The organism is Saccharothrix sabaoui, assembly GCF_051756985.1.
GTDB lineage: Bacteria > Actinomycetota > Actinomycetes > Mycobacteriales > Pseudonocardiaceae > Actinosynnema.
In genome coordinates this window covers 1-54,451 of record NZ_JBPKJK010000053.1, presented here as the reverse complement: position 1 = coordinate 54,451, position 54,451 = coordinate 1, and the positions used below count along the sequence as shown (strand labels likewise).

The following is a 54,451-nucleotide window of genomic DNA, read 5'->3' as shown; positions in this document are numbered from 1 at the left end:
GGAGCGTCGGTGAAGAGGTGTCAGCGGAAGTGCCGCGCCCTCTGCTGCTCGGCGACGGCGGGGTCGATCGGGTGGACCGGTCGGGCCGACACGGTCGGGTCGGCGGACTCGACCCGGTTGTCGTGGGGACGGGTGTCGTGCGGCCGGGTGTCGTGCGGCTGGTCGCCCGTGGGGCGGTGGGTGTCCACGCGCTGCGTGGGCAGTTCCCGCGTCTCCGGGTCGCGGATGCTCTCGTCCCGGTCGACGTGGCGCTCCTCGACGGGCTCCACCGTCTCCTCCGGCACGACGATCTTGCGCCGGGCCGGCACGAACGCGATCAGCAGGCCGGCGAGGGTGAGGCCGAGGTGCAGCCAGTTGTCGTTGGTGTTGAGCGCCAGCGGGTTGCCGAGGCCGGAGACCGGGTTGCCCGCGAAGACGCCCGCGAGCGCCAGGCCCCACAGGAGCACGGCGCCGTAGGCGAGGAAGACGATCCAGCCGTAGAGGCGGGCCAGGCCGGACCCGGTGGCCATGAGCAGGCCGAGCACGCCGAACGCCAGGTGGATCACGTTGTGCAGCGGGTTCACCGCGAAGCCGAGCACCATGGCGTGCTGGTCGCCCGCGAAGTCGCCGAAGCCGGTGCGCAGGAAGCCCACGACACCGAACGCGAGGAAGACCAGGCCGAGGAGACCAGCCAGCACCTGGGCGGGCTGGAGACCCGCGACCTTGACGCGGCCGACGGTCGAGTGGGTCATCACGCCCTCCAAACGAGGACCACGAGCCCGTCTCTCGGGCTCCGGACGCCCACCGACTACCCGACCCGACCGGGTGACAAACAGGCCGTTGTGGCGCACGGCGCGGAGGTGGGGGCGGGCACGCGGACCCGCCCCCGTTCCCGACAGGGGTCGACCACCCCGCCGCGCCGGGGTTCCACCGACCCGATCCACCCCGTGAGGATCGGGCCGCCGCGGCGCGCGGAATTCATCCGGCGATCACCGCGACAAATGGGGCAATAGGTTTCGCCAATAGATCCGGGCGTCGGCGGACCAGCGCCGAACATCGCCGTCGGATCAGACCCAAGCCCAGGTCAGGGGCGGGAGGTGCGCGTGGCCGAGCCGTTCCAGTCGGCGTTCGTGTTGCTCACGGAAGGTCCCCTCGCTTTGTGCCGGAACACCGCTGCGGTGTGCTTCCACTATCTCGTGGCGAAGTGGTTCCGGTCAAAGGAATAACGGTCGGTAAATGCGTCGGCGACCAGGTCCGCGACGGGTTCCGCGACGGGGTCCGCCGAAGATCGCTTGACCTCGACGTAACTCGAACTCCTAGCGTGGCGGCCGTCCACGACGGAGCAGCACCGGCACCCGGGGGAACGACCATGCACGCCATCCGCCAGCACGAGTTCGGACCGGCAGGGACCCTGCGCTGGGAGGAGGTGCCGGACCCGGAGCCCGCCGCCGGCCAGGTGCGGGTCGCGGTCGCCGCGGCCGGGGTGCACCTGCTGGACACGACGATCCGCTCCGGCGCGTCCGGCGGGCCGTTCCCGCTGCCGGAGCTGCCCACGACGCCGGGCCGGGAGGTCGCGGGCGTCGTCACGGCGCTCGGCGACGGCGTGGGGGGCCACTGGCTGGGCAAACGGGTCGTCGCGCACCTCGGCCGGGCGAGCGGCGGGTACGCGGAGGTGGCGGTGGCGGACGCGTCCGCGCTGCACGCGCTGCCCGACCACGTGCCCGACGAGCACGCGGTCGCCATGATCGGCACGGGCCGCACCGCGGTCGGGGTGCTGCGCATCGCCGAGCCGACGGCCGACGACGTGGTGCTGGTGACGTCGGCGGCGGGCGGGCTGGGCGCGTTGTTCGTCCAGGCGGCCAAGGCGGTCGGCGCACGGGTCGTGGGCGCGGCGAGCACCGCGAAGCTGGACTTGGTGGAGCGGCTGGGCGCGGACCTGGCCGTCGACTACACGCGGCCCGGCTGGGCGGGGGACGTCGGCGAGGTGAGCCTCGTGCTCGACGGGGTGGGCGGCGCGGCGGGGCGGGCCGCGCTGGAGCTGCTGGGCGTGGGCGGCCGGGTCGTGCTGTTCGGGTGGTCGGCGGGCGAGCCGACGCGCCTCGACACCGGCGACCTGTACCGCCTGGGCATCACGGCGACGGTGGCGGTGGGGCCGCGGATGGTGCGGGGCACGTCGCTGCGCGGGCTGGAGGAGCGGTCGCTGGCGGCGCTCGCCGAGGGCCGGCTGACGCCGCTGACGACGGTGTTCCCGCTGCGCGACGCGGCGGGGGCGCACGCCGCGCTGGAGGGTCGCGCCACCACCGGCAAGGTCGTGCTGGTGCCGTGACGCGGAAGGCCCCCGTGCCGCGGCGGCGGGACGGGGGCCTTCCGCGGTCGGGGCCTAGACCGGCACGGTGACGATCTGCTCGCCGTCGAAGTTGCGCACCTCGACGGCCACCACGTCCTCGGGGGCGATCAACGCCGAACCGTCGAGGTTCGTCCCGTCCTTCTCCCCCGCCGACGAGACCAGCCAGCTGCCGGCCTCCTGCCTGCTGCCGTCCTTGGAGACGACGAACAGCTTGCACTTCTCGTCCTGCGCGATGCCCGCGACGGACGCGTTCACCCGCACCCACCCGGCGGCCGGTTTGACCTGCACGGTCATCCGCGCCCCGGTTTCCGGGTCGGTCGCCGAGCCGAGCTTGGTGCCCGTCGGCGGCGCGGGCGGCTGGCTGGTCTGCGCCACCCCGCCCGGGTCGGGCGCGGTGCCCCGGCCGACCGCGAAACCGCCGCCGAGCACGACCGCGGCCACGGCCGCCGCCGCCAGGCCGACGCCGACCCGGCGGTTGCGCACCTGGCCGCCGCGTTCGGCCCGCACCTGCCTCAGCGTCCGCTGGAGCAGCAGGTCACCGCCCTCGGGCGGCCCGTCGAGCAGGGCCTCGGGCGGCAGGTCGCCCAGGGCGCCCTCCATCGCGCGCAACTCGTCCAGCTCGGCGCGGCACGAGGCGCAGGACGCCACGTGGTCGTCCACCGCACGCACCTCCCGCTCGTCGAGCACCCCCAGCACGTAGGCGCCGAGCAGTTGCTGATCGTGGTTCGTGGTCATCCGGCCACCCCCTTCAGCGCGACCTTGTGTCCGACGAACGTCTCCCTCAGTGCTCTCAAGGCGTAGTGCGATCTCGATTTCACCGTTCCGGGCGGTACGCCGAGCGCCTCGGCCGCCTCGGTCACGCTGCGGCCGCGGAAGTAGATCTCCATCAGCACGTCGCGGTGGTCGGACGACAGCCGGTCGAGCGCTTCGAGCACCACCATCGAGTCCACCACCGAGTCGGCGTGGTCGCGTTCGACGGGTTGCGCCGTCGGCGACTCGGCCACCTCCTGGGGTCGGGCCGCCCTCGCCCTGATCCGGTCGGTGACGATGTTGCGCGCCACGGTGAGCAGCCACCCGCGGACCGAGCCCTTGCCGTTCACCAGGGCGTCCGGGTGCCGCCACGCGCGCACGAGGGTTTCCTGGACGACGTCCTCGGCCGCCGCCCGGTCCCCCGTCAGGCGCGTCGCGTACGCGAGCAGCGCCCGGCCGTGCTCCTCGTAGAGGGACCTGATCAACGCCTCGTCGGCCGCGGCCTCCCGTTTCCGGGACCACAGAGCCGCCATCCACCCACTCCTCTCGTCGTCCCCGTCGTCACGGACACGCATCCCGGGCGGGTTCGGTTCACCGTGGCGTGGGTTTTTCTACGAGCAGGTCCCGCCGGTGTTGAGGCAGGTCACGACGCGGGCCATCAGGGCCTCCGGCATGGCGTTGACGAACATGGCGTGGTCGGTGCGCGGGTCGCGGGCCTGCTCGGGGAAGCTGTCGATCGCGAACGGGCGGCCGGCGGGCACGTCGTAGGCGACGCGGACCCGCAGCCTGGGCACCGGGAAGGTGCCCGCCCGGCACACCCCGTTCGGGGCGGCGAAGTCCAGGTGCGCCCGGTGGCTGGGGCTGTCGGTGTTGCGGCCGTCCCAGCAGCTGGGGAAGTCGAAGGTGCGCAGCACCCGGCTGCCGGGGGCGCACCGGGGGTAGCGGTCGGTGCGGCGGTCCTCGAATCCGGTGCAGCTCCACCGCGCGTTGGTGCGGCCGCTGGTGAGCGCCGCGGGGTCGCCGGTGATGGCGCGCAGGAACGGCGGCATGCCCACCACCCCGCTGACCGGGCTGCCGGTGAACGTGATGGTCACGTCCGCCGGGGGCACGACCGCGCCGGTGTTGCCGTGCGCGCCGCCGCCGGGCGCGTGGGCGTCGTGGCCGGCGGTGTCGGTGAGCCGCAGCACCGGCCAGTAGTAGGTGGACCGGTCCCCCGACGCGCACGTGGTGGCGCCCGCGGCGAGCGACTCGTCGGTGGAGTGCGCGTCGGTGGTGAGGTTGCCGACGTACTCGTGGGTGTGGTGCGCGCCGAACGGTTGGCCGGGCGCGCTGACCACGTTGTCGGCGTTGAGGTGGCGCTCCTCGTTGCGCCCGCAGTCGACGGTGAACGTGCCGGTGGAGGCGTCCTGCGTGGTCGGCACCGACTCGTGCGCGACCGGGACGTCGTCGATGGCCACGGTGCGGTCGTCCGAGCAGCCCGCCACCAGCACGAGGACCACGAGCAGTGACAGCCACCTCACGGGGACAGCATATTGGGGTTCGGCTGAGAGGTGGTGGTCCGGGCGACGAGGTGAGACGGCCGGTGGTCAGCCCGCGGTGGCGGTCACGAGGGTGCGGCCGTCGGCGGTGACCACGCTGACGGCGGCCAGCTCGCCGGGGTCGACCATGACCGCGCCGGCCAGGGACGTGTCCTCGCCCCGCGACGCCACCCAGCCGCCCGCGACGTAGCGGCGGCCGTCGGTGTCGGTGACGACCAGCGTGCACCTCTCGCCCGGGGCCGCGCCGTCCACGACGGCGCGCAGCCGCAGCCGGCCGTCGGCGGGCGTGACGGTGGCGGTCATCCGGACCCCGCCCGCCGCGGTGGCGAGCAGGACCCGTTCCCCGGGCACGCTGTGCTGCCCCAGGTAGACGCCGCCGGCGAGCACGGCGGCGGCGAGCACCGTGCTCGCCGCCGCGACGGCACCGCCGCGGCGCCGGTGGTCGCGCACCCGCTCGGTGCGGACCCGGCGCAGCGCGCGGTCCAGGATGGGATCGTGCATGGTCTCTCGTTCGGCTAGTGCTGCCCGGGACGTGCTCCGAGCGGCGACGGGTTGCGGCGGGTGCGGTGCATGGGCGGCGGGCCCTCCCTGGTGCGGCGGGACACCCTGCACACGGCCCCGCGGCCCGTCCGGTTCACCGGCCGGCGGTGTTTTTCCGCGGTCCTTCCGCGCGGTCCTTCCGCGCGCGTGCCGTCAGGGGCGGTAGAGGCCCTCGTAGCGCGGGCCGTGCGCGGTGTGCACGACCTTGCGCTTGACCTTCAGCGTGGGCGTCAGCTCGCCCTGCTCCTGGGACAGGTCGCGGTCGAGCACGGTGAAGCGCTTGACCTGGGAGACGGTCGCGAAGTGCGCGTTGGCCTCGTCCACGACGCCCTGGAGGAGGGCGCGCACCTCGGGGGTCCGCGCCAGGGTCGGCAGGTCGGTGGGCAGGCCCCGGTCGCGGGCCCACGGGACGATCTCGTCCTCGTCGAGGGTGAGCAGGGCGACGAGGTAGGGCTTGGTGTCGCCGTAGACGACGGCGTGCGAGACCCAGCGGGACTGGCGGAGCTGGTTCTCCACGTTGGCGGGCGCGATGTTCTTGCCGCCCGCGGTGATGATGATGTCCTTCTTGCGGCCGGTGATGGTCACGAAGCCGTCCTCGTCGACCTCGCCCAGGTCGCCGGTGTGCAGCCAGCCGTCGGTGAGGACCTCGGCGGTGGCGGCCGGGTTGTTCCAGTAGCCGGCGAAGACGTGCGGGCCCCGCATGAGGATCTCGCCGTCGGCGGCGACCTTGAGCTCCAGGCCGGCCACGCCGAAGGTGCCGACCGAGCCGAGGCGGTGGTGGGCGAGGGTGTTGACGGTGCCCACGCCGGTGGACTCGCTCATGCCGTAGCCCTCCAGGACGGGCACGCCGGCGGCGGTGAAGAACTCCAGCACCTCCACCGAGATGGGCGCGGCGCCGGACAGGGCCTGGCGCAGCCGCCCGCCGAACACGGCGCGGACGCGGGCGAACACCGGGTCGACCCGCTCGAACGCGGCGGCCAGGTCGGGCGGCAGCGGCTGCCCGGCGGCCTGGAGCGCGCGGACGGCGAGGCCCACCCGCACGGCCTGGCGCAGCTGGTCCTCCGGGACGCCCGCGGTGGCGACCGCGTGGATCTTCTCGAAGATCCGCGGCACGGACGGCAGGAACGTGGGCCGCACCTGCGCCAGCTCCGGCACCACCTTGGCCGGGTCGCCGCCGAAGAACGCGAGCGTGCTGCCCGTGTAGAGCGCGGACAGCGCCACGATCTGCGCGAACACGTGCGCCAGCGGCAGGAACAGGTACACCACGTCCTCGGCCAGCGTGTAGGACAGCTCCTCGGTGAGCCGGCACATCGTGAGCCAGTTGCGGTTGGTCAGCACGCAGCCCTTGGGCGGGCCGGTGGTGCCCGAGGTGTAGATGATCAGCGTCGGGTCGTCCGGCCGGAGCGCGGCGCGGCGGTCGTCCAGCTCGCCCGGCAGCGGGGACGTGCGGCCGTGCGAGCGCAGGTCGTCGAGGCCGCCGCCCTCGATCACCAGCACGTCGCGCAGGCCGGGCACGTCGTCGCGCACCGACTCGACCTTGGCCAGCTGGGCGGCGTCCTCGGCGATCAGCAGCGCCGCGCCGGAGTCGGAGACGATCCAGGCGCACTCCTCGGGCGCGCTGGACGGGTAGATCGGCACCACGACGCCGCCCGCCGCGAGCACCGCCAGCTCGACCGCCAGCCACTCGGCGCGGGTCTGCGCCAGCACGCACACCCGGTCCCCCGGCGCGACGCCCAGGTGCACGAGCCCCGACGCCAGCTCCAGCACCTCCTCGGCGACCTCGGTGAACGTGACGTCGTGCCACGCGCCGTCGCGCTGGTGGCGCCACGCCACGCGGTCGTCGTGCCGGTGGGCGGCGACGAAGGGCAGGTCGGCGACGACGCGCGCCGCGGGTGCGGTCATGGCGGTGCTCCTCACTGAGCTGTGCGGTGCTGGGCGGTGCTGTGCTGGGCGGTCTGGTGCGGGCTTCGGCGAGTGGCTTCAGGCGGGGCTGACGTGCACGGGGACGCCGTTGAGCACGGCGGTGCCGGACAGCGGGTCCAGGGCGTGGTCGTCGGTGAGCCGGTTGACGTTCACGCCGGGGTGCGCCGAGGCCGTGGCGAGGCGGGTGCCCGGCCGGTCGTGGCCCCAGCCGTGCGGCAGGCTCACCACGCCCGCGGTCAGGTCGGCGCTGACCTCCACGGTCGCCTCGACCTCGCCGACGCGCGACGCGACGCGGGCCGTGCCGCCGTCGACCAGGCCGAGCCGCCGCGCGTCGTCCGGGTTGACCAGCAGCGTGCACAGCCGGCCCTTCACCAGGGCGGGCACGTTGTGCAGCCACGAGTTGTTGGTCCGCAGGTGGCGGCGGCCGACGAGGACCAGGCCGTCGCGGGGCGCGGTGAGGGCGGCCAGGACGCGCGGCACGTCGTCCGCGATCGGCCCCGGGCACAGCTCGACCCGGCCGGAGGGCGTGCGCAGGACCTCCGGCAGGCGGGCGGTGAGGGGGCCGAGGTCGAGGCCGTGCGGGTGGTCGAGCAGGGCCTCCACCGACAGGGCGTGCGCGCCCCCGCGCAGGCGGGCGTCGAGGAGCTGCTCGTCGCGGGTCAGCTCGTCGGACGGGGACGTGCCGACGAGCGCGTGCAGGTCGGCGTCCGGGCCGAGGCCGGCGGCGATGGCGGTGAGCCGCAGCAGGATGTCGCCCTCGTCGAGCGCGCCGTCGGCGAGGGGCGCGGCGGGGCGCGAGTACTTCGCGACGTTGCGCACGGCGTGCGCGGAGAACACCAGGTCGTAGTGCGCGCGTTGGCTCGGCGGCGGTGGGGGCAGGACGACGTGCGCGTGCCGGGTCGTCTCGTTGAGGTACGGGTCGACCGACACGACGAGGTCCAGGCTCGCGAGGGCCGCGTCGAGGCGGTCGGAGTTCGGCGCGGACAGCGCGGGGTTGCCCGCCACCGTGATCAGCGCCCGCACCTGGCCCGGCCCGGGGGTCTCGATCTCGTCGGCGAGCGTGGCGACGGGGAGTTCGCCCGCCACCTCCGGCAGGTCCCGCACCCGGCTGCGCCACCGGCCGGTGGTGAACCCCCTGCCGGTGCCCGTGCCGCGGCGGGCGTGCGCGGGCAGCGGGAACATCGCGCCGCCGGGCCGGTCCAGGTTGCCGGTGAGGACGTTGAGGACGTCGACCAGCCAGCTGGCGACCGTGCCGAACTCGACGGTGGTGGTGCCGATCCGGCCGTGCACGGCGGCCCTCGGCGCGGCGGCGAGCCGGTGCGCCAGGTCGCGGATGACGTGGGCCTCGACGCCGCACCGCGCGGCCACCGCCGCCGGCGTGAAGGGGCGGGCCAGCGCGCGGACGCCGTCCACGCCGACCACGTGCCCGGCGAGGTCGCCCAGGTCGACGAGGTCGGCCGTGAACAATTCGTTGACCAGGGCGAACAACAGGAACACGTCGGCGCCGGGGCGGATCGGCACGTGCTGGTCGGCCGCGGCGGCGGTGCGGCTGCGGCGCGGGTCGACCACCGTGAACGCCCCGCCGCGCGCCCGCAGCGCCCGCAGCCTGCCCGGCGCGTCGGGCACCGTCCACAGGCTGCCGTTGGAGGAGAACGGGTCCGTGCCGAGCAGCAGCAGGAAGTCCGTGCGGTCGATGTCCGGCACCGGGATCGTGTAGGGGCCGCCGAACAGCAGGCCGCACGCGACGTGCTTCGGCATCTGGTCGACGGTGGACGCGGTGAACACGTTGCGGGTGCCCAGTGCCTTGCGCAGGGCGGGCGCGTGCAGCGCGCCGGCGAGCGAGTGCACGGTCGGGTTGCCCAGGTAGAGGGCGACGGCGTCGCGGCCGTGCTCGGCGGTGGTCGAGGTGAGCCGGCTGTCGACGTAGGTGAACGCCTCGCGCCACGACGCCGGCCGCAGCTCGCCGCCCGTCCTGATCAGCGGGGTGCGCAGCCGGTCGGGGTCGGCGTCCAGCGCGCCCAGGGACGCGCCCTTCGGGCACAGGAAACCGCGGCTGAAGGTGTCCTGCCGGTCGCCGCGCACGGCCGTGATCCGGTCGCCGTCGAGCGTCAGCTCCAACCCGCACGTCGCCTCGCACAGCGGGCAGGTGGTGTGAGCGGTGCGCATGCCTTCTCCCCCGTCGTTCCTCGCCGGTCCGTTCCTCGCCGGCCCGTTCCCGCCGGTCCGTTGTGGCTAGTCGTTCGGGCGGTCGTTCAGGTGGCCGTTCGGGTGGCCGTTCGGGTGGCCGTCCCGGCGGCCCGCGCACGGCCGCAGCCGTCCCGCCGAGGTCAGCCCGGTCAGCTCGCTCAGCGCGGCGGCCACCATCCCCGGCCGGGCCAGGCAGTCGTCGAGCCGGAAGCCCGCGACGGCGCGCGACCCGAGCCGCACCGGGTCCACCGCGAGCGGTTCGCCGTGCCCGACCAGGCGGCCGAACGGCGCCAGCACGGCCAGCGCGTCCTCCACCGGGCCGCCGACCACGACGTCCACCGGGCCGTCGGCGAGCAGCCGCCCGGTCAGGTCCGGCCCGGCGGGGTCGACCGCGACGTCCGCGCCGAGCCGCACCGCGAGCCGCCGCTGCGCCTGGGTGGGCGCGGTGGCGACCACCCGGCCCGCGCCGAAGCTCACCGCGAGCTGCACGACCAGGACGCCGACCGGGCCGCCCGCGTCGTGCACCAGCACCGCCTCGCCGCGCCGCAGGTGGGCGCACGTGCGCAGCAGGTGCCACGCGGTGAGGCCGTGCCGGGCCAGGTCGAGCGCGGCCTCGTCACCGAGGCCGGCGGGCAGCGGGTGCGCGACGCCGCCGAGCGCCAGCGCCCGCCGACCCGCGACCTCGACGACCTCCACGTGCCCAGGCAACACGCCCCGGTTACCCGCGAGTTAGTCGTGACTCCACGACAACTAAGCCGAGAGTCCAACGCCCAGGTCCCGAGAGTCCAACGCTCAGGCCCTCTGAGTTCTGCGTTCAGGACGCGGATACCGGGCCCGCGGAGGTCCTGGACGTAGAACTCAGGGGGCCTGGAGGTTGGACTCTCGGGACCTGGAGGTTGGACTCTCGCGGGTCAGGAGGGGCGGGCGTCCAGGGCTCGGGCCAGTTCCAGGCGGGAGCTGACGTTGAGCTTCGCGTAGACGCGGGAGAGGTAGACCTCGATGGTGCGCGGGCTGTAGTGCAGGGCCGCGGCGATGTCGCGGTTGCGCATGCCCTGCTGCACGAGGCGCGCCACGTTGGCCTCGGCCTCGGTGAGGAGGCCGGGGGGCTTGGCGCGGGCGCGCGGCACCTTGGCACCGAGGTCGCGCAGGCGGGCACCGGCCTGGCGGCGCAGGCCGTGCGCGCCCAGGCGGGTGAAGACGGCGTGCGCGTCGAGGAGGTCGGGCACGGCGGGGGTCAGCGAGCCGAGGGCCAGCTGGGCGCGGGCGCGTTCGAACACCAGGCCGCCCGCCTCCGCCTCGCGCACCGCGTCCCGCAGCACGTCCGGGTCGCGCTCGACCAGCCCCGCCACCCGGCGCACGGCGGTGCGGGTCCACGGTGACACCCGGTCCGCCGACACGACCCGCAGGCGCGCCAGGACCTCGCGGGCCCCGTCGACCCGGTCGTGCGCCAGGTCCAGCTCGACCAGCCTGGCCAGCAGCACGCAGCTGTACGCGGACGCGCCGTCGGGCGCCACGGCCTCCACGAGCGTCGTGCGGGCGCCTTCCGCGTCACCGCGCGCGGCCAGGTAGCCGGACATCGCCAACGCGTGCAGCCGCGCCATGTTCGGGCTGGTCGGCGGGTCGAGCCGGGCCAGCCGGGCGGCCACGTCCAGCTCGCCGCGCCACGTGCGCACCTCCAGCTCGATGGCGCGCAGGCCGTGCAGCATCATCAGCTCCTGCCGGGCCTCCAGCTCGGCGGCGGCCCGCCCGAGGCGTTCGAGGCAGGCGTCCCACTCGCCGCCGAACCAGTCCAGCGCCACGCCCGCCATCTCCAGCTCGCCGCGGAACGCGTGCCCGCCCGCGCGCTCGCGCAGCTCCTCGGCCCGCCGCAGCCGCCACGACGCGTCGTGCACCAGCCCGGCGAGCGCCCCGGTCGACGCGCCCACCGCCAGCGCCTGCAGCTCCAGCGCCGGCTGGTCGGCGGCGCGCAGCGCGCGGTTGGCGTACTCGACGGTCTTGTCGTGCCGGAACAGCATCGACGTGATCACGACCAGCCGGTCGAACACCACGACGCCCTCGGCGGCGGAGGTGACCGGCATGGCCTCGGTGCGCTCGGCCTCGGCGAGCGCGTCGGCGTGCCGCCCGGTGAAGACCAGCAGCAACGCGCGCTGGGCGTGCAGCGCGGCGGGCGCGTCGCCGGCGGCCAGCTCGGCGTCGGCCAGCCGCAGCGCCTCGTCCAGCCTGCCGACCAGGAACAGGCTGCTGAGCACGACGACCGCGCACCGCGACCGCTCGGGGCCGGGCGGCAGGGCCTCCAGCGCGGCCAGGCCGGGTGCGACGGCGGCGGCCGGGCGGGACGCGTGGGCCAGCGCCCGGCACTGGGAGGCGAGCAGCGCGCCGCGTTCCGGCGCGGCCACCGGCAGCAGCTCCAGCGCCCGCGCGCACAGCGCCGCCGCCGTCTCCGGCGCGGTCGCGCGGTTGGCGTCGGCGGCCCGCGCCATGACCCGCACCGCGCGCAGGTCGCCGGGCGGCGCGGACTCGGCCAGGTGCCAGGCGAGTTCCAGCTCGTCGGTCGACAGGCCGCGGTCGAGGTCCTCCAGCAGCCGGGCGCTGACGAGGCTGTGCAGGTGGCGGCGCTGCGCGGGCCCGATCTCCTGGTACAGCGCCTCGCCGACCAGGGCGTGCGAGAACCGGTAGCCGCGGTCGGCGTCGCGCACGACGATGCGGGCGCGCAGCAGCTCGTCGAACGCGGCCACCACGCTGTCCTCGGGCAGCGACGCGACCCGCGCGAGCAGCCCGATCCGGTCCAGCCGCACCCGCCGGAACACCGACACGGCCCGTGCCACCGCACGCGTGTCGCGGTCCAGCGGGGCGACCCGGCGCAGCACCGCCTCGCGCCGGGTGAGCCGGATCGCGGTCGGCGACACGGTCAGCCGCGCGCGGTCACCGGTGACCTCCACCAGGTCCAGCTCGCGCAGCGACCGGGCGATCTCCTCCGCGAAGAACGGGTTGCCGTCGGCCCGCCGGCACACCTCGTGCGCCAGGCCGTCGTCCACCGGCGCGCCCAGCACCGACTCCACGATCCGCGCCACCTCGCCGCCGCCGAGCGGGGCCAGCTCCAGCCGCACCACCTCGGCGTGCCGCTCCAGCCGGTCCAGCAGCTCGTCCACGCCGCCGTTGACGTGGTGCGAGCGGGTCGCGGCCAGCAGCACCAGCGGCGCGGCGGTGACCCGGCGCAGCACGACGGCGAGCATCGCCAGCGAGTCGTCGTCGGCGCGGTCGAGGTCGTCGAGGACGAGCGCGGCGGGCCGGTCGGCGGCGAGCGCGGTGAGGGCGCGGGCGACCCGCTCGCACGCCCGGCCGAACCAGCCCGCGTCCGGCACGCCCGCCGGGACCAGCGCCTCGGCCTCCCCCGCCGTGCCGGGGCACGACCGCAGGGCGGTGGCGACCGCGGCGTACGGGATGCGCCTGCTCACGTCGTCGGACTCGGCGGCCAGCACCGCGCAGCCCCGGTCGCGCAGCCCGGCGCGCGCCTGCGCCAGCAGGCTCGACTTGCCGATCCCCGGCTCCCCCGACACGACGACGGCGACCACGCCCGCCGCGGGCACCCGGGCCACCGCGTCGGCGACGGTCGCCAGCTCGCGCTCCCTGCCGAAGAACGCGCGACCTGAGGAGGACAAGGGGCGGCCTCCCGTCGTTGGGGACGTTTCACCCTACCGACTGAGGAATCCCTACTCACGTGTCATGGCTCACGGTGGTGGCATGGACTCCCACCACCGCCGCACCGGGAGGGTCGATGACGGTCCAGGGCACCTGCCACGACGATTTCGCCGAGGTCCGCGCCGAGTTCGAGGCCAACTTCGCGCACCGGGGTGAGGAGGGCGCGGGCGTGCACGTGACGGTCGACGGGGAGACCGTCGTCGACCTGTGGGGCGGTGACGCGGGCGGGCGGCCGTGGCGCGAGGACACCATCACGCACGTGTGGTCGTGCACCAAGGGCGCGACCGCGCTGTGCGCGCACGTGCTGGCCTCGCGCGGCGAGCTGGACCTGGACGCGCCGGTGACCCGCTACTGGCCGGAGTTCGGCGGCGCGGGGTCGGGCGGCACTGTGGCGGGGGCGACGACGCTCGTGCGGGACCTGCTGTCGCACCGGGCGGGGTTGGCCGCGCTGCGCGAGCCCGCCCCGCCGGGCCTGATGTTCGACTGGGCGGCGACGGCGGGCGCGCTGGCCCGGCAGGAGCCGTTCTGGGAGCCGGGCACGCGGCACGGCTACCACGCGCTGACGTTCGGGCACCTGGTCGGCGAGGTCGTGCGGCGGGTCAGCGGGACGGGGCTGGCCGAGTTCTTCGAGAAGGAGGTGTCCGGGCCGCTGGCGCTGGACTTCTGGCTCAGGCTGCCGGAGGACCTGGAACCGCTCGTCGCGCCGACCCTGCCGCCGGTGCCGGGGTCGCCGGTCGCGAGCCTGTACCGGCGGGCGATGGCCGAGCCGGCGTCGGTGCAGGCGTTGCTGCTGACCAACGACGGCGGGTACGCGGCGGCGTCCGGCACGCGTGAGGCGCACGCCGCGGAGTACGGGTCCGTGGGCGGGATGGCCAACGCACGGGGGTTGGCGCAGATGTACCGGCCGCTGGCGCTGGGCGGCGAGTACAACGGCGTGCGGCTGGTCGACGAGGGGCAGGTCGCGGTCATGTCGGCCGTGGAGTCCGCCGGGTTCGACGAGATGCTGCTGACGCCCACCCGGTTCTCGCTGGGGTTCATGAAGTCGGTCGGCAACCGCCACCTGCCGCCGGCCGACCGGGGCGTGGTGCTGGCGGAGGACGCGTTCGGCCACTCGGGCATGGGCGGGTCGCTCGGTTTCGCGTCGCCGGCGGCGCGCATGTCGTTCGGGTACGTGATGACGCGGATGGGGCCGGGCGTCGGGGTCAACGAGCGCGGACAGTCCCTTGTGGACGCCACCTACCGCGCGCTGGGCCACCGCCAGGCCCCCAACGGCCCCTGGTACCGCTGACCCCGCCCCCGAGAGTCCAACGCTCAGACCTCGAGAGTCCAACGCCCAGGACCCGAGAGTCCAACGCTCAGGACCCCTGAGTTCTGCGTTCAGGACGCGGACGCCGGGCTCACGGGGTCCTGAGCGTAGAACTCACCGGGCCTGGACGTTGGACTCTCGCGACCTGGACGTTGGACTCTCGGGGCCTGGGGGTTGGACTCTCGGGGTGGTTAGCATGGCTCGGTGATCGAGGTCGTGCGCTGGAGGCGGGTGGCGGCGTCGCCTGAGCGGGTGTGGCAGGTGGTGTCGCGGGCGGCGGGGGCGGCGGCCTGGCTCGCGGGCTGCGAGCGCGTGGACGTCACGTCCGGCGCGGGGCGCGGCGAGCGGCGCACGCTGCACGGCCGGTGGGACGGCCGCGCGTCCGAGGTCGACCAGGAGGTCGTGGAGTTCCGGCGGCCGGCGGTCATCGCGTGGCGGCACGTCGCGGAGCGCCTCGACGGGCGGCCCGCGCCGCGCTTGGCCCTGCGCACCGAGTTCCGGGTGGAGCTGGCGCCCACCGGGGACGGCGGCACGGTGGTGCGCCTGCGGTTGCTCCAGGTGCCGGTGTCGGCGTTGCGGGGTGTGCTGCTCAGCGCGTTCGGCCGTCGCCGGGCGGCGGTGGCGATGGACGCCTCGCTCGACCGGTTGACCGACCTGGTGGGGGGCGGGGACGGGTGAGACCGGGGACGGGTGAGGCGGGAGTGGCTACTGGGTCATGCCGTACACCGACCTCAGCCACACGCAGGTGAGGGTGTCGACCAGCTCCCGGTCCTTCGCCGCCGAACGGCGGGACCGCGAGCGCGTCAGGAACGCCTGCTCGTTCATCTGCACCAGGATCGTGGCCAGCGCGCGGGCGTCCGGGCCGGGCGGCGCGGCGCCGGCGGCCCGCTCGATGTCGATCTGCCCCGCGGTGGAGTCGATGAACCGCCTCGCCACCCCGGCCCAGAACTCGCGCATCGACGGGTCCGTGTCCCGGGCGCGGACGGCGGCCCGCAGCACCGGCCCGTGCCTGCGCCACAGGGCGAGGCTCGCGCCCAGCGCCCGGCGGATCGAGTCCTCCGGCGGTTCGCTGCCGCGCCGCAGCCAGGACGACGCCGACTCGTAGACGGCGTCGAGGACCGCGCCGGACAGCGCGTGCAGCACGGCTTCGCGCGACGCGAAGTGGAAGTAGAACGTCGACCGGGAGATGCCCGCGCCCGAGGCGAGCTCGTCGACCGCGATGTCGTCCAGCGAACGCGTCTGCAACAACCGCTCGGCGGTGTCCAGGATCGCCTGGGAGGTGAGGTCGCCCTTGCTGGGCCTGCGCCGCGACCCGACCGTGCCGGCACGTGGGGACATGGCGGACATCCTGGGGCGGGCGGCCCGGCGGTCGCAAGGTCCGCGAGGGCAACGGTGCCAAGTCGAGAGCAGGTCGCCCGACCACCCGGTCATGGGCCACCCGACCACCGGGTCATCGGTCCACCGCGCCCGCGCGCGGTTCGCGGACCGCGCGCGGGCGCGGTAGAACAGGACGGGTGGACCCCCTCTGGGCATTGCGGCAGGTGGCGTTCCAGCTGGAGCGCGCGGGCGAACCCACGTACCGGGTCAGGGCGTTCCGCCGGGCCGCGGACGTCGTGGCGGGGCTCGCCGACGGCGAGCTGGAGCGGCGCGCCGGGGACGGGACGCTCACCGACCTGCCGGGCATCGGCAAGTCCACCGCCGGGGTGATCACCGACGCCCTGGCCGGGCGGGAACCGTCCTACCTGGCGCGGGTGCGGGAACCGGTCGTCGGCGGGCGGGAGCTGCGCGAGGCGCTCAAGGGCGACTGCCACACCCACTCCGACTGGTCGGACGGCGGCAGCCCGGTCCGGGAGATGGCGGAGGCGGCCCGCGACCTCGGCCACGAGTGGGTGGCGCTCACCGACCACTCGCCGCGCCTCACCGTCGCGAACGGGTTGTCGGTCGACCGGTTGCGCCGGCAGCTGGACGTGGTGGCGGCGCTGAACGAGGAGCTGGCCCCGTTCCGGGTGCTGACCGGGATCGAGGTGGACGTCCTCGACGACGGCTCGCTCGACCAGCACGAGGACCTGTTGGCGGAGCTGGACGTGGTGGTCGCGAGCGTCCACTCGAAGCTGCGGATGCCCGGGCCCGAGATGACCCGGCGGATGGTCGAGGCGGTGTCCAACCCGCACGTCGACGTGCTGGGCCACTGCACCGGGCGGCTGGTCACCGGCAAGGGGCGGCCCGAGTCGGAGTTCGACCCGGAGGCGGTGTTCGACGCGTGCGCCGAGGCCGGCACGGCGGTGGAGGTCAACTCGCGCCCGGAGCGCCGCGACCCGCCGGGCAGGCTGCTGCGGCTGGCGGTGGCGATGGGGTGCTCGTTCGCGATCGACAGCGACGCCCACGCGCCCGGTCAGCTCGACTGGCTGTCGTTCGGGTGCGAGCGGGCCGAGGAGTGCGGGGTGACGCCCGACCGGGTGATCAACGCGCTGGGGGTGGACGAGTTCCTCGCGCGGTGAGTCGGTGTGTGAAGGGAGGGAACGGGAGCGGGCGGGAGGGAGCAAGCGGGGACGGGCGGGAGGGGACGGGCGGGGGCGGTCAGCGGCCGGCGGTGGCGGAGCGGCGCACCCGGGAGGCGCGCACCAGGTGGCCGTACCACGGCACGAGCGGCCCGGTGCGGCCGTCCACCAGGCGCTGCCACGTGGCGCGGCACAGGGCCAGGAACGGGGCGGGGTCCCAGTCGCCCACCAGGTCGGCCAGCGAGCGGTCCTGCACGTTGCCCAGCGCGTAGCGGCGGTCGAAGCCGTAGGACACCGGCACGGCCGCGCCGTTGGCCTCGACCACCAGCGGCGTGAGCCAGGAGCCGAGCGGCTGCCCGTCCTCGACCGGGACGGCCATGAACGCCTCCGGGCGGCGGGCCAGCATCGTGCGCGGCACGGCGTCGAGCTGCACGGCCATGCCGTGCTCCTCGGCGATGCGGCCCAGCTCGACCGCCGCGTAGGCCAGCTCGACGGCGTCGGGGCGCTCCCCGGCCATCAGGCGGTTGGCCGCGCCCTCCGGTTCGAGCGGGTGCACCTGGAGCAGCAGCGCGCCGGACCCGGAGGCGGCGAGCGCCACGTCGCCGAGCTGGGTGGCGTTGCCCTGGGTGAGGGTGGTGATCACGCCGACCGGGATGCCCGCCTCGGTGAGCCTGCGGATGCCGGCCAGCGCCTTCTCGAACGCGCCGCCCTGGTCGCGGATGCGGTCGTGCGTGGCGCGGTCGCCGTCGAGGGACACCGCGACGAGGTCCACGAGGCCGCGCACCAGCCCGATGCGGCGCTGCGTCAGCGCCACCCCGTTCGTGGTGACCGTCGTGCGCATCCCGGCGTCCCGCGCGGCCCGCAGCAGGGCGGGCAGCTCCGGGTAGAGGAACGGTTCGCCGCCCGACACGTTGAGCACGTCGTAGCCGAACCCGGCGGCGTCGCGCACGACCCGGGCGAGGACGCCGATGGGCACGGACTCGGCGACGTCCGGGCCCGAGCTGGAGTAGCAGTGCAGGCAGCGCAGGTTGCACAGCCTGGTCGGGTGCACTTGCAGCACCGCTCGGCCGCCGGTGTGCCCCGCCATGCCACCCTCCAGCGTCTCGGATATCCATATGGAGGGCCGAGTGGACGCGCAAATACGTCTATCCGTCACCGAAGCACTGCTCATTCCCTCGTAAGTGGGAACCTCGGCAGGTCGTGAAACGGCGCGTCGCACGCCGACGACTCCCCTAGCGAGGCGACACGAGCGCTCACCCAGTGGGGAGGGGGCATGCGCCGCGAGTTCACCGTTCCCGCCGACGCCGCCGACGAGGCGCGGCGCCGGCTCCTGCGCGACCTCCACGACGGGCTGGGGCCGGCGCTGGCCGCCGTCGCGCTGGGGCTGCGCGCCGCGCGGCACCTCGCGCCGAACGACCCGGCCTCGGCCGGCCGGCTGCTGGCCCGGCTGGAGGAGGAGGTCCACACGGCGGTGGACGAGATCCGCAGGCTGGCCGCGGGCGCGTGCCCGGCGGCGGTGGCCCGGCTCGGCCTGGCGGACGCGGTGCGGGCGCACGTGGCGACGCTGACCGACCGGCAGCCGGTGCGGGTGGACGTGCACTGCGACGGGCTGCCGGAGCTGCCGGTGGCGGTGCAGGTCGCGGCCTACCGGATCGTGTGCGAGGCGGTGACGAACGTGGTGCGGCACGCGGGCGCGCGGCACTGCGCGGTGCGGCTGTGGTTCGCCGGCGGGCTGCACGTCGAGATCGTCGACGACGGCGTCGGGAACCTCGGCCCGGGGTGCCCGGCGGCGGGGCGGGACGACGGCGTGGGCCTGCGGTCGATGGACGAGCGGGCGCGCGAGGTCGGCGGCACGTGGCGCGTGGAGCACGTCGACGCCGGCGGCACCCGGGTCTGCGCGGACCTGCCGGCCGCGGGCGGGGCGTGAGCGGGCGTGCCGCCGCTGCGGGCGCTCGTGGTGGACGACCACCCGCTGTTCCGCTACGGCCTGGCCACCGCGCTCGCCGGCGCGCCCGGCCTGGAGCTGGTCGGCGAGGCGCCCGGCGGCGTGGTGGCGGTGTCGATGGCCGCGGCGCTGTGCCCGGACGTCGTGGTGATGGACCTGAACATGCCCGACCTGGGCGGGGTGGAGGCGACGCGGCGGATCGTGGCGCACGACGCCGGGGTGCGGGTGCTGGTGCTGACCATGTTCGACGACGACGAGTCGGTGTTCGCCGCGATGCGCGCGGGCGCGCTGGGCTACCTGCTCAAGGGGTCGAGGCCGCAGCAGATCGTGCGGGCGGTGCGGGCCGTCGGCGAGGGCGAGGCGATCTTCAGCCCGGCCATCGCGGTGCGGCTGCTCGCCTACTTCGGCAGCGCGCCGGCCGAGCGGGCCGAGGCGTTCCCGGAGCTGACCTCGCGGGAGCGGGAGGTGCTGCGGCTCATGGCCGGCGGCACGGGCAACGCGGCCATCGCCCGGCTGCTGGTGCTCAGCCCGAAGACGGTGCGCAACCACGTGTCGAACATCCTGCGCAAGCTGCACGTCGCCGACCGCGCCCAGGCCGTGTCCCGGGCCAGGCAGGCCGGTCTGGGCGACGGGTCGGGACACATCGGGACACCCGGCCCATAGTGCCGGGACACGTCGGGTCGCGACGATTGCCGCAGGCCCATCGGGGGCACGAGGCGGGGAGCACGACATGAGCGGTGAGCAGATCGCGGTGGTCCTGCACGCGGCGGACTCGATCACGAGGGCGGGGGTGACCGCGGCGCTGCGGTCGCGCCCGGAGGTCCGGCTGGTGGAGCCGGGCGAGGACGCGCCGGTGGCGCTGGTCGTCCTGGAGCGCATGGACGGCGAGGCGCAGCAGCTGCTGCGCAGGCTCCAGGCGCCGGGCAGCGCGGGCATCGTGCTGGTGGCGGGCGACATCGCCGACCCGGAGCTGCTGAACGTGGTCAGCAGCGGCGTGTCCGCGGTGGTGCGCCGGTCCGACGCGACGCCCGACACGCTGGTGCGCCTGGTGCGGGCGACCGCGGCCGGCCAGGGCACGCTGCCGCCCGACCTGCTGGGCAGGCTGCTGGACCGGGTGTCGCGGTTGCAGCGCAACGTGCTCAACCCGAACGGCTGGAGCATGGCGGGCATGTCCGACCGGGAGACGGAGGTGCTGCGGCTGATCGCCGACGGCTTCGAGACCCGGGAGATCGCCGAGAAGCTGTGCTACTCCCAGCGCACGGTCAAGTCGATCCTGCACGACGTCACCAACCGGTTCCAGCTCCGCAACCGGGCGCACGCGGTGGCGTTCGCCCTGCGCGAGGGGCTGATCTGAGCGAGGCCGACCCGGGGGCGTCGTCCGCAGCGCCCGGCGCATCGGTCACAGCGCCCGGGGCGTTCACAGCGCCCGGCCGGAGAAGGACACCGACGGTGTGCAGTTCCCCTTCCCGGCCGGGTTCTGGCAGCTCACCTGCACGACGACCTTCTCGCCCTTCTTGAAGCTCAACGGCTCCACGTAGTGCCGGTCGAGGTCGCGGAAGTTGGCCAGGCCGACCTCCAGCAGCACGCTGCGCTCCCCGCCCGCCTCCCGCAGCACGCGCACGGTGCCCGTGTCGCCGCGCGGGTTCTGGAGCACGATGTCGGACACCAGCAGCGCCTTGTCCTCCGGCGGGGTGAACGTGAAGTCGGCGAACAGGGCGGGGTTCGCCACGACGGCCGCGTCGGCGGCGACCCGGAAATCGGTGGGCTCGCCGGGCAGCTCGCCCGCGGCGGGCGGCGCCTTGGAGGTGGGCGGCGAGCCGGGCGCGGCCTCCGGGTCGAGCCCGACCTCCTGCATGGCCTCGGCGGCCCGCGCGTTGGCCTGCCGGGCCTCCTCCCGCGCCTCGCCGGCGCCGGCCTGCGCCTGCTCGGCGACGGCCTTCACCTCGCCGGCCTGCTGGGTCGCGGCCTCCCGCGCGGCGGACTTCACGGCGGGTTTGAGCACGGTGAACCACAGGGCGACCAGGACGGCGGCGAGCGCCAGGAGCGCGAGGAGCGCGGGCAGCAGCCACCGGGGCATCAGCTGCCGCTGCACGAACGTGCCGTTGGCGGTGAGCGCCTCCCCCGTGCTGGGCACGACGTCCACCCGGAACGGCCGGGTTCGGGACGGCCCGCGCAGGAACGTGTCGCGCGGCTTCACGACGAACTTGACGAACGCCGCCGTGCCGGGCGCGAGGTGCACGTCGCCGCGCTCGAACCGGAACTCCAGCTCGCCGTCCGGGTCGGCCGCGTGCAGCCGCACCGCGAGCGGGTGGTTGCCGACGTTGTCGACGGCCAGCTCGAACCGGCCGCGCGAGCCCGCCTCGACCTTGGTGGGCACGAGTTCGGCGGTCAGGTCGGTGAACCCGCCGACCTCGACCACGCCCTCCTCGACGACCGACCCGTACGGGTCCTCGCGGGAGGCGACCCGGATGCCGAACGGCACCGGCCCCGCGGCCACCTCGGCCGTGCGCGGCGGCGCGAACCGCACGACGACCGAGGCGGACGCGCGGGGGACGAGGCTCACCGAGGCCGGTTCCGCGGCGACCCACCCCGCCGCGTCGCCGACCACGTCCACGGTGAACTCGTCGACCAGGTCACCGGTGTTGCGCACGACCACCGTGCAGGTGACGTCTTCGCCGGGCGCCACGGTCAGGCCGGTGGCGGACAGCGTCGCGGTTGCGCCCATGGGTCGATCCTCCGGTGGTCTGGTCGGTTCGGGCACCGGCCCGGGGGTGGGTGGCGGTGCGGCGGGTGCTGCCCCTGCGGGCAGCGGCCCGGTCGTCCGGGTGGCGGCGGTCGTCGGGTGGCGGGTGGCGGCGGTCGTCGGGCGTCAGGCGGCGGTGGTCGTCGGGCGGCGGTCACTCGCGGGACGCGAAGTCGGGTGGTTGCAGGGTCCTGGGCACGACCAGGAACTCCGCCGACCGGACCGGGCCGAACCGGGGGCCGGCGGTCGCGGTCGCCTCCAGCCGCCGGGGGCCGATGAGGTCGTTGTGGAACACCGGGAACTGCGCGTCGAACGTCCCGTCGCCGCCGACCGGGACGGTGCCCGGGGACTCGGAGATGCCGAGCGTCCAGGTCAGCGCCACGGTGGCCCCGGCGGGGAAGCCCCTGCCGGTGGCGCGCGGCACGGACCCGGTGGGGCCGACGCCCGGTTCGACGGCCACCTCGGGCTGCCGCACCAGGACGCGCGCCACCGCCGTGTTGTCGGCCGCGTCGCTGTCCGGGCCGGTGCCCACCACCGACCCGCCCGCCGTCGTGTCCGCGGCGGCCCTCGCGGGCAGCACGACCCGCACCTCGGCCTCCTGGCCGGGGGCGAGCACGCCGATCGGGCACGTCGCCGCGCACGGCGAGGTGGCGGGCAGCAGCTGCGGCGGCAGGGCGGTGACCACGGCGACGTCGGTCATCGGCGCGGGCGAGCCGTTGCGCACCCGGTAGGACAGCACCACGTCGTCACCGCCGACGAAGCCCTCCGCCGGCGCGGCGGCCACGGCCAGCGACAGCGACCCGGGGTTGTCCGGCGGCCGGACCTCCTCGGCCACGGTCACCGGCACGTCCACCCGGTTGTCGGCCGGGTTGACGTCCGGCGGCACGGCGGCGGTGAGCACCTGCCCGCCCGCCGCGACACCGGTGAGGGTGACGGTCACCTCGGCGCCCGCGCCGGGCGCGAGCCGGCCCAGCGCGCAGCCGGTCGGCGTGCAGGAGCCGGAGGTGGTGGCGGTGGCGTCGACGCGCAGCCCGGCGGGCGCGGTGAGCGCCAGGTCGGCCTCCCGCGCGGCCAGGCCCGCGTTGACCACCCGCAGGCGCACCGTCGTCGTGCCGCCGAACACCACGTCCGCGGGCGCGGCCGTCCCGGTCAGCCGCAGGTCGGGCAGGCGCTGGAAGGCGGGTTGGCGGACGCCGTCGTCGCCGAAGGAGACCAGTTCGACCTCGTCGCCGCCGCTCGGCGCGATCGTCCACACGCGCCCCGGTCCTTCGCCGCCCTCGTAGCGGTGGAACGCGATCCGCGCGCCGTCCGGCGACCACGCGGGGGCGTTCGCGTCGTCGGCGACGCGCGCGGCGTTCGCGCCGGACGCGTCCGCCACGCACAGCCCGCCCTCGTGCCGGTAGACGAGCCGGTTGCCGTCGGGCGACCAGTCGGGCTGGTCCTCGTACCCCGCGCAGCCCTCGGCGAACAGGCGGGACAGCTCGACCTGGCCGCGCACCGCCGTGCCCGCGAGCCGGGCGAGCCACACGCCCCGGCGGGACTCGTCGTCGTCCGGGGAGTAGACGGTGAGCAGCGTGCGGGCGGTGGCCGTGCGGCCGGCGGCGTCGGTGGCGGCGCAGGTGACGGTGGTCAGGCCGACCGGGAACAGGGCGCCGGGCACCGCGTCGCAGCGCGGGGTGAGCGCTGTGCCCGCCGCGTCGGCCGCGGTGGCGGTGAAGGCGACCGGCACGGGCGCTCCGGTCGGGCTCGGGGCGGCGTTCGCGGCCACGACCACCGTGGGGCCGTCGGCGCGGGTGACGTCCAGGTGCTGCTCGTGCGGCCGGTCGGGTTCGCGGCCGTCGAACAGGAACCGGACCGTGCAGCGGGCGTCGCCGAGGGCGGCGTCCCGCGACCGGCCGGGGCCGGGATCGGTGAACCGCACGGTCTCGGTGAACGTGACGTCGGTGTCGCCGGCGGCGACGGCCTCGCGCGGCTCGAAGGACACCGAGACGCCCTCCGGGCACTCGGCGACGGGCCGCACGGCCACCGGGACCTGCGCGATGCCCCGCCGGATGGCCGCGACGACCCGGTCCGGCGGGGCGCCCGCCTCGACCAGCGCCCCGCCGGTCCGGCCGGTGATCTCGGCGGCCTGGCCGAGGCGGTCCAGGCCCTCGGCGTTCCCGGTGATCACGGGGACGCCGACGACGCGCACGCCGCGCGGTTCGGGGTCGCCCGCCCGGCTGGTCAGGTCCTCCAGGACCGTCCTCCGCTGCCAGTAGCCGCGGCACTCGGCCGGTTCCGCCACCGGCGGCGGCGCGGCGCGCAGGCGGGGTTCGCCGGACGGGACCGGGGTCGGCACGCACTCGTGGCTGCTCGCGTCGCCCACCAGCACGACTATCCGGCTCGTCCCGGGGGTGTCGAACACCTCGTACTCGCCGTCCTCGCCCACGCCCCGGGACAGCTCGTGCAGCGCGTTGAACCAGTCCTCGGGCGGGTCGCCGCCGTGCCCGGGTTCGAACACCAGGTCCCAGAGTGCCCGCTGCACCGCCGCCGCGTCGCCCAGGTCGCTCAGCAGCTCGAAGCGGCGGTCGTCCGGCAGGTTGTCCTGGAAGGTCGCCAGGCCGAAGCGGGCCCCGGTCTCGGTCTCGGCGATGTCGTCCAGCACCGCCCGCAGGTCCGCGCGGACGTTCTCGATCGTGGACCCCATCGACTCGGTCGTGTCGAGCAGGAACACGATCTCGGGTTTCGTCGGCACGATCGGTGTGCGCACGGTGGCCGTTGTGGTGAAACCGGTGGGCGTGGACGCCCCGACGGTGAACGGCGTGACGCGCGGGGTGCGCGGGTCGAGGGAGTCGCGGGTGAACGCGACCGCGTCGCCGGCGGGCGACCACGCCGGGTCGCGGTCCTCCGCACCCAGGTGCGGCGCGCCCGGGACGCGGCCGAGCACCGCGCCGTCGGCCACCCGGACGAGGGCGACGCCCTCGTCGTCGGTGACCGCGAGCACCGTGCCGTCCGGGGACCACGACGGCTGCCGCTCGGCGCGGTCGCTGAGCGGGCGCGGGTCCGTGCCGTCGGCGTTCGAGACGACCACGCGCGTCCGGCCGTCGTCGTCGGCCGCGGTGCGGGCGAGCAGCGTGCCATCGGGCGAGTACGCGGGCTCCGAGTCGTCGGGGTCGGCGGTGGCGGTGGCCCGGCGCGCGTCGCCGCCGTTCGGGTCCGTGCTCCAGATGTCGCCCGGGTAGCCGCGCGAGACGCCCACGCGGTAGGGGGCGAGCGGGTCGTCCTGGGCCCGCGCCGCGCGGGGCTGGTCGGTCAGCAGGAGCCCGGCCAGCAGGACGGCGGCCGTCGCCACGTGTCTCATCACGTCATCCCGTCGCGAAGAACTCGATCTCGGCGAGCGCGACCTGGTCGCCGCGCAGCGAGCGGTGCAGCTCCACCACGTGCACCTCGACCTTGACCGCCCCGGCGCTGTTCCCGATCCCGACCTTCTGCTCGTCGGGGGTGTCGGCGACGGCGATGTCGAACGTCTTCCCGGTCGAGTAGACGAGGTGCAGCGTCCGGGGGCGGTGCGCGGCCTGGAAGTCGTCCGGGTCGCCCACCCGCACGATCGCCTCCCGCAGGTCCACCTCGCGGCCGAAGTCCAGCACCAGCGCGGGCGGGACCGGTTCGACCGGGGCGAGCCAGAACGTGTTCTTCGCGTTGTCGGCGGCCAGCAGCGGCGGGTGGTCCGGCGACTCGGCGGTGGCCGTGACGGCGGTGGGGCGGACCGGGGTCAGGTCGGTGATGCCCCGCACCTGCTTCACCCGCGCGGCGGCCCAGGCGTTGACCTCGCCGCGGACGGCGGGCACGAGCCCGTACGCGCCGACCGCGCCGAGCAGCGCCACGAGGAACGACCAGCGCAGCGCCCGCCCGATACCGCGGCGGGCCGCGCCGGTGCGGCGGCGGTGCCGGGTGCCGGCCTTGGCGGGGGCGCGTCGCGGCAGCAGGCGGCGCCACCACTTCTCCGCCACCGCCCGGGACTCGACGAGGTCCGAGCCGCAGCGGGAGCAGAACCTGCGGGTGGGCGCGTTGGCCTCGCCGCACTGGCCGCAGACCAGGTCGCCGGGCTGCGGTCGGCGGCGCTCGGTGAGCCGGGGCCGGTGCGGGCCGCCGCCCTGGGTCGCCTCGGTGGGCTGCACGGCTCCCGGCTGCCGGGGAGGCGGGGCCGCCGCGGGGGCGCCGGGTGGCGGGAAGCCGGGACCCGACTGGTCTGGTGATGGATAACCGGGGCTGTGGGGTGTGAGTGGTGGGAAACCCGGACCCGATCGGTCCGGTGATGGACAACCGGGCCCCTGGGGCGTGAGTGGCGCGAAGCCCGGCCCCGACCGGTCCGGTGATGGACAACCGGGTCCTGGGGACGTGGGTGGGGCGAAGCCGGGGTCCGGGTTCGCGGGTGGTGGAGGACGCGGGTCCCGGCCCGGCACCGGCCGGTCCGGCACGGGCTGCGGCGCGGGGGCGCGTTCCCACTCCAGGTACGTCCCGCAGGCCCCGCAGAACTCCGAGCCCGGCGCGTTGCCCTCGCCGCACTGCGCGCACACGATCATGCCCCCACCACCTCCAGCTCCACCGCGACGTGCGCGGGCACCGCCGAGGCGATGGCCGCGAACAGCCGGGTCCGGTCCACCGCGCCCGGTCGTGGCACGCGCACCCTGACGTGCACCCCCGCCGGGTTCTCCGCCACCGGCTGCCCCGGCCGGTCGGTCGAGGTCACGCCACCGCTGTCGCGCACCTCCACCTGCCCGCCGGTCAGCAGCGACACCCGCTCGGCCAGCCCGCGCCGCGTGCCGCGCCACCGGTGCAGCTCCACGGCCCGCGCCACCAGCACCCGCCGCTGGAGCACCGACCAGCCCTCGCCGACGTCCAGCGCCACCCAGTGCGCGAGCCAGTCGAGGAAGTCCTCGGGGGCCACCCTCGGGTCGAGGTGGCACGCGAACCCGTCGAGGGTCGTGAACACCGGCGCGAGCACCTCGTCGAGCGCGGCCAGGAACCGCTGCGTGAACAGGTCCTCCAGGTACACCGCGGGCAGCCGGTCGGCCAGCGGGTGCGGGGTCGCGGCCGGGGCGGTCACCGCGCCACCCGCACCTGGTGCCCGTAGGAGAACGCGAGGCCGTTGGGCGGCAGCTCCAGCCTGGCCACCGCGGTGCCGCGCTCCCCCGTCACCGGGTTCGCGCCGAACAGCTTGATCTCCTCGACCAGCTCGACGCCGGTCAACCGCTGGAGCACGGCGAACACCTCGCCGGACTGCACGGGCCGCCCGAACGGCCACCCGCCGCCCTCGGGGCCGCCGCTGACCGGGTTGAAGTAGTCGTACAGCGCCTGCACGGCCCGCGCCCGCAGCACGTCCTCCGGCGTCCCGGCCCTGGCCCCGAGCCGAGCCACCACCGTGACGCCCTGGTAGAAGGGCGGTTCGACGGACACCCGCGCGCCGACGCAGCGCCGCTGCTCCAGGAACCGCTCGATGCGCCCGCGCACGTCCGCGCCGGGCTGGAGCGCGGCGAAGTCCGCCTCCTCGTTCACCCCGACGGCGGGCACGACCAGCACCCGCACCGCCGTCGACGACGGCCCGGCGGGCACGCACCGCACGCGGGCGATCTCGGGCGCGGCCTCGCGGGTCAGCAGCTCGTAGTCCTCGGCGGTCACCGCGCGGTCGCGGGTGCGCAGCAGCAGGGGGCCGCGCAGGGCCGCGTCGCGCACGCCCTCCCCCGCCACGCCGCCGGACATGGGCCTGCGGTTGGCGACCGTGCTGACGAACGGCACGGGGTCGCGCTGGACCTGGAGCAGCCCGCGCGCGACGTTGCCGCGCAGCCCGCCGCCGGTGCGGTACCCGGGGACGCGGATCGCGGCCGACTTCGCGGGCACGGCCCCGTACCGGCGCACCCCGCCGCCCGGCTGCCGCACGGCGGGGCCGAAGACGACCTCGCCGCCGACCCGGTCGAGCACGACGTGCCGGTCCTCGGGGCCGGACTCGGCGAACGACCGCACCTCGGTCCAGCGCTCCCAGCCGTCGGGCGTGGCGACCTCCACGACGAGCGCGTCGTCGTCGACCACGACGGGGGTGCGGGCGAGCGGGAACCGCTGGCCGGGCACGCCCTCGGACACGCCGACGGTCTCGTCGCGCACGACGTCGGCGTGGGTGGCCCCGGTGGTGCCGCCGATGGTGGACGCCTCGACCGACACCAGGCGCGGCGGGCGCTGGTAGAACGGCCGGTCGGGCGCCGGTTCGACGGCGCGGCAGCGCAGCCAGCCGGCGCGGTGCCGGGCGATGACGGACGCGGCGTGCGCGTGCGGGACGTGCAGCACCACGTCGCCGGGCTGGTTGAAACCGCCGGTGGTGTCGCGGTCGACCTCGCACGGGCTCCAGCCGGTGCCGTTCCACGCCTCCCACGACCACGGCGGGTCGCGCGGGTCGACGCCGCGGCCCTCGGCGTGCGCCTCGACGCGCAGCAGCACCGCGCACCCCGGCACGGCGTCGGACAGCCCGAACAGCACCGCGTCGCCGGTGGCGGGCGGGTCGGCGAACACCTCGGGCTGCTTGCCGTCGCGCAGCTCGTCGGTGCGGTCGGCGGGCGGGACGTCGAGGCCGGCGACCGCCGTGACCAGGTGCGCGAGGGAGCACGGCACGATCGCCAGCTCGCGGTCGACGGTGAACACGACCGGGTCCTCGACCTCGCTGCGCTCGGTGGCGACCTGTGCGCCGGCGGGCACCACGACGGGCACCTCGCGCGAGGCGGACAGCCAGAACGTGACGTCGCCGCGCGCCGCCGTGGGCGGGAACAGCTTCACCCCGATGAGGTCGAGGAAGCGCAGGTAGTGCAGGTCGGGCACGCGGTTGAGCCGGTAGAGCAGCTCGTCGACCATGTGCGCGAACGCCTCGATCATGGTCACGCCGGGGTCGGACACGTTGTGGTCCGTCCACTCGGGACAGTGCTGCTGGACGCGGCGCTTGGCCTCGTCCACGAGGTCCTGGAAGCGGCGGTCGTCCAGGTTCGGCGTGGGCAGCGACATCAGGCGCCCTCCTCGTCGGCCTCGTGCGGCGGGATGACGTAGAAGGGGAACACCAGGTTGCGCGGGTCGTTCGTGCCGCGCAGCGCGTACCGGATGTCGATGAGCAGGGTGCCGCGGTCGACCTCGTCGAAGCCGACGGACACGTCGGCGAGCGTGATGCGGGGCTCCCAGCGCTCCAGCGACAGCCGCACCTCGTAGGCGATGCGCCCGGCGGTGGCGGCGTCGGCGGGCGCGAACACCAGGTCGTGGATGGCGCAGCCGAACTCCGGCCGCATCGGGCGCTCGCCCGGCGCGGTGGCCAGGATCAGCCGGATGCTCTCCACGATCTCGCGCTCACCGCCGACCAGCGCGACGGAACCGGTGGCGTCGGTGTGCACGGGGAACGCCAGGCCGCGACCGATGAAGTCCACCGTCACCCTCCGATCAGGACGGTCGGGAAGCCCAGGACGACCGGCGCGCCGCAGGCCGCCAGGTCGCCCACCCGGGCCGCGGGTCGGCCGCCGATCAGCACCGTCGGGCAGCCCGGCGGCAGGACGGGCGTCGGCGGGTGCGGTGGCAGTCCGGGGAACGAGCAGGTGTGCAGGCCGCCGACGGTCGCCGCCGGCACGCCGCCGATGAGCACGGTCGGCACGCCCGGCGGCGCGAGCACGCCGGGGTGCCCGGTCGGGTCGCCGACCCTCGCCGCTGGTGGCACGTCGCACCTCTCCTCCGTTGGTCCGCGGGTCGATCCGCCTGTCGATCCGTCAGTTGATCCGCACGAGCGCGCCGCGCACGGTCACCGGACCGCTCGCGGTCAGCTCCGCCTGGCCCTGGCCCGCGACCGACACGGTGGCGCCCTCGACCTTCACCCCGGCCTGACCGGACGCCGTGAGCCGCGCGCCCGCCTCGATGGCCACGTCGGTCCGCGCCGTCGCGGTGATCCTCTGGCCCTTGAGCTCCAGCGGGCCCGCGCCGGAGTCGATCGTGACGCCGTCCTGCGCCCTGATCACCACGGCCTTGCCGCTGGTCACCTCGATGACCTGGTTCTTCTGGTCGAGCTTGACGACGAACCTGCCGTCGCCGCTGGAGACGACGATGCCCTCGTCCTCCACGAACTCGACCTTGTGGTGCTCGCGGGAGACGAACGCGCGGGTGACGACCCGGCCGCTGTTGCCGTCCACCGGCTCCTTCGTCAGCGTCGGCGGCGCGTCCTTGCCGTTGTAGAGGCCGCCGAGCACGTACGGCGCGTCGAAGTCGCCGTGCTCGAAGCCCACCAGCACCTCGTCGCCGACCTCGGGGAGCACCAGCTCCCCGTAGCCGTTGCCCGCGCCGCCGTGCACGGTCCGCGCCCAGCCGCTGGTGAAGTCCGGCGACAGCCACGGGAACGTCACCTTCACGCGGCCGGTCCTCGCCGGGTCGCGCACGTCGCTGACCACGGCGGGCACCAGGCCGCGCGCGGGCGCGCCGGTCGGGCCGCCGTTGGCGAGCCCGTAGAGCGACCGCTCCTGGCGGCCGGACACGGTGAACTCCGTCTGGTAGCCGACCTGCTCGGCGAACAGGTGCCGGGTGCTGGTCAGCGTGTACTTGCCGGAGAACGGCTCGCCGATGTTGGTCAGCGCCACCGCCGTGCCGGCCCGCAGCGCGGGGTTGCCGCGCGCCACGCCCGCCAGCTCCGCGCACGCCCCGCCGAGCTGCGTGGCCAGGCCCTGCGCCACGGCGTTCGCCTCGGCCTGCGTGCGGTGCGGGCCGTTTGCCAGGAACCGCGGCGCGCCGAACCTCCCGCCCAGCGCCACCGGGTCGACACCGGTGACCTCGGTGCCCAGCGCGACCGGCGGCCTGGTCGCCACGACCGCCTCCTTGTTCTCCGCGTCCCAGCCGCGGACCTCCACCTCGGGGACCTGCTCGGCGGCGGTGACGGCGGCGCGCAGCGACAGCAGCGTGCGGTGCATCTCCAGCACCAGCGGGTTCTGCTTGGCCTTGGCGTTCTTCCCGGGCGCGCCGGCGGGCTTCTCCGGCAGCTGGAACTCCAGCTTCCCGTCCGGCACCGCGATCTGCGCGCCGACCAGCGCGGCGAGGCGCGCCAGGAACTCCCAGTCGCTCACCCCGTCCTGGCTGAGCTGGGTGTGCGGCCGGCCGAAGCCCTTGACGTCGTCGACCTGCCCCACCGGGATGTTCGCCCGCTGCGCGACCTTGCGGACGACGTCGGCCACCGTCATGTTCGGGTAGGAGACGACCCGGCGCCCCCGGAACAGCCGGTGCGCCAGGTCGTAGCCGCGGACCTCGGTGAACGTGCCGTGCGCGTCGAACTCGACGCCGACCGCGGTGACCTCGCCGGTGAACAGCGGTGTCGGCGCGCCCGGGTCGGAGCTCTGCACCTTCAGCACGACCTTCGCGCCGACCGTGAAACCCGCCTTGCCCAGCACGACGTGCCCGGGGTCGCGGAAGCGCAGCACGAACACGTCCGGCAGGTTGCGGCTGTCGTCGACGTAGGCGTGCGTGAGCAGGCCCTTGACGTCCTCGGGCAGCGGGCCGCCGCCGACCTCGACGACGAGCGAGTTCGCGAAGGTCTCATTGGGCACCGCGGACCTCCTCCAGGGCGGGCACCAGCAGCCGCGTGCCGGGCCGCAGCCGCATCGGGTCGTCGATGTCGTTGGCCTCGGCGATCTCCCGCCACAGCTCGGCGTTGCCGTACGCCTTGTAGGCCACGGACTGGAGCGTGTCGCCGGAGACCAGCACGTGCGAGTCGCGGGCGGCGAGCGCGCCCGACGTCGGGTTCTGGCCGCCCTGCTCGCCGGAGATCTCCTCCAGGTTCACCGTGCACGTGGCCCGCACCGGCACGCCCGCGGGCGTGAACAGGGTGTACTTGGCGCTGACGCTCGCGACGAACGCCGGGAACCCGGTCATGCCGCCCCACTTGAAGACCACCCACGGGGGCGAGCCCTTGCCGTGCCGGCGGCTCTCCTCGGTGGGCACGCAGCACTCGAACAGCTTCTCGACCTTCGTCACGACGCCGTCGTCCATCTTCTCGGTGGCGTCGAGGAAGACCTCCAGGGTGAGCTTGCACGGGTCGGAGCCCTTGAACTCCGGCGTGCCGGACTTGGGCACGTTCGGCTGGGGCGTGCGCTCCCACTTGGCGTTCTTGCTGAGCGACAGCTCCTTCGGGTTGAACTGGAAGGTGATCTCGTGCATGAGGTCGCCGGGCTTGGCCGCGCCGCCCGCCTTGGGCGGTCGGTGGACGCTCAGCTGGGCCTTCTGGAGGTTCGTCGGGGCGGCGTAGCTGGTCGCCCGCGCGGAGCCGGCGGACGTGAAGGTGATCGGGGAGGCCACCGGGTCACCTCGCCGTGCTCAGGAAGCCGTGGTGGGCGAGTTCGATGGTCTCGGTGGCGACCTTCGGCGAGTCGGCCGACAGCTGCGGCCCGCTCCACCGCACCGGCACCACGCCGGACAGCGCCCAGCTGGCGATGACCGTGCCTTCGAGGGTGCGCGCCTCGATGACCGCGGTCTTGCGCGCGATGCCGGCCGCCATGCCCGCGATCCAGCGGATGACCTTGTCGCTGTCCTTGGTGACGGGGCGGGACAGCTTCACGTTGGAGTACTTGATGCGCGTGGGCAACTGCCACACCATGCCGTTGTTGCCGCCCTCCTCGCGCTGTTCGAGCGTGAACTCGACGCCGAGCCCGTCGCAGCTGTCGAAGGAGCCGAGGTTCTCGTCGTCGATGCGCACGACGAAGCACACGGCAACCGCCTCTTCCACCCCGGCCATCTCACCGCCACCTGTCCGTCACGAGGCCGCGTCGTTCGCGGTCCATCCACAACTCGGCCTTGAGCCGCCGCACGAGCGGGTCGTAGAGCTTCTTCAGCAGTTCCTCGTGCCCGACGCCTGCCGCCTCCGGCACGGGAGCCGGTGCTTGTGTCTGTGTCTGTGTCTGTGCTGGCGTCGGAGCCGGAGCCGGTGTCGGCTCCGACGACTCGTCCACCCGGGCGACCACAGGCGACACCACGTCGACCACGCGCTGCACGACCCCGGCCACGGCCACGGCCTCCCCGACAGGCCGAGGTTCGACCACCTGGGGAACAGCCCGGACCACGGGGTGCCCCAACCCACTCACCCGCCGGGGACCAGCGCTGGTGGCCGCTCCCAGGTCAATGCCCGACGAACCGCGGTCGGGCTCGAAGCCAGGACCGGTGCTACGGCCAAGGGTGAGCCCAGGGCTGGGACCGGAGCCGGGGCCGGCACCAGGCAGAAAGCCAGAACCAGAACTGAGGCCAGGGCCGGAGTGAGAGTCGAGGCTGGAACCAGAACCAGAACCAGAACCAGAACCGGGGCTGGGGCTGGGGCTGGGGCTAACCCCAGAGCCAGAGTCGAAGCTACGACTGAGGCTGAGACCGGAGCCGGAAATGAGACCGGAACCGAGCCCGAGGCTAGGGGCAGAGCCAAGACCGGGGCTGGGAACAGAGCCGGAGCCAGGGTCGGGGTCGGGGTCGGGGGCGAAGCCGGAACCGAGCCCGGAGTTGAGACCGGGGCTGGGACTGAGATCGAGGCTAGGCGCAGGCGCAGGGCTGAGAGTGAGGCTGGGGCTAGAGGCAGGGCTGGGGCCGGAGGCGGGGCTCAGGCTGGGGCCAGGATCGGAGGCAAGGCCGGAACCAGTTCTGGAGCCGGCACTGGAGGCGAGGCTGGAGCTGGAAGTGGGGCTGGGGCTGGAAGTGGGGCTGGGGCTGGAAGTGGGGCTGGGAGCGAGGTCGGGAGTGGGGTTGGGGCTGTCGTCGGAGGCGAGGCCGGAGCTGGAACCGGAGTCCAAGGTGAGGTCGATGTGTCGCTGCACCACGCCCATCGCCATTTCACCCACAGTCGCCATTTCACCCACAGCCATTTCCTCCTCCACCTCCTCGCTTGCAGTCCTCTCCCCCACAGGCTGTTCACTCGCGGTCATTTCGCTTGGAGCTTCTCCGCGCACTGGGGGCTGATCGACCGGCGGGAGATCGCGGGTCGCGGGCCGCGCGGCACTGGTTTCCTTGACGTGCCGTTGGACCGCTGAAACCGAAGCCGGATTGCCGACCGCCGTACCGGTCACCTCGCCACGCGCCCTCGACGGCACGATCGGAGCACCCAGGCCGGTCGGACGCCCGGCAGCGGCAAGGGGTTTCGGTGCGACCTCCTCCACCGATCCGCTCACCTCGGGAGGTGCCTCAACCCGGGGTTCGGCAGGAGTGGGAGGCGGCACGGTGACTGGGTGCCCGCTCGACACTTCGGTCGGCGCAGGCGTGGGAACGGGAGTGTCCGCTGTGCTTTCGGCCGATGCGCCGGGAAGTGCGGCGGGAGGGTCGGCCAGTCTGCTGACCGGGAGAGTCGACGGATTCTTCGGAACGCCGGCGGAACTCATCCGAGCGGCGGGGGTGATGTCCGGCGCGACGGGAATGGTGTCCGGCGCGGCGGGAATGGTGTCCGGCGCGGCGGGAATGGTGTCCGGCGCGGCGGGAATGGTGTCCGGCGCGGCGGTGTCTTCGGTGGGGTTCTCGGGGGTGAGGCGGTCGGGGGGCGAGGAGGGTGGGGATTGTTGAACGATTCCTGCTCTGAACAATCGTGACAGCGAGCGCTTCGGCTTTGTCGCCTGTCGGCGGGCCAGGGGCATGTCCGCCGACGGGACCGCGCGGTCCTCGACCACGCGTTGCACCAGTCCGCCGATCACGCCCGACGGTTCGTCCGCCGACACCCGGTGGACGAGCGGCGCCAGGTAGGACGGGGAGTGCCACGACGTCAGCGACGACGTGAACCGCTCCACCGGGTTCACCAACGGGTGCTCCGGCAGCACGCGCTGGATCGGCGGCAGCGCACGCCACTCCGCCCGGTGCACCGGGAGCACCGGCGAAACCGGCCGAACCGGCGGCGCCGGGGGAACCGGAGTCCTTCGCCACGGCCACATGAGCCCTCACCGCCCTTGGCTGATCCTCGTGTTGATACGGGCGATCTCGGCCACGTACCGCAACCGGTCGGGGTGTTCGAGGTCGAGGATCGAGTCCCACGACCAGTGGAAGTGGTACGCCACGTACGCGACCTCCTCGTGCAGCCGGTCTGCCGCGTACGTCACGATCCCCCCAGGCGACCACCCGCGACGTCCACGCCGAACCCGTGCCCGCACTCGGGGCAGGCCACCGCGGCACGGGTGTGGCCTTCGCTGTTGACCCGCCGGTACACGTCCTGGAGGAACGCGAGGTCCGAGGCGAACAGGTTCTCCACGACGCCCGCGTGCACGTCGGTCACCGACCCGATGCGCACGACCACCCGCGCCAGCAGCACGACGGTCAGGTACGCCGCGTTCTCGCGCACCCGGTCGTCGCGCAGCGGCACCAGCTCGTCCCGCGCGGTGGCCAGGCGCATCACGCCCGACCGGTGCACGACGCCCGCGTCGTCCACGTACCCGCGCGGCAGCTCGAACGCGAACTCCGTCCGCATCGCCTCCACCGGGGAGGGGGGCGGCGGTGCGGCGCCAACGGGAACAGGACCGGGACCGGGACCGGGAGCCATCACCCTGCGCACGGCGTCTACTCGACTTCCATCATCTCGTAGGTGACGACGAGCTTCTCGGTGAGCACGCTGGTGTCGCCCGCCTTCAGCGACCCGATCTCCAGCGACTTGGGCCACGCGTTGGTCAGCTTGTACCGCTTGATCGCCTGGCCCTCGTAGTCGTAGACGATGATCGCGCCGCCCTTGCGGGCGCTGGCCATCTTCCCGAAGTGCGCGTCCTTCACCCACTTCTCGAAGCTGTTGTCGCCGGTGAGGCCGCGGGTGAGGGTGACCTCGCCCGCCTTCGGCCGGCCGGGGAGCTTCTTGATGACGTACTTGCCGTCCGCGGTGTTCTGCTTGAGCTCGATGACGTCCTGCTCCATCTTGAGGCCGGACACCTCGTTGATCTGCTTGATCGCGACGCCGTCGACTTCGAGGCCGAACGAGTGGCCGACGGACGTGTCGAGGTCGGGAAGTGCCATCACGAACCGCCTTTACTCGTTGACCAGGCTGGTGCCGCCGGAGACCTGCGCCAGGCGGAAGATCACGAACTCGGCGGGCTTCACCGGTGCGATGCCCACCTCGCAGACGACCTGGCCGAGGTCGATCGACTCGGCCGGGTTGGTCTCCCGGTCGCACTTGACGTAGAACGCCTCGTCCGGGGTGAGCCCGAACAGGGCGCCCTTGCGCCACTCGGTGACCAGGAACGCGCTGATGGTGCGCCGGATGCGGGCCCACAGGGCGTCGTCGTTCGGTTCGAACACGACCCACTGGGTGCCGGTGAGGATGGACTCCTCCAGGTAGTTGAACAGCCGCCGCACGTTCAGGTAGCGCCACGCCGGGTCGGACGACAGGGTGCGCGCGCCCCACACGCGGATGCCGCGGCCGGGGAACGAGCGCACGCAGTTGACGCCGATCGGGTTGAGCAGCTCCTGCTCGGCCTTGGTCAGCTGGGTTTCCAGCGCCACCGCGCCGCGGACGACCTCGTTGGCGGGGGCCTTGTGCACGCCGCGCGTGCCGTCGGTGCGCGCCCACACGCCCGCCACGTGCCCGCTGGGCGGGATGTGCAGGTGGTCGTCGCTCGCCGGGTCGAAGACCTTGACCCACGGGTAGTACAGGGCGGCGTACTTGGAGTCGTAGCCCGCGTCGTCGAGGCGCCAGTCCTTGACCTGCCGCGGGGTCAGGCCGGGCGGCGGGTCGAGCAGGGCGAGGCGGTTGCCCATCAGCTCGCAGTGGGCGATCACCGCGAGCTGCACGGCCTTGACCGACTCCAGCGTGATCGCGCCGCGCTGGTAGCTCGACATCAGGTCGGGCACCGCGACCACGGTGATCTCCTCGACGGCTTCCAGGCCGCCGAACCCGGTGCGGTCGGCGACGTCGCCCACGTAGTCGTCGGCGGCGATCCTGCGCGGCACGGGCGCGGCGGCCGGCGGTTCCTCCAGCGTCACGCTGCCCTTGTCGGGCCGGGCGGGGGCGGTGGACTGCGTCTCCTCGACCGTGATCAGGTTCGACTTCTCCTGCACGACGGTGACGACGTTCTCCTTGGTGCGCTTGGTGGTCACGTTGTGCGTCTCGACGACCTTGCCGTTCTGCTTGACCAGCAGCGTGAACCGGTCGTCGGGCGGGTTCTCGCCGGTGGGGTCGGCGACCTCGACGGTGATCTCGGCCGCGCCCAGCTCCTTCTTCGGCGTCACCCGGTACGCGCCGAGCGCGGCCTGCGCGCCCCCGGGCGGCGCGCCGTTCGCGCTCGTCCTCTCCCCGCCGATGCGGACGACGTAGCAGTTGGTGCCGCCGTTGAGGAAGTAGCCGTACACCGACTGCGCCAGGTAGCAGTCCTCGACGAAGTCGCCGAACACCTGCGTGTACCGGGCCCAGTTGGACACGAGCGTCGGCGTGTTGAACGGGCCTCGGGCGGCGAACCCGACGAAGGCGGCGACGGCGGTGCCCACGCCCTCGATGGGCCGGGCGCCGGCCTCCACCTCCTCGACGTACACCCCCGGCGAGAGATAGGTGGGCATCCGTTGCCTCCCAAGTGCTGTCGTGCGGGAACCGGACCGGATCGGCCGTGGTGACGATGGTGCTCGCGGTCCGGCGGTGCCCGGAACGGTCGCCCGGCTGTGTGGGGGTGTGCCGATCGCTGCCCGAACGTGCAGCCGGCAGGCCCGCGACCACCACGACCGGGCACAGCACGGACACGGGCACGGGCGCGGGCGCGGGGACAGCGCGACGCCGACCGCGCCGCGTGGGCGTGGCCGGCGTCGTGGGTCGGGGGCGGGGGGCGGGGGGCGGGGGCGGGGTCTACTCGGGTTCGGCCTCGTCCTCGTCCCGTTGCACGGACGGCGGCGCGACGCAGGTCTGCGCCGCCGCCTGCTCCCCTTCCTCCTCCGGGGCCTCGTCCCGTTGGAGGACGGGCTCGGTGACCCGCTGCGCCGCCGGCGCGGGGGCGGGCGCGGGCTCGGCCGCGGCGCGGTCGGCCATGACGCGGTCGGCGGTGGCGCTCGCCTCGCGCTCGAAGCGGTCGGACGGGTCGCTGATCCGCACGCCGCCGCCCGCGTCGGTGCCGTCCACGGGTCCGCCGCGCTGCTGCACGACGTGGGTCAGCTCGTGCGCGAGCACGTGCTGCCCCTCGGGGGAGCCGGGGTCGTAGCGGTCGCGCTGGAACACGATGTCCGAGCCGACCGTGTAGGCCTGGGCGTTGACGGACTTCGCGGAGTCGTGCGCCGCGCCGTCGGTGTGCACGCGGACGTCGCCGAAGTCGTGGCCGAACCGGGTCTCCATGTCCTCGCGCACGCCGGTGTCGAGGGGCGCGCCGGCGGAGTTCACCACGGCGTGCACGGGCGACTCGTCGACCACGGTGGCGGCGCCCGCGTTGCCGACGACCCGCTGGAGGCCCAGCATCCCGGCCGGCCCCAGCACGTCCGGTCGCCCGGCCGCGGCGGCGCGGCCCATCAGGTCGTGGTCGTCGCGCTCGGCGCGGTCGCCCCGGGGGCGGGACGCGCCCTCGCCGGACAGCTCGTGCTCGTGGCCGTGCATGTCGCCTCCCCTCGGGGGTACCGCTCCCATCGTGCCCCTCCCGCGCGGCCCCGGACAGGACCGCGGGGGCAGCGCTCGCCGCCCGGACGCGCAGCTCACGGCAGCCCCGGTAGCGGACGGTGCGGCGGGCCTCGCCGGCGCGCGCGTCGGCGGCGCTGACGGCGCCGGCGGCGGCGGAACTCGACGCCCTCGCGGGCGCGGTGCCCGCGCGTGACGCTCACCTGGTCGCCCCCTCCGCCGCCATCCCCAGGTAGCGGCCGAACTCGCGCTCGCCGACGAGCCGGCCGAGCTTGCGGTACTCGCGGGCCACCGCGCCGACCACCTCGGCCATGCCCACCGGCCGCCCGGACTCGGCGGCCAGGTACGCGGCGGTCACCGCGGCCGACCGGATGTGCCCGCCGGCCAGCTCGAACGCGGCGGCGAGGAAGCCCAGGTCGACCTCGGCGCGCGGCGCGGACGCGCCGAGGCAGCGGTCCCACAGCAGCCGCCGCAGCGGTTCGTCGGGCAGCGGGAAGTCCACCACCACGTCCAGCCTGCGGGTGAACGCCTCGTCGAGGTTCGCGCGCAGGTTCGTGGCCAGCACGGCGATCCCGTCGAAGGTCTCCATCCGCTGGAGCAGGTAGGCGCTCTCGATGTTGGCGTACCGGTCGTGGGCGTCGCGCACCTCGGACCGCTTGCCGAAGATCGCGTCGGCCTCGTCGAACAGCAGCACGCCGTTCACCCCGGACGCCTCGGTGAAGATCCGCTCCAGGTTCTTCTCCGTCTCGCCGACGTACTTGTCGACGACGGTCGCCAGGTTCACCGTGTAGAGGTCCAGGCCGAGGGAGGCGGCGACGACCTCGGCGGACATCGTCTTGCCGGTGCCGGAGTCGCCCGCGAACAGGCCGGTGACGCCGCGCCCGCGCCCGCCGCCCGGCCGCATCCGCCACTCGTCGAGGACCCGGTCGCGGTGCCGGGCGCGGGCCGCCAGCTCGCCCAGCAGGCCCACCACGGGCGCGGGCAGCACGAGGTCGTCCCAGCCGACGGCGGGCTCGATGCGCCGGGCCAGGCGCTGGAGGCCGGCCGCGTTCTGGCTGCGGGCGCCCGCGCGCAGGTGGTCGGTGGTGACGACACCGCCGTCGACCAGCGCGGACACCGAGGCGGCGCGGGCGGCGCGGTCGATCTGGCCGGGGCCGAGCACGAAGTGGGCGGTGGCGGCGGCCGGGTCGACACCGGGCGCGAGGCGGCCGGCGAGGCGGGCCCGCCACAGGTCGGCGCGGACGGCGACGGGCAGCGGCGCGGCGTCGTGCAGCAGCGGCGGGTCGGCGTTCCAGCGCGGGTCCCACGCGCCGGGACCGAACACGACCAGCGGCACGGCGGGGTGCGCCAGGTCGGCGGGCGGTGCCTCGTCCTCCACGGGCCCGAGCACGACGCCCGCGCGGCGCAGCACGGCCTCCCGCAGCACGGCGGCGGTCAGCGCCGGCCGGTCGGGTTCGGCGCGCAGCCGGGTCGCGTCGACCTCCAGCACGGCGAACCCGGCGTGCCGCAACGCCGCCGCGGCCGTCTCCCGCGCACCGCCACCCGGTCGTTCCCTCAGGTAGGCGAGGCGAACGTGGGCGCGGAACGCCCGCACGAGCGGGCCGACGTCCACGCTGCCGTCGACCTCCTCCACGACCTTCGCGACGCCCGCGAGCGCCGTGTCCGACCGGTCGTCGCCGAGCAGGTGGTTCACCACCCGGTCGGGCACGCGCAGCGACCGGGACAGGAACGGCCGGTCCCGGTCCTCGACGGCGAGCAGCCCGGCGGCGGGCAGCGGCGACGACGGGTCGAGCCGCGCCCGGCCGGCCGCCGACGCCTCGGGCAGCCCGCACAGCCGCAGCGCCAGGCCCGCGGTCGCGCGGCGGCGCGTCACGTCGTCGTTGAGGTAGCCGTAGAACTGCTCGAACCGGCTGTCCACGTCCGGCGCGAGCGCCACCAGCAGCAGCTCCACGTCGAGGCCGGTGAGCCCGGCGGTGTCGGCGAGCCGCCCCAGCCGGCCGGACGCCGCCGTCGCCTGGAACGGCACGAACGGCTCGCGGCGGGTCGCCAGCAGCGCGTCGATCGCCTCGTCGGACAGGTACAGCCCGCGGAACGGGTCGTCGGGGTTGGGGTCGGTGTCGCGGCGCGCGGCGACGGCGTCCCGGATGCGCCGCTCCAGCACGGCGAGCCGGGCGAACAGGTGGGGCAGGCTGTCGGTGTTCACGCGCGCCTGCGCAGCATCGACGGCCGGTGGGCGACGGTGTCGCCGCCCACGGCGAGCCGGACGCCCGCCTCGACGGCCGGGCCGGCGGCGACGACGCGGCCCGCGTCCACGGGTGCGGCGACCACGACGTCCAGCGACGGTTTCAGCTCGCCGCCCAGCGCGGTCCACACGTCGGCGAACGCCCGGTCCTCCGGCGGCGGCAGGGCCACGGTCAGCGGCACGGGCAGCCCGAGGTCCCGCAGCGACCCGGTGAGCAGCCCGGCGGGCACCGCCTCGTGCCCGAGGAAGGAGAACAGCAGCTCCGACAGCAGCCGGTGCTCGTCCTCGGACCGCTGCGTCCACGCCGTCACCAGGTAGGACAGCTTGATGTGCCGGGGCGGCGCGCGGCGGGACACGACCTGACCGGCCTCGTACTCGTTGAGCAGGCCGCGCTGGCGCCGGCGCAGGTCCTCGCGGATGTCGTAGAGGTAGACGTTGACGGTGGGCGCGTTGCGGCGCGCGGCCCAGTCCTTGGTGGGCGCCTCGAACGCCACCTCGACGTCCGTGCCGCGCAACGCCTCGTCGCGCACCATGCGCCGCAGCGCCTCGTCGACCTCGTGGATCACGCTCCCACGATGACCGGGAGGCCCCCGGTCGCGGCACCGGCGGGCCGGCGATCCTGCGGGCAGCGCCGACTGCCCGGAAGGGCAGAACGCGCGCCGCAATAATGCGGTAATTGCGAAATGCCGAATTCGCGGCGATCCGTGCCGATCTTGAATGGTGCGGTGCTATGGTGCCGCGACGCGCACCTGGACCACGTCGCACTGGCGCGAACACCATTCACGTATTTCGCCTGAAAGGGATTGTTCCCGTGGACGGTCAGGACTCACGGACAGCACGCCCGCGCAGGACCGGCACGGTGGTGGGGCTGGCCGCCGCCGGGGTGGCGGTCCTGGTGGTGGGGGTGGTGATCGGCCGGTGGGACCTCTTCCCGCCGTCCCCGCAGGCAGCACTCCCGCCGCCCCCGGTCGTGGAGCCGGTGACCGCGTCGTCCGAGCCGGTCCCGGACCCCGTCGCCGGGCCGGGCACCACCTGGTTGGCCGACCTGACGCCCGTCGGCAGCACGTCCATCGACGAGGCGTACGCGGAAAGCCCGTGGAAGGTCGCGACGGCGCGGGTGAGCGGGGTGGAGCACCGAAAGTCCATTTCCGCGACCGGCGCGTGGTGCTCCTCGGCGCAATTGGAGTTCGCGATCGGCGGTGAATACGAACGACTGACCGCGCGGGTCGCCATCTCGGACGACTCACCGGTCACCAAGGCGCTCGACTTCTACGTGCTGGCCGACGGCCGGCGGGTGGGCGAGGTCCCGGACGTCGGCATGACCCCGCAGCGGGTGGACGTCGTCGTCACCGGGGCGAGCCGGCTGACCATCGGCGTGGAACCGACCGCGGCCGACGGCGGCGGCTGCCCGGGACCGGAGCGCATCGGCGTGTGGGCGGACCCGTCGCTGACGCGCGCCGGCCCGGCGTCGGGGTGACGCCGGGCCGGTCGGGCGACGCGGGGACTACTGGTAGCAGGGCTTGTCGAAGGTGAAGCCCTCCGCGGTGGGGCCGGTGAAGAAGTCCTCGACCAGGCCGACGCCGGTGGCCGCCTGCTCGTCCGGCTTGTAGATCAGCGTCTGCCGGAACGTCGACTCGTCCGGCGTGCCGGTGAACTTGCCCGCGCCCTGCGGCAGCATGCCCTCGTAGTCGACGGAGTCGAGCTGCCGCACGGCGTTCAGCACGCCCGCGCGGGTCAGGTCCTTGTTCTCGGCGGCCTTCTGCAGCGCCGCCTTCAGCGGGTAGGCCCAGACCCAGCCCGCGGTGTAGCCGTCGTTCGGGGTGACCGACGGCAGCGCCTCGCGCAGCGCCCGGTGGCCCGGGGTGTCGGTGGCCCAGGACTTCCACGGCGCGGACTGGAGGTACAGGGCCTTGATGGCGGGCGCGGCGGGGCTCTGCATCAGGCCCATGTTCCAGGTGGGCGAGGTGCCGATGAACTTCCCCTTGAAGCCGCGGGCCGCGGTCTGGCCGATGATCACGGCCGCGTCGGTCGGCCCGGTGGTCAGGACGACCACGTCCGGCTGGTTGGCCAGCACGGCGTCGATCGCGCCGCCCTGGTTGTCCTGGCCGGTCTGGGTGACCGCGTCGGCGAACTGCACGCCTCGCTTCTCAGCGGCGATCTCCACACCCGCCGCGGCGTCGTCGCCGTAGTCGCCGGGCAGGTGCACGGCCATGACCTTCTTCGCGCCCAGCTCGTCGACGGCGTAGTCGACGGCGTTCATCGACTCCACGCAGTAGTTCGCGCCGGACTCCAGCACGACCTCCTCGTGGCCCCACAGCGACGTCCACGACGCGGGCACGCTCACCATCTGCGCGTTCTCCAGGTCGGGCAGGATCGCGGCGGTCGTCGGCGAGCCGAGGGTCTGGGTGATGGCCAGGATCTTGCCCTTCATCTCCTGGTACACCTGGTTCTGGATCTGCGGGTTGTACTTGTTGTCCGCCACGTGGGTGGTGACGTCCACGTCGTAGCCGCCGATGCCGCCCTGGTCGTTGACGCGCTTCCAGAACGCCTTCTGCGACTCGGTGATCGGCACGGCCAGGGTCTTGAACGGCCCTTCGGTGAGGTCGGAGATCGTGCCGAGGTAGATGCAGCCGCGGTCGGGGTGGCCCGTGTCCTCGCAGGGTTCGGACGTCACCCCGAAGTCGACCTTGATGCCGCCCTTGCCCTCGACGGCCTCTCCCCCGTCGCCGCCGCGGCAGGCCACGGCGGCCAGCGCCACCACCGACACCAGCGAGAGCACCGCTCTGTGCCTTGCCATCCCATCTCCACCCTTCAACACGAGGTCAGTACGAGAAAGGCCAGGTGCGCCAGTAGTTGCGGACGCGCACCCAGATGCCGAACAGGCCCCGCGGCTCGACGATCAGGAACACCACGATCAGCAGCCCGTAGAGGACCGCCTCGACCTGGAACACGGTGACCGCGCCGGTCGCGTCGGAGCTGATGAACGGCAGCACCGCGGGCAGCTCCCGGGTGACGCGCGGCAGCAGCGTGATGAACAGGGCGCCCATGATCGCGCCCGAGATGGTGCCCGCGCCGCCGATCAGCACCATGGCGATGTACTGCACGGACAGCAGCAGGCCGAACGAGCCGGGGTCGAAGAACCCGTTGACCACGAACAGCAGCGAGCCCGCCACGCCGGCGTAGAAGGAGGACACGGCGAACGCCAGCGCCTTGTAGCGGGACAGGTCGACGCCGATGACGGCCGCCGCGAGGTCCCGGTCGCGCACCGCGGCGAACGCCCGCCCGATCCGCGACCGCACCAGGTTGCGGGCGAGCACGGCGAAGACCACCAGGAGGACGAACATCAGCAGGTACAGCTGCTGCGGCCCGGTGAAGAACTCCGAGGGCCGGTCCAGCCGCACCCCGAACAGCTCGGGCACCGCCGCCGGCCGCCCCACGCCCGGCCCGCCGGTCAGCGACGTCCACTCGCGGAACACGTGCTCGCCGAGGAACACCAGCCCGAGCGTGACGATCGCCAGGTACAGCCCGCGCAGCCGCACCGCCAGCGGCGCCACGACCAGCCCGGCGAGCCCCGCCACCAACCCGGACGCCAGCAGCCACACGGGCAGCGACGTGACGCCGAACCCGAGGACCCGCCCGTCGGGGTCGCCGGACAGCGCCGCGCCGGTGTAGGCGCCGATGGCGAGGAAGAACGCGTGCCCCAGCGACACCTGCCCGGCGTAGCCGGTGACGATGTTGAGCCCGATCGCCCCGATGGCCGCGACGAACCCGGTGGCGAGCAGCATCAGCAGGTCGTCGGTGATCAGGAACGGCACGAGCAGCGCGAACGCCACCAGCGCCCCCGTCCACGCCCGCTTGGGCCGGGTGTTGAGGAACGCGGTGTCCTGCGCGTAGGACGTGTAGAGCTCCGGACGACCCTTCACAGGCGCTCCACCTCCCGGCTGCCGAACAGCCCGTAGGGCTTCACCAGCAGCACGACCAGCATCAGCACGTACGGCGCGACCAGCGCGAAGTTCGGTCCCAGCCACGGCGCGGCGCCGTCCTGGTAGGTGCCGACGAGCGATTCGACGACGCCGACGGCCAGCCCGCCGACCACCGCGCCGCCCAGCGAGTCGAGGCCGCCGAGGATGATCGCGGGCAGGGCCTTGAGCGCCACGATCCACAGCTGCTGGTCGACGCCCGCGCCGGTGGCGACGAACACCCCGGCCAGCGCCGCCAGGCCGCCCGCGATGGCCCAGGACAGGGCGAACACGGACCCGACCGAGATGCCCTGCGCCAGCGCGACCTCCTGGTCGTGGGCGACGGCGCGCATGGCCAGCCCGACCCGGGAGAAGCGGAAGAACGCGAACAGCACGCCCACCACGAGGACGGTGGTCCCGAACATCACCAGGTACCGCTGCTGGACGTCCACGCCGAGCAGCGTCACCGTGTCCAGGCCCCACGGGTCGCCGACCTGGCGCACGTCGAGCCCGATGAACGCGTTGGTGACCACGCGCACCACCACGTCCACGCCGATGGTGATGATGGCGACCACGAACACCGGCTTGCCGATCATGGGCCGCAGCACGGTCCGCTCCACGCCCAGCGCCAGCACGGCGATGAGCAGCGCGGCGAGCGGCACGGCCACGAAGAACCCGAGGTCCGCCGACAGGTAGCTGACCAGCACGGCGCCCGCGAGCATGAACGCGGGCTGGGCGAAGCTGATCACCCGCGTCGACTTGTAGATGATCACGAACCCGACGGCCAGCAGGGCGTAGATCGACCCCGTGCCCAGGCCCCGGACCAGGGACTGGAGGAACTCGCTCACGAGCGCCCCCCTGCGTCGGCGCGCCCCGCCGCGTCGGTGCGGCCCGCGTCGGTGCGGCCCGCGCCCGTCCCGCCGAGGTACATGTCCTCCACGAGGTCGCCGTAGACCTTGGCCAGCGCCGACCGCTTCACCTTCTGCGTCGCGGTCAGCTCGCCGTCCTCGTGGTCGAGCTCCTTGGGCAGCACCCGGAACTTCTTGACCTGCTCGACGGACGCGAACCGCTCGTTGACCTCCAGCACGATCCCCCGCACCAACTCCCGCACCTCGTCCTTCTCCGCGAGGTCGCGGTAGGTGGTGTAGGCGAGCTTGCGCTGCCTGGCCCAGTGGCCGACGGTGTCGTGCTCGATGCCGATGAGCGCCACGAGGTACGGGCGCTGGTCGCCGAGCACGATCGCCTCCTTGACGTACGGCGAGGTCTTGAGCGCGTTCTCGACCTCGGAGGGGGCGACGTTCTTGCCGCCGGCGGTGATGATGATGTCCTTCATGCGGTCGGTGATGCGCACGTGCGTGCCGTCGACCCACTCGCCGACGTCGCCGGTGCGCAGCCAGCCGTCGTCGGTCGTGGCGCGGCGGGTGGCGTCCTCGTCGCGCCAGTAGCCCGCGAACACGCCGGGGTGCCGGGTCTGGATCTCGCCGTCGTCGGCGATGCGCAGCTCCACGCCGGGCTGCGGTTCGCCGACCGTGCCGACCTTGACCCGGCCGGGCCGGTTGCCGGTGGCGATCGCGCTGTTCTCGGTCATCCCGTACACCTCGTGCACCGGCACGCCGATGCCCATGAAGAACCGCAGCACCTCCGGCGAGATGGGGGCGGCGCCGGACGCGGCGTAGCGGACGTGCCGCATCCCGATGCGCGTCTTGAGCGCCCGGTAGCAGAAGACCCAGCCGACGGCGTACCACGCGCGCGTCGCCGCCGTGTGCCGGCCGCCGTTGCGGACCAGCGCGTCACCGAGCCGGCCGGCCACGCCCAGCCAGAACCGGGTCGTGACCCGCTTGAGCCGGGTGGCGCTCGCCGCGCTGATCGTGATCGACGCCAGCACCTTCTCCCAGATGCGGGGCACCGCGAACAGGATCGTCGGCTGCACCTCGCGCAGGTTCGCCTGCACCGTCTCGATGGACTCGGCGAAGTGCACCTGGATGCCGGCCGAGGCGCTGAACCAGGTGGTGAAGATGCGCTCGGCGACGTGGCACAGCGGCAGGTAGGACAGCGTGAGGTCGCGCGGCGACGGCGGCGGCGAGGTGAACCCGCCGCCCTCGACCAGGGTCTTCACCGCGAACTCGACGTTGGCGACGGTCAGCATCGCGCCCTTGGGCGGCCCGGTGGTGCCGGAGGTGTAGATCAACGTCGTGACGTCGTCCTGCTCCACCTGGCGCATCCGCCGGTCCACCGCGTCCGGGTGCTCCTCGCGGTGCGCCGCGCCGAGGGCCAGGAAGTCGTCCCAGGGCAGCAGCAGCGGGTTGTCGTAGTGCCCCCGGACGCCGCGCGGCTCCAGGTAGACGATGCGCTCCAGGTCGGGCAGCGCGTCGAGCACGGCCAACGCCTTGTCGACCTGCTCCTGGTCCTCGGCGATCAGCACCCGCGCGCCGGAGTGCGACAGCAGGTAGGCGACCTCGCTCGCCGGGTTGGTCGGGTACAGGCCGACGGTCACCGCGCGCACGGCGACCGCGCCGAGGTCGGCGTACAGCCACTCGCGCCGGTTCTCGGCGTGGACCGCGACCCGGTCGCCGGGGTCGACGCCGAGCGCCAGCAGGGCGTGCCCGACCAGCTCCACCCGCTCCCAGTAGGCCGACCAGGTGACCTCCTGCCAGATGCCGAAGTCCTTGGCGCGCAGCGCGACCGCGTCCGGGTGGGTGTGCGCGCGGTCGCGCACGCGGGTGACGACCGTCGTGGGCGCGGTCACGCCGCACCTCCCGCGCTCCGGTGCGCCTCGCCCAGGTAGGCGCGCACCACGTCCGGGTCCCGCTGCACCTCGGCGGGCGTGCCGGTGCGGATGGGCTTGCCGAAGTCGAGCACCATGACCCGGTCGGCGAGGTCCATGACCAGGCCCATGTCGTGCTCGACCATGACCATCGCGATGCCCAGCTCGTCGCGGACGTCGTTGACGAAGCGGGCCATGTCCTCGGTCTCCTCGACGTTCATGCCCGCCACGGGCTCGTCGAGCAGCAGCACCTTCGGCTCCATCGCCAGCGCCCGGCCCAGCTCGACGCGCTTCTGCACGCCGTAGGGCAGCAGGCCGACGGGTAACCGCCGCCACTGCTCCAGTTCGAGGAAGTCGACGACCCGCTCCACCGCGGCCCGGTTCGCCAGCTCCTCGCGCCGGGCCCGGCCGACCCAGGCGAACGCGGCGAGCGCGCCGTAGCGCATGTGGTTGTGCCGGCCGAGCATGAGGTTGTCGACCACGGTCAGGTGGGCGAACAGCTCGATGTTCTGGAACGTCCGGGCGATGCCCAGCGCGGCGATCCGGTGCGGCCGGGTGCCGAGCACCTCGCGGCCCTCGAACCGCACCGAGCCGGACCCCGGCCGGTACACGCCCGACAGCACGTTGAAGATCGACGTCTTGCCCGCGCCGTTCGGGCCGATGATCGCGAACAGCTCGCCCGCGTCGACGTGGAACGACACGCCGTCGACGGCCGTGACGCCGTCGAACGCGAGCGTCACGTCGGTCATCTCCAGGACGGGGTTCACGACAACCACCGCTTCCGCCGCTTGTAGTGCTTCACGTCGCGGAACGACCGCACCGCGCCCTCGGCGCGCAGGCCCAGGTAGAACTCGCGCACGTCCTCGTCGGCCAGCAGCGCGGCGGCGGGCTTGTCCATCACGACCCTGCCGGTCTCCAGCACGTAGCCGTGGTCGGCGATGGACAGCGCCATGGTGGCGTTCTGCTCGACCAGCAGCACGGTCGTGCCGTCGTCGTTGATCTTCACGATGAGGTCGCGGATCTGCTGCACCATGAGCGGGGCGAGGCCCAGGCTGGGCTCGTCCAGCAGCAGGTAGCGCGGCTCGGACATGAGCGCCCGGCCGATCGACAGCATCTGCTGCTCGCCGCCGGACAGGTAGCCCGCGCTCTGCTTGCGCCGCTCCCGCAACCGGGGGAACAGCGCGTACATGCGCTCCAGGTTCCGCTTGACCGCGCGCGGTCTGCTGTGCCCGCCGACGCGGAGGTTCTCCTCCACGGTCAGCTCGGCCAGGATGCGCCTGCCCTCCAGCGCCTGCTTCACGCCCAGGGACGCGATCCGCGCGGGCGGCGCCCGGTGGATCGGCGTGCCGTCCAGCGTGACCTCGCCCCTGGTGACCTTGCCGTCGTGCACGTCGAGCAGGCCGGACAGCGCCCGCAGCAGGGTGGTCTTGCCCGCGCCGTTGGCGCCCAGGAGGGCGACGATCCGCCCTTCCGGGACCCGCAGGCTCACGCCGCGGAGCACCAGCATCACGTCGTCGTAGACCACCTCAAGGTTGTTCGCCTCGAGCACCGGCGCCTCCGTGGCATGCCTCCGTGGGATGACGGGGAGGCGGCCAGTATGGCCCCGATCACAGCGTTAACTACCACCGTTCGCAAACCGTGATGAACCCGACCGCGGCCTGTTCGGCTTTCTCGATTCTGTTGCTCAGTCCTGTGTGGACGGGTGTAGCCCACCTGGTCGCCGGGTATGCCCCCGGCGACGGACCCGGGGGGTCGGGAGGGAGCGCTCGCCATCATGAACGGCTCGGACGTGGAGCTCAGGATGGCGGCGAAGCCGGCCTACCTCTCGACCGTGCGCGCCGTCGCGGGCGCGATGGCCCGGTCGACGCCGTCGCTGGCCATCGACCTGGTGATCGCCGTCGACGAGGCGTGCACGGCGCTCATCGCACGGGCGCAGGCGCACGCGGAGCTGTGGTGCCGGTTCGTCCGCGACGGTGATTCCGTTCGGTTTCACGCAGAGGTCCGGTCATCGGCCGTCACCGTTCCCGATCACCACTCGTTGTACTGGCGGGTCGTCAGCTCCGTGACCGACGCGGTGGCCACCTGGGTGGACGGGGACGGCAGGTTGTTGGTCGAGTTGAGGTGCCGGGCATGAACGCGGTGGACTACCAGCCGATGTTCCAGGAGTTGGCGAAGACCGATGGGAGCAGGCACCAGGAGGTGCGCGACCGGCTCGTCACCGAGCACCTCCCGTTGGCGGAGCACATAGCCGACCGCTTCGCCGAGCGCGGCGAGTCGGTGGAGGACCTCCGCCAGGTCGCGGCCGTCGGGCTGATCAACGCCGTGGATCGGTTCGACGTCACGCGCGGCATCGACTTCCTCGCGTTCGCCGTGCCCACCATCACCGGCGAGGTGCGGCGGTACCTGCGCGACCAGGGGTGGGCGGTGCGCGTGCCGCGGCGGCTCAAGGAGCTGTGCGCCGCCATCGACGGCGCGCGGGTCGAGCTGGCCCGCCGGGTCGGCCGCACCCCCACGCCCAGCGAGGTCGCCCGGCACCTGGGGATCGAGCTGGACGAGGTGTACGAGGGGCTGCACGCGACCTCCGCGTACCACCTGCTGTCGCTCGACGAGCACGACGAGCTGACCACCACCGAGGGCCTGGTGTCCGACGACCCGGCGCTGGAGGTCGTCGAGCTCCAGCACGCGCTCGACCCGATGCTGCGGGGGCTGCCGAAGCGGGAGCGGCGGATCGTCGTGCTGCGGTTCTTCCAGAACATGACGCAGAGCCAGATCGCCGACTCCGTCGGGGTCTCGCAGATGCACGTCTCGCGGTTGTTGAGCCGATCGCTGGCCCGCCTGCGCGATTTGCTCGATGATTAGCGGGCCCCGGCAGCGCTGAGGGGCGTCACCGGAAGGGGTGGTCACCGTGGTGGCTCGCCTGCTGACCCTCGCCTGGCCCCAACGCGCCGCCCTGACCCTGGGCGTGCTCCTCGTCCTGTGGGGCGTGTTCGACCTGCTGACCGGCCGCGTGCCGCTCGGCGTGCTGCACCTGGCGACCGGCGCGCTGGTCGGGGTGGGCGCGCCGAGCACGAGGGCGGTGCGGCCGATCGGGGCGCTGCTGGGCGTGGTGTTCCTGGTGGTGTTCGCGTTCGGGGTGGGGCAGGACGGCGGGGCGGTGGACGCGGGGTTCGCGGGCAACGCCGTGCACCTGCTGGTGGGTTTCGCCGCGGTGGCCGTGGCGGAGAGCTGCGCGTGGTGCGAGCAGCAGGCCCGCCGAGCCGCCCGCGCGCACAAGATCAGCCCTTAGCGTCCCTTCTCCCGCTTCTCCCCTGGCCCCGCCGCCGCGCCCCCGCACCACGACGTCACACATCCGCGGAGGTACCCACCTCCGTGTCCTGAACTGCGACACCTGCGTGTGAGCGATGGTGTCGCAGTGGTTGCCCTGCGCAACTTGGGGGTACCTCCTGGGTGACCACAAGCCAGGAGGGTCAGATGCACACGGAAAGCCTGAACAGCGTCATCGGCGTCGAGGGGCCGTTCGTGTCGGTGTTCCTGGACGTCGGTGAGCACGTGGACCTGCGCTGGCGGGCGATGCGCGACCAGCTCCAGGCACAGGGGGCCGACGCGTACCTGGTCGCCTTGGCGCACAACGCGATCACGTCCGGCGAGACGCCGCGCGGCCTGGCCGGTCGCGGTCTGGTGGTCGGCGGCGGCCGGGTGCTGGTCGACCGGTACGTGCCGGTCCCGCCCACCGGCTACACCGCCCGCTCCGGCCGGCTGCCGTACGTGCTGCCGTTGATCGACCTGTCCGAACCCCTGCTGCCGCACGTGGTGGTGCAGGTGGACGAGCACGGCGCGGACCTGCGCGGCGTCGACGCCACCGGCCGACCGGTGGCGGTGGCCTCGGTCGGCGCCCGCCGCCCGGACCGCTTCCTGGACGCCACCGAGGTGGCCGACGTGACCCAGGAGGCGACCGCCCTGGTCGACCGCCTGGACGCGCAGCTGCTCGTCCTGGCCGGCCCGCTGTCGGGCAGGCGCTCGCTGAGGGTCGCCCTCCCCACCCGCTACCACCACCTGGTGGTCGAGATGGAGGGCCAGGCCGACCAGGCGGTCCTCCACCTGGCGGGCCGCGCCAACCAGGACGCGCGACGGGCGGTGGTCGAGCGCTTCCGCGACGAGTCGAGCCGCCTGACCGGCCGGGCCGTGCACGGCCTGGACGCCGTGGTCGGGGCCCTGGACACGGGCCGCGTCTCGACCCTGCTGGTCACCGACACCCTCGTGGGCTCGCGCGAGGTCGACGGCGGCCGGGCCGACGAGGTCCTCCCGCTGCGGGCCATCGCCGCCGGGGCCGAGATCGTGGTGGTCGGGGGTGCGATCCGCCTGCACGAGGACGTCGGGGCGCTGCTCTCCGAGTAGCCCGGCGCGGCGGTCGGGCTCCTAGCAGCCCGGCCCCGCGAGCACCACCGCTACCTACCCACCGCCACGCGCCACCGCCGCGCACCACGCACCACCGCCACGCACCACGCGCGCACCGCCCGCTCCCACCACCCCGGCACCCGAGCCGGGCGGGGGGCGGGCGGGTCGTCGTCAGCGGGTCGTCGTCAGCGGGTTCGGCGGCTGCGGGGACTGCGGCGGGGCCAGGGGTGCCGGCTCCGGCGGGGTCCGCGGGGCTTGCGCGGGTCGTGTGGTTCGACGGTGGTGTGGTCGGCCGGTTTCCTCATGTTCCAACCGATGACGGTAACGGCGTTTTCGTACATGTTCGGGCCGATGATCACCCGATCGTGTCCCCACACCGCCCGTAACCGCAGCTCACAGCCCCGCAACTCACAGCCCTGAAACTCAGGCCCCGCGCTCACAGCCCTGAAACTCACAGCCCGCCGACCCTACCGCTTCTTCCTCAACAGCCGCAGCACGGCGCGCTCCACCTCCTCGCGCTCCGCCGACCGCGGCCGGATGACCACGCCGTCGTGGAACGCCCGCACGACCCTCGGGTCGATGTACGACTTCCGCGCCACGGCCGGCGTGTTGCCGAGGTGCTCCGACACCTCCCGCGCGACCGCCGCCTCCACCCGCTTGCGCCCGCGCTGCGACTCCGGCCTGCCCTCCCGGGCGAACGCCGCCGCCGCCAGCACGGTCGCGTGCCACGTCCTCATGTCCTTGACGGAGAACTCCGTCCCGACCATCTCCTTGAACCGCTGGTTCACGTCGTCCGACCCGACCTGCCACCCGTTCGCGTCGACCAGCAGCCGCTCCTCGGACCCCTCCCGCCCGCGCAGCAGCGCCCGCACCGCCTTCGCCAGCGCCGCGTCCTCGACGGCGGTGGTGAACTGGATGCCGCCCTTCGCCGGGTAGCAGAAGTCGACGACCCTCCCCCGCACCGACACGTGCGAGCACAGCAGCGTCGCCACGCCGTGCGTGCCGTTGTCCGTGGCGTACGTCTCGCCGCCGACCCGGAACACGCCCTGGTCGAGCACGGCCAGCGCCACCGCCAGCACCCGTTCGCGGGTCCGGCCGCGGCCGTCCAGCGCCTGCCGCACCTCCTGCCGGAACGCGGGCAGCGCGGGCGCCAGCGCCAGCACCCGGTCGTGCTTCTCCTCGTCGCGGTCCTGCCGCCAGCGCTCGTGGTAGAGGTACTGGCGACGCCCCGCCGCGTCGGTGCCGACGGCCTGGATGTGGCCGTTCGGGTGGGGGCACACCCACACGTCGCGCCAGGCGGGCGGGATGACGAGGGCCTCGATCCGCTCGCGGGACTCCGCGTCGACGGGGTTGCCCTCGGCATCGGTGTAGCTGAACCCCCGGCCGCGCGGGCGGCGGCGCCAGCCCGGGGCCGACGGGTCGCTGCGGCGGAGTCTCACCAGGCGCGGTCTCACCCGGCGCGTGTTCCCGGCGGTCACGGCCCGAAACACGAGGGTTGAATTCCCGCCCGATTGGGTATGTGGACCGTCATGACACCGCCGTGGACCGTGGGGGTCGAGCAGGAGTTCCTGCTCGTGGACCCCGAATCGCGCCGACCGGTGCCGCTGGCCGAGTCCGTGGCGCAGCACGCCGGGGCGCGGTTGGACGTGCAGCGGGAGCTGACGCCGTTCCAGATCGAGGTCGCGACGCCGGTGTGCGACACCACCGAGCAGCTCTTCGAGCAGGTGCTGCTGGGCCGCACCCACCTGGCCAAGGCCGCGCACGCCGCGGGGTGCCGGTTGATGGCCTCGTCGGTGCCCCCGATCGGCACGGCCGGGCCCCCGCCGGGCACGGACGACCCGCGCTACCGGTTGATGGAGTACTCGCACCGCAAGATGATCGGCGGCTCCGGGGTGTGCGGGATGCACGTCCACGTGGGCGTGCCGGACGCGGACACGGCGATCCGGGTGGGCAACGCGCTGCGCCCGTGGCTGCCGACGCTGCTGGCGCTGAGCGCCAACTCGCCGATCGAGCAGGCCGAGGACACCGGGTACGCGAGCTGGCGCTCGATCGTGTGGTCGCGCTGGCCGATCAGCGGCCCGCCGCCGCACCTGGGGTCGGCCGCCGAGTACGAGGCGCTGGTCGCCTCGCTGGAGGCGACCGAGGTGCTGCTCGACACGGGGATGGTCTACTGGGACGTCCGGCCGTCCGAGCAGCACCCGACGGTCGAGGTCCGGGTCACCGACGTGCCGATGACGGCCCGCGAGGCGGTGGTGCTCGCCGAGCTGATCAGGGCGTTCGCCCGGACCGCGGCCGAGTCGGCCGACGCGGAGCGGGTGGACGACCTGCTGCTGAAGGCCGCTTACTGGCGCGCGTCGCGCGACGGGGTGGACGGGTTGGCCGTCGACCCGCGCGACGGCAGGCTGCTGCCCGCCCGGGACCTGCTGGCCGAGTTGGTGCGGTGGTGTGACACTGCCCTCGGTGACGCGGGTGCGCGGTCACTGGTCGAGGATCACCTGGAGTGGTTGCGCGCTCACGGGAGCGGTGCCGCGCGGCAACGCCGCGCGTTCGGTGCGTCACCGGACGCCCGTGAACTCGTGGACCTGGTCCTGGCCGCGACGGTCGACGACGGCCGTTGAGTATTACCGTGAAGTACGCGCCGCACCGGCGGCGGGTGAGTGAGAGGAGAACCGGCGTGCCAGATCCCGCGGCGACGCTCGCTTCCGTGCGGGTCGAGAGGCCGGCGGACGGCGTTGTGGTGCTGCACGTGTCCGGCGAGTTGGACACGAGCAGCGCCGACGAGCTGGCCCGACCGCTGAAGGAGCACCTGGTCGAGAACGCCCGAGGAGTGGTGGTGGACCTCGGCGGCGTCCGGTTCCTCGGTTCGGCGGGGTTGGAGTCGCTGGTGGTGGGCAACCAGCGGGCGGACTCGTTGGGAGTCTCGCTGGTGCTCGTCGCCACGACCAGGGCGACCGTGCGGCCGATCCAGGCGACCGGGTTGGACGCGGTGTTCACCGTGGTCGGCTCGGTCGAGGAGGCGTTGGCCCGCTTCTAGGGCGGTTTCCGGGGCGACGTGGACACGGAGGGCGCGGCTCCCGCGAG

The 54,451-nt window shown here is 74.3% G+C and carries 50 protein-coding genes; 14 read left to right on the top strand and 36 right to left on the bottom strand.

The genetic code is table 11. From position 1 onward, the window contains the following. Positions 1-20: 20 nt before the first annotated feature. Positions 21-731 carry a DUF4383 domain-containing protein gene (locus tag ACR807_RS18635; protein WP_438922609.1) on the bottom strand — a complete coding sequence of 237 codons (711 nt, stop codon included), beginning with the start codon at positions 729-731 and terminating at the stop codon, positions 21-23. A 617-nt stretch (positions 732-1,348) separates the two neighbouring features. Here ACR807_RS18635 and ACR807_RS18630 point away from each other — a divergent pair. Further along, positions 1,349-2,305, top strand: coding sequence for a zinc-binding dehydrogenase (locus tag ACR807_RS18630; protein ID WP_438922608.1), 957 nt, complete (start codon positions 1,349-1,351; stop codon positions 2,303-2,305). 54 nt (positions 2,306-2,359) lie between these two features. Here ACR807_RS18630 and ACR807_RS18625 read toward each other — a convergent pair whose 3' ends face one another. The 8 genes from ACR807_RS18625 to ACR807_RS18590 form a co-directional block, all read right to left on the bottom strand. Further along, the gene (locus ACR807_RS18625) at positions 2,360-3,061 is read right to left on the bottom strand and encodes an anti-sigma factor family protein (protein WP_438922607.1); all 702 of its coding nucleotides are present in this window, start codon (positions 3,059-3,061) and stop codon (positions 2,360-2,362) included. Next, positions 3,058-3,609: a sigma-70 family RNA polymerase sigma factor gene (locus ACR807_RS18620; protein ID WP_438922606.1), complete on the bottom strand. Its 552-nt coding sequence runs from the start codon at positions 3,607-3,609 to the stop codon at positions 3,058-3,060. The genes ACR807_RS18625 and ACR807_RS18620 overlap by 4 nt, the downstream gene beginning before the upstream one ends. A 78-nt stretch (positions 3,610-3,687) precedes the next feature. Beyond that, positions 3,688-4,596 (bottom strand): DUF1996 domain-containing protein, encoded by a 909-nt coding sequence (locus ACR807_RS18615; RefSeq protein ID WP_438922605.1) that lies wholly within the window; start codon positions 4,594-4,596, stop codon positions 3,688-3,690. Between the two features lie 66 nt (positions 4,597-4,662). After that, the gene (locus ACR807_RS18610; protein ID WP_438922604.1) at positions 4,663-5,115 is read right to left on the bottom strand and encodes a hypothetical protein; all 453 of its coding nucleotides are present in this window, start codon (positions 5,113-5,115) and stop codon (positions 4,663-4,665) included. A gap of 192 nt (positions 5,116-5,307) precedes the next feature. Next, a complete protein-coding gene (locus tag ACR807_RS18605; RefSeq protein ID WP_438922603.1) occupies positions 5,308-7,056 on the bottom strand; it encodes an AMP-dependent synthetase/ligase in 1,749 nt (582 codons plus the stop codon). A gap of 78 nt (positions 7,057-7,134) precedes the next feature. Next, on the bottom strand, positions 7,135-9,243 hold the full coding sequence (locus ACR807_RS18600) for a molybdopterin-dependent oxidoreductase (RefSeq protein WP_438922602.1): 2,109 nt from the start codon (positions 9,241-9,243) through the stop codon (positions 7,135-7,137). A 66-nt stretch (positions 9,244-9,309) separates the two neighbouring features. Next, positions 9,310-9,960 (bottom strand): zinc-binding dehydrogenase, encoded by a 651-nt coding sequence (locus ACR807_RS18595; RefSeq protein WP_438922601.1) that lies wholly within the window; start codon positions 9,958-9,960, stop codon positions 9,310-9,312. A 215-nt stretch (positions 9,961-10,175) separates the two neighbouring features. Then, complete coding sequence (locus ACR807_RS18590; protein ID WP_438922600.1) at positions 10,176-12,923, bottom strand: ATP-binding protein; 2,748 nt, start codon at positions 12,921-12,923, stop codon at positions 10,176-10,178. 116 nt (positions 12,924-13,039) lie between these two features. Here ACR807_RS18590 and ACR807_RS18585 point away from each other — a divergent pair, with 116 nt between their 5' ends. Both ACR807_RS18585 and ACR807_RS18580 read left to right on the top strand, forming a co-directional pair. Further along, positions 13,040-14,251: a serine hydrolase domain-containing protein gene (locus ACR807_RS18585; protein ID WP_438922599.1), complete on the top strand. Its 1,212-nt coding sequence runs from the start codon at positions 13,040-13,042 to the stop codon at positions 14,249-14,251. 222 nt (positions 14,252-14,473) lie between these two features. Beyond that, on the top strand, positions 14,474-14,947 hold the full coding sequence (locus ACR807_RS18580; protein ID WP_438922598.1) for an SRPBCC family protein: 474 nt from the start codon (positions 14,474-14,476) through the stop codon (positions 14,945-14,947). A 27-nt stretch (positions 14,948-14,974) separates the two neighbouring features. Here ACR807_RS18580 and ACR807_RS18575 read toward each other — a convergent pair whose 3' ends face one another. Further along, positions 14,975-15,607 carry a TetR/AcrR family transcriptional regulator gene (locus ACR807_RS18575; RefSeq protein WP_438922597.1) on the bottom strand — a complete coding sequence of 211 codons (633 nt, stop codon included), beginning with the start codon at positions 15,605-15,607 and terminating at the stop codon, positions 14,975-14,977. A gap of 176 nt (positions 15,608-15,783) precedes the next feature. Here ACR807_RS18575 and ACR807_RS18570 point away from each other — a divergent pair, with 176 nt between their 5' ends. Beyond that, positions 15,784-16,767, top strand: a complete 984-nt coding sequence (locus ACR807_RS18570; protein WP_438922596.1) for a PHP domain-containing protein — start codon at positions 15,784-15,786, stop codon at positions 16,765-16,767. 79 nt (positions 16,768-16,846) lie between these two features. On the opposite strand, the gene ACR807_RS18565 is transcribed toward ACR807_RS18570, so the two are convergent. Continuing rightward, the gene (locus tag ACR807_RS18565) at positions 16,847-17,854 is read right to left on the bottom strand and encodes a radical SAM protein (RefSeq protein ID WP_438922595.1); all 1,008 of its coding nucleotides are present in this window, start codon (positions 17,852-17,854) and stop codon (positions 16,847-16,849) included. Positions 17,855-18,040: 186 nt separating this feature from the next. Here ACR807_RS18565 and ACR807_RS18560 point away from each other — a divergent pair, with 186 nt between their 5' ends. From ACR807_RS18560 to ACR807_RS18550, 3 genes are all read left to right on the top strand, one after another. After that, the gene (locus tag ACR807_RS18560) at positions 18,041-18,694 is read left to right on the top strand and encodes a sensor histidine kinase (protein ID WP_438922594.1); all 654 of its coding nucleotides are present in this window, start codon (positions 18,041-18,043) and stop codon (positions 18,692-18,694) included. 6 nt (positions 18,695-18,700) lie between these two features. Beyond that, positions 18,701-19,375: a response regulator gene (locus tag ACR807_RS18555; RefSeq protein WP_438922593.1), complete on the top strand. Its 675-nt coding sequence runs from the start codon at positions 18,701-18,703 to the stop codon at positions 19,373-19,375. Between the two features lie 67 nt (positions 19,376-19,442). Beyond that, positions 19,443-20,066 carry a helix-turn-helix transcriptional regulator gene (locus ACR807_RS18550; RefSeq protein ID WP_438922592.1) on the top strand — a complete coding sequence of 208 codons (624 nt, stop codon included), beginning with the start codon at positions 19,443-19,445 and terminating at the stop codon, positions 20,064-20,066. A 63-nt stretch (positions 20,067-20,129) separates the two neighbouring features. Here the strand turns inward: ACR807_RS18550 and ACR807_RS18545 are convergent, their stop codons facing one another. The 18 genes from ACR807_RS18545 to ACR807_RS18460 all read right to left on the bottom strand — a co-directional run bounded on the left by ACR807_RS18545 (position 20,130) and on the right by ACR807_RS18460 (position 40,818). Further along, the gene (locus ACR807_RS18545) at positions 20,130-21,437 is read right to left on the bottom strand and encodes a hypothetical protein (protein ID WP_438922591.1); all 1,308 of its coding nucleotides are present in this window, start codon (positions 21,435-21,437) and stop codon (positions 20,130-20,132) included. Positions 21,438-21,609: 172 nt separating this feature from the next. Further along, positions 21,610-24,795: an HYR domain-containing protein gene (locus ACR807_RS18540; RefSeq protein WP_438922590.1), complete on the bottom strand. Its 3,186-nt coding sequence runs from the start codon at positions 24,793-24,795 to the stop codon at positions 21,610-21,612. Between the two features lie 4 nt (positions 24,796-24,799). Then, entirely contained in the window at positions 24,800-25,612 is an 813-nt protein-coding gene (locus ACR807_RS18535; RefSeq protein WP_438922589.1) for an NADase-type glycan-binding domain-containing protein, read from the bottom strand. A 401-nt stretch (positions 25,613-26,013) separates the two neighbouring features. Then, positions 26,014-26,541 carry a phage tail protein gene (locus ACR807_RS18530; protein ID WP_438922588.1) on the bottom strand — a complete coding sequence of 176 codons (528 nt, stop codon included), beginning with the start codon at positions 26,539-26,541 and terminating at the stop codon, positions 26,014-26,016. Continuing rightward, positions 26,538-28,478, bottom strand: a complete 1,941-nt coding sequence (locus tag ACR807_RS18525; protein WP_438922587.1) for a putative baseplate assembly protein — start codon at positions 28,476-28,478, stop codon at positions 26,538-26,540. Before ACR807_RS18525 ends, ACR807_RS18530 begins: the two co-directional genes overlap by 4 nt. Continuing rightward, a complete protein-coding gene (locus tag ACR807_RS18520; protein ID WP_438922586.1) occupies positions 28,478-28,888 on the bottom strand; it encodes a GPW/gp25 family protein in 411 nt (136 codons plus the stop codon). The genes ACR807_RS18525 and ACR807_RS18520 overlap by 1 nt, the downstream gene beginning before the upstream one ends. Positions 28,889-28,890: 2 nt before the next feature. Beyond that, positions 28,891-29,172 carry a PAAR domain-containing protein gene (locus tag ACR807_RS18515; RefSeq protein WP_438922585.1) on the bottom strand — a complete coding sequence of 94 codons (282 nt, stop codon included), beginning with the start codon at positions 29,170-29,172 and terminating at the stop codon, positions 28,891-28,893. Between the two features lie 49 nt (positions 29,173-29,221). After that, positions 29,222-31,036: a VgrG-related protein gene (locus ACR807_RS18510; protein ID WP_438922584.1), complete on the bottom strand. Its 1,815-nt coding sequence runs from the start codon at positions 31,034-31,036 to the stop codon at positions 29,222-29,224. Further along, positions 31,026-31,784, bottom strand: a complete 759-nt coding sequence (locus tag ACR807_RS18505; protein WP_438922583.1) for a CIS tube protein — start codon at positions 31,782-31,784, stop codon at positions 31,026-31,028. Before ACR807_RS18505 ends, ACR807_RS18510 begins: the two co-directional genes overlap by 11 nt. Positions 31,785-31,788: 4 nt before the next feature. Beyond that, positions 31,789-32,220: a phage tail protein gene (locus tag ACR807_RS18500; protein WP_438922582.1), complete on the bottom strand. Its 432-nt coding sequence runs from the start codon at positions 32,218-32,220 to the stop codon at positions 31,789-31,791. Position 32,221: 1 nt separating this feature from the next. Further along, a complete protein-coding gene (locus tag ACR807_RS18495) occupies positions 32,222-32,353 on the bottom strand; it encodes a hypothetical protein (protein ID WP_438922581.1) in 132 nt (43 codons plus the stop codon). 2,031 nt (positions 32,354-34,384) lie between these two features. After that, on the bottom strand, positions 34,385-34,543 hold the full coding sequence (locus tag ACR807_RS18490) for a DUF6760 family protein (RefSeq protein WP_106618461.1): 159 nt from the start codon (positions 34,541-34,543) through the stop codon (positions 34,385-34,387). Further along, positions 34,540-34,992, bottom strand: a complete 453-nt coding sequence (locus ACR807_RS18485) for a hypothetical protein (protein WP_438922580.1) — start codon at positions 34,990-34,992, stop codon at positions 34,540-34,542. The genes ACR807_RS18490 and ACR807_RS18485 overlap by 4 nt, the downstream gene beginning before the upstream one ends. A 5-nt stretch (positions 34,993-34,997) precedes the next feature. Beyond that, a complete protein-coding gene (locus ACR807_RS18480; RefSeq protein ID WP_438922579.1) occupies positions 34,998-35,441 on the bottom strand; it encodes a phage tail protein in 444 nt (147 codons plus the stop codon). A 12-nt stretch (positions 35,442-35,453) separates the two neighbouring features. Beyond that, complete coding sequence (locus ACR807_RS18475) at positions 35,454-36,977, bottom strand: phage tail sheath family protein (protein ID WP_438922578.1); 1,524 nt, start codon at positions 36,975-36,977, stop codon at positions 35,454-35,456. 280 nt (positions 36,978-37,257) lie between these two features. Further along, entirely contained in the window at positions 37,258-37,992 is a 735-nt protein-coding gene (locus ACR807_RS18470) for an eCIS core domain-containing protein (RefSeq protein WP_438922577.1), read from the bottom strand. A gap of 217 nt (positions 37,993-38,209) precedes the next feature. Next, on the bottom strand, positions 38,210-40,213 hold the full coding sequence (locus ACR807_RS18465) for an ATP-binding protein (protein ID WP_438922576.1): 2,004 nt from the start codon (positions 40,211-40,213) through the stop codon (positions 38,210-38,212). Next, positions 40,210-40,818 carry a Pvc16 family protein gene (locus tag ACR807_RS18460; protein WP_438922575.1) on the bottom strand — a complete coding sequence of 203 codons (609 nt, stop codon included), beginning with the start codon at positions 40,816-40,818 and terminating at the stop codon, positions 40,210-40,212. The genes ACR807_RS18465 and ACR807_RS18460 overlap by 4 nt, the downstream gene beginning before the upstream one ends. Positions 40,819-41,063: 245 nt before the next feature. On the opposite strand from ACR807_RS18460, the gene ACR807_RS18455 reads away from it, so the two are divergent. Beyond that, positions 41,064-41,729 (top strand): NPCBM/NEW2 domain-containing protein, encoded by a 666-nt coding sequence (locus ACR807_RS18455; protein WP_438922574.1) that lies wholly within the window; start codon positions 41,064-41,066, stop codon positions 41,727-41,729. A gap of 27 nt (positions 41,730-41,756) precedes the next feature. On the opposite strand, the gene ACR807_RS18450 is transcribed toward ACR807_RS18455, so the two are convergent. Genes ACR807_RS18450 through ACR807_RS18425 form a run of 6 tightly spaced genes read right to left on the bottom strand, consistent with a single transcriptional unit; the run spans position 41,757 to position 48,524 of the window. After that, complete coding sequence (locus ACR807_RS18450) at positions 41,757-43,049, bottom strand: ABC transporter substrate-binding protein (RefSeq protein WP_438922573.1); 1,293 nt, start codon at positions 43,047-43,049, stop codon at positions 41,757-41,759. A 25-nt stretch (positions 43,050-43,074) separates the two neighbouring features. Further along, entirely contained in the window at positions 43,075-44,175 is a 1,101-nt protein-coding gene (locus ACR807_RS18445; protein ID WP_438922572.1) for a branched-chain amino acid ABC transporter permease, read from the bottom strand. Continuing rightward, positions 44,172-45,059 carry a branched-chain amino acid ABC transporter permease gene (locus ACR807_RS18440; RefSeq protein WP_438922571.1) on the bottom strand — a complete coding sequence of 296 codons (888 nt, stop codon included), beginning with the start codon at positions 45,057-45,059 and terminating at the stop codon, positions 44,172-44,174. Before ACR807_RS18440 ends, ACR807_RS18445 begins: the two co-directional genes overlap by 4 nt. Next, positions 45,056-46,957: an AMP-dependent synthetase/ligase gene (locus ACR807_RS18435; RefSeq protein WP_438922570.1), complete on the bottom strand. Its 1,902-nt coding sequence runs from the start codon at positions 46,955-46,957 to the stop codon at positions 45,056-45,058. The genes ACR807_RS18440 and ACR807_RS18435 overlap by 4 nt, the downstream gene beginning before the upstream one ends. Next, entirely contained in the window at positions 46,954-47,742 is a 789-nt protein-coding gene (locus tag ACR807_RS18430) for an ABC transporter ATP-binding protein (RefSeq protein WP_438922569.1), read from the bottom strand. The genes ACR807_RS18435 and ACR807_RS18430 overlap by 4 nt, the downstream gene beginning before the upstream one ends. Further along, a complete protein-coding gene (locus ACR807_RS18425; protein WP_438922568.1) occupies positions 47,739-48,524 on the bottom strand; it encodes an ABC transporter ATP-binding protein in 786 nt (261 codons plus the stop codon). The genes ACR807_RS18430 and ACR807_RS18425 overlap by 4 nt, the downstream gene beginning before the upstream one ends. A 225-nt stretch (positions 48,525-48,749) precedes the next feature. Here ACR807_RS18425 and ACR807_RS18420 point away from each other — a divergent pair, with 225 nt between their 5' ends. The 4 genes from ACR807_RS18420 (at position 48,750) to ACR807_RS18405 (ending at position 51,370) form a co-directional block, all read left to right on the top strand. Beyond that, the gene (locus tag ACR807_RS18420; RefSeq protein WP_438922567.1) at positions 48,750-49,109 is read left to right on the top strand and encodes an ATP-binding protein; all 360 of its coding nucleotides are present in this window, start codon (positions 48,750-48,752) and stop codon (positions 49,107-49,109) included. Next, a complete protein-coding gene (locus ACR807_RS18415) occupies positions 49,106-49,834 on the top strand; it encodes a SigB/SigF/SigG family RNA polymerase sigma factor (RefSeq protein ID WP_438922566.1) in 729 nt (242 codons plus the stop codon). The genes ACR807_RS18420 and ACR807_RS18415 overlap by 4 nt, the downstream gene beginning before the upstream one ends. A gap of 46 nt (positions 49,835-49,880) precedes the next feature. Continuing rightward, positions 49,881-50,261 carry a hypothetical protein gene (locus ACR807_RS18410; RefSeq protein WP_438922565.1) on the top strand — a complete coding sequence of 127 codons (381 nt, stop codon included), beginning with the start codon at positions 49,881-49,883 and terminating at the stop codon, positions 50,259-50,261. Between the two features lie 185 nt (positions 50,262-50,446). Continuing rightward, on the top strand, positions 50,447-51,370 hold the full coding sequence (locus ACR807_RS18405; RefSeq protein ID WP_438922564.1) for a baeRF2 domain-containing protein: 924 nt from the start codon (positions 50,447-50,449) through the stop codon (positions 51,368-51,370). 467 nt (positions 51,371-51,837) lie between these two features. Here the strand turns inward: ACR807_RS18405 and ACR807_RS18400 are convergent, their stop codons facing one another. After that, complete coding sequence (locus ACR807_RS18400) at positions 51,838-52,809, bottom strand: DNA topoisomerase IB (protein ID WP_438922563.1); 972 nt, start codon at positions 52,807-52,809, stop codon at positions 51,838-51,840. 90 nt (positions 52,810-52,899) lie between these two features. Here ACR807_RS18400 and ACR807_RS18395 point away from each other — a divergent pair, with 90 nt between their 5' ends. Together ACR807_RS18395 and ACR807_RS18390 are read left to right on the top strand one after the other, a co-directional pair. Beyond that, entirely contained in the window at positions 52,900-53,988 is a 1,089-nt protein-coding gene (locus ACR807_RS18395) for a carboxylate-amine ligase (protein ID WP_438922562.1), read from the top strand. Positions 53,989-54,044: 56 nt separating this feature from the next. Further along, complete coding sequence (locus ACR807_RS18390) at positions 54,045-54,404, top strand: STAS domain-containing protein (protein WP_438922561.1); 360 nt, start codon at positions 54,045-54,047, stop codon at positions 54,402-54,404. Positions 54,405-54,451 lie beyond the last annotated feature (47 nt).

Excerpts from the sequence above, each read along its gene's own strand:
- ACR807_RS18635 (WP_438922609.1), bottom strand. The coding sequence starts at position 731 with ATGACCCACTCGACCGTCGGCCGCGTCAAGGTCGCGGGTCTCCAGCCC.
- ACR807_RS18630 (WP_438922608.1), top strand. The coding sequence starts at position 1,349 with ATGCACGCCATCCGCCAGCACGAGTTCGGACCGGCAGGGACCCTGCGC.
- ACR807_RS18625 (WP_438922607.1), bottom strand. The coding sequence starts at position 3,061 with ATGACCACGAACCACGATCAGCAACTGCTCGGCGCCTACGTGCTGGGG.
- ACR807_RS18620 (WP_438922606.1), bottom strand. The coding sequence starts at position 3,609 with ATGGCGGCTCTGTGGTCCCGGAAACGGGAGGCCGCGGCCGACGAGGCG.
- ACR807_RS18610 (WP_438922604.1), bottom strand. The coding sequence starts at position 5,115 with ATGCACGATCCCATCCTGGACCGCGCGCTGCGCCGGGTCCGCACCGAG.
- ACR807_RS18605 (WP_438922603.1), bottom strand. The coding sequence starts at position 7,056 with ATGACCGCACCCGCGGCGCGCGTCGTCGCCGACCTGCCCTTCGTCGCC.
- ACR807_RS18600 (WP_438922602.1), bottom strand. The coding sequence starts at position 9,243 with ATGCGCACCGCTCACACCACCTGCCCGCTGTGCGAGGCGACGTGCGGG.
- ACR807_RS18585 (WP_438922599.1), top strand. The coding sequence starts at position 13,040 with ATGACGGTCCAGGGCACCTGCCACGACGATTTCGCCGAGGTCCGCGCC.
- ACR807_RS18575 (WP_438922597.1), bottom strand. The coding sequence starts at position 15,607 with ATGTCCCCACGTGCCGGCACGGTCGGGTCGCGGCGCAGGCCCAGCAAG.
- ACR807_RS18565 (WP_438922595.1), bottom strand. The coding sequence starts at position 17,854 with ATGGCGGGGCACACCGGCGGCCGAGCGGTGCTGCAAGTGCACCCGACC.
- ACR807_RS18560 (WP_438922594.1), top strand. The coding sequence starts at position 18,041 with ATGCGCCGCGAGTTCACCGTTCCCGCCGACGCCGCCGACGAGGCGCGG.
- ACR807_RS18550 (WP_438922592.1), top strand. The coding sequence starts at position 19,443 with ATGAGCGGTGAGCAGATCGCGGTGGTCCTGCACGCGGCGGACTCGATC.
- ACR807_RS18545 (WP_438922591.1), bottom strand. The coding sequence starts at position 21,437 with ATGGGCGCAACCGCGACGCTGTCCGCCACCGGCCTGACCGTGGCGCCC.
- ACR807_RS18540 (WP_438922590.1), bottom strand. The coding sequence starts at position 24,795 with ATGAGACACGTGGCGACGGCCGCCGTCCTGCTGGCCGGGCTCCTGCTG.
- ACR807_RS18525 (WP_438922587.1), bottom strand. The coding sequence starts at position 28,478 with ATGTCGCTGCCCACGCCGAACCTGGACGACCGCCGCTTCCAGGACCTC.
- ACR807_RS18500 (WP_438922582.1), bottom strand. The coding sequence starts at position 32,220 with ATGGCCGGGGTGGAAGAGGCGGTTGCCGTGTGCTTCGTCGTGCGCATC.
- ACR807_RS18480 (WP_438922579.1), bottom strand. The coding sequence starts at position 35,441 with ATGGCACTTCCCGACCTCGACACGTCCGTCGGCCACTCGTTCGGCCTC.
- ACR807_RS18475 (WP_438922578.1), bottom strand. The coding sequence starts at position 36,977 with ATGCCCACCTATCTCTCGCCGGGGGTGTACGTCGAGGAGGTGGAGGCC.
- ACR807_RS18470 (WP_438922577.1), bottom strand. The coding sequence starts at position 37,992 with ATGCACGGCCACGAGCACGAGCTGTCCGGCGAGGGCGCGTCCCGCCCC.
- ACR807_RS18450 (WP_438922573.1), bottom strand. The coding sequence starts at position 43,049 with ATGGCAAGGCACAGAGCGGTGCTCTCGCTGGTGTCGGTGGTGGCGCTG.
- ACR807_RS18420 (WP_438922567.1), top strand. The coding sequence starts at position 48,750 with ATGAACGGCTCGGACGTGGAGCTCAGGATGGCGGCGAAGCCGGCCTAC.
- ACR807_RS18415 (WP_438922566.1), top strand. The coding sequence starts at position 49,106 with ATGAACGCGGTGGACTACCAGCCGATGTTCCAGGAGTTGGCGAAGACC.
- ACR807_RS18405 (WP_438922564.1), top strand. The coding sequence starts at position 50,447 with ATGCACACGGAAAGCCTGAACAGCGTCATCGGCGTCGAGGGGCCGTTC.
- ACR807_RS18395 (WP_438922562.1), top strand. The coding sequence starts at position 52,900 with ATGACACCGCCGTGGACCGTGGGGGTCGAGCAGGAGTTCCTGCTCGTG.